Origin of the sequence: Mesorhizobium sp. BR115XR7A, from assembly GCF_020165315.1 — a bacterium.
Classification (GTDB): Bacteria; Pseudomonadota; Alphaproteobacteria; order Rhizobiales; family Rhizobiaceae; genus Mesorhizobium; species Mesorhizobium australicum.
In genome coordinates, this window is the sequence record NZ_JAIUHW010000003.1 from 1 (window position 1) to 57,671 (window position 57,671).

The 57,671-nt window shown below is 63.8% G+C and carries 44 protein-coding genes and 1 pseudogene (1 of these 45 running past the window's edge); 18 read left to right on the forward strand and 27 right to left on the reverse strand.

All coding sequences use genetic code 11. The features are described from left to right. Nucleotides 1–26 precede the first annotated feature (26 nt). The gene (locus LB557_RS06895) at nt 27–1,355 is read right to left on the reverse strand and encodes an aspartate aminotransferase family protein (RefSeq protein WP_015317155.1); all 1,329 of its coding nucleotides are present in this window, start codon (nt 1,353–1,355) and stop codon (nt 27–29) included. Between the two features lie 209 nt (nt 1,356–1,564). Here LB557_RS06895 and LB557_RS06900 point away from each other — a divergent pair, with 209 nt between their 5' ends. Further along, on the forward strand, nt 1,565–2,233 hold the full coding sequence (locus LB557_RS06900) for a TetR family transcriptional regulator C-terminal domain-containing protein (protein ID WP_224713039.1): 669 nt from the start codon (nt 1,565–1,567) through the stop codon (nt 2,231–2,233). Nucleotides 2,234–2,483: 250 nt separating this feature from the next. Here the strand turns inward: LB557_RS06900 and LB557_RS06905 are convergent, their stop codons facing one another. Continuing rightward, nucleotides 2,484–3,365, reverse strand: coding sequence for a helix-turn-helix transcriptional regulator (locus tag LB557_RS06905; RefSeq protein WP_224641272.1), 882 nt, complete (start codon nt 3,363–3,365; stop codon nt 2,484–2,486). Between the two features lie 103 nt (nt 3,366–3,468). Here LB557_RS06905 and LB557_RS06910 point away from each other — a divergent pair, with 103 nt between their 5' ends. Both LB557_RS06910 and LB557_RS06915 read left to right on the forward strand, forming a co-directional pair. After that, the gene (locus LB557_RS06910; RefSeq protein ID WP_224641270.1) at nt 3,469–4,308 is read left to right on the forward strand and encodes an SDR family NAD(P)-dependent oxidoreductase; all 840 of its coding nucleotides are present in this window, start codon (nt 3,469–3,471) and stop codon (nt 4,306–4,308) included. Then, nucleotides 4,305–5,027: an SDR family oxidoreductase gene (locus LB557_RS06915; RefSeq protein ID WP_140665310.1), complete on the forward strand. Its 723-nt coding sequence runs from the start codon at nt 4,305–4,307 to the stop codon at nt 5,025–5,027. Before LB557_RS06910 ends, LB557_RS06915 begins: the two co-directional genes overlap by 4 nt. A gap of 12 nt (nt 5,028–5,039) precedes the next feature. Here the strand turns inward: LB557_RS06915 and LB557_RS06920 are convergent. From LB557_RS06920 to LB557_RS06950, 7 genes and pseudogenes are all read right to left on the reverse strand, one after another. Next, a pseudogene (locus LB557_RS06920) lies at nt 5,040–5,415 on the reverse strand (DoxX family protein). A 70-nt stretch (nt 5,416–5,485) separates the two neighbouring features. Further along, on the reverse strand, nt 5,486–5,944 hold the full coding sequence (locus LB557_RS06925) for a carboxymuconolactone decarboxylase family protein (protein ID WP_224641268.1): 459 nt from the start codon (nt 5,942–5,944) through the stop codon (nt 5,486–5,488). Nucleotides 5,945–5,977: 33 nt separating this feature from the next. Next, complete coding sequence (locus LB557_RS06930) at nt 5,978–6,496, reverse strand: RrF2 family transcriptional regulator (RefSeq protein ID WP_224641267.1); 519 nt, start codon at nt 6,494–6,496, stop codon at nt 5,978–5,980. Between the two features lie 105 nt (nt 6,497–6,601). Beyond that, the gene (gene preA, locus LB557_RS06935) at nt 6,602–7,915 is read right to left on the reverse strand and encodes an NAD-dependent dihydropyrimidine dehydrogenase subunit PreA (protein ID WP_224641266.1); all 1,314 of its coding nucleotides are present in this window, start codon (nt 7,913–7,915) and stop codon (nt 6,602–6,604) included. A gap of 12 nt (nt 7,916–7,927) precedes the next feature. Continuing rightward, nucleotides 7,928–8,770, reverse strand: a complete 843-nt coding sequence (locus tag LB557_RS06940) for a class I SAM-dependent methyltransferase (protein ID WP_224641265.1) — start codon at nt 8,768–8,770, stop codon at nt 7,928–7,930. A 5-nt stretch (nt 8,771–8,775) separates the two neighbouring features. Continuing rightward, a complete protein-coding gene (locus tag LB557_RS06945; RefSeq protein ID WP_224641263.1) occupies nt 8,776–10,131 on the reverse strand; it encodes an NAD(P)-dependent oxidoreductase in 1,356 nt (451 codons plus the stop codon). A 121-nt stretch (nt 10,132–10,252) separates the two neighbouring features. Further along, on the reverse strand, nt 10,253–10,978 hold the full coding sequence (locus LB557_RS06950; RefSeq protein WP_224641262.1) for a gamma-glutamylcyclotransferase: 726 nt from the start codon (nt 10,976–10,978) through the stop codon (nt 10,253–10,255). Between the two features lie 178 nt (nt 10,979–11,156). Between LB557_RS06950 and LB557_RS06955 the strand changes: the two genes are divergently transcribed. Continuing rightward, complete coding sequence (locus LB557_RS06955) at nt 11,157–11,933, forward strand: VOC family protein (RefSeq protein ID WP_015317143.1); 777 nt, start codon at nt 11,157–11,159, stop codon at nt 11,931–11,933. 42 nt (nt 11,934–11,975) lie between these two features. On the opposite strand, the gene LB557_RS06960 is transcribed toward LB557_RS06955, so the two are convergent. Further along, on the reverse strand, nt 11,976–12,464 hold the full coding sequence (locus LB557_RS06960) for a hypothetical protein (RefSeq protein WP_140726016.1): 489 nt from the start codon (nt 12,462–12,464) through the stop codon (nt 11,976–11,978). Nucleotides 12,465–12,668: 204 nt separating this feature from the next. Between LB557_RS06960 and LB557_RS06965 the strand changes: the two genes are divergently transcribed. After that, nucleotides 12,669–13,064 (forward strand): DoxX family protein, encoded by a 396-nt coding sequence (locus LB557_RS06965; protein ID WP_140665323.1) that lies wholly within the window; start codon nt 12,669–12,671, stop codon nt 13,062–13,064. A 14-nt stretch (nt 13,065–13,078) separates the two neighbouring features. Here the strand turns inward: LB557_RS06965 and LB557_RS06970 are convergent, their stop codons facing one another. Next, nucleotides 13,079–15,520 (reverse strand): FAD-dependent oxidoreductase, encoded by a 2,442-nt coding sequence (locus LB557_RS06970; RefSeq protein ID WP_224641260.1) that lies wholly within the window; start codon nt 15,518–15,520, stop codon nt 13,079–13,081. A gap of 66 nt (nt 15,521–15,586) precedes the next feature. Then, nucleotides 15,587–17,125 carry a trimethylamine methyltransferase family protein gene (locus tag LB557_RS06975; protein ID WP_224641258.1) on the reverse strand — a complete coding sequence of 513 codons (1,539 nt, stop codon included), beginning with the start codon at nt 17,123–17,125 and terminating at the stop codon, nt 15,587–15,589. 216 nt (nt 17,126–17,341) lie between these two features. Between LB557_RS06975 and LB557_RS06980 the strand changes: the two genes are divergently transcribed. Next, complete coding sequence (locus tag LB557_RS06980) at nt 17,342–17,932, forward strand: transglycosylase SLT domain-containing protein (protein ID WP_015317138.1); 591 nt, start codon at nt 17,342–17,344, stop codon at nt 17,930–17,932. A gap of 13 nt (nt 17,933–17,945) precedes the next feature. On the opposite strand, the gene LB557_RS06985 is transcribed toward LB557_RS06980, so the two are convergent. From LB557_RS06985 to LB557_RS07010, 6 genes are all read right to left on the reverse strand, one after another. Then, nucleotides 17,946–20,267: an ABC transporter ATP-binding protein gene (locus tag LB557_RS06985; RefSeq protein ID WP_015317137.1), complete on the reverse strand. Its 2,322-nt coding sequence runs from the start codon at nt 20,265–20,267 to the stop codon at nt 17,946–17,948. A 49-nt stretch (nt 20,268–20,316) separates the two neighbouring features. Next, nucleotides 20,317–21,474, reverse strand: a complete 1,158-nt coding sequence (locus LB557_RS06990) for an ABC transporter permease (protein ID WP_015317136.1) — start codon at nt 21,472–21,474, stop codon at nt 20,317–20,319. 11 nt (nt 21,475–21,485) lie between these two features. Then, nucleotides 21,486–22,520 carry an ABC transporter permease gene (locus LB557_RS06995; protein WP_015317135.1) on the reverse strand — a complete coding sequence of 345 codons (1,035 nt, stop codon included), beginning with the start codon at nt 22,518–22,520 and terminating at the stop codon, nt 21,486–21,488. Nucleotides 22,521–22,668: 148 nt separating this feature from the next. Continuing rightward, nucleotides 22,669–24,327 (reverse strand): ABC transporter substrate-binding protein, encoded by a 1,659-nt coding sequence (locus tag LB557_RS07000; protein WP_015317134.1) that lies wholly within the window; start codon nt 24,325–24,327, stop codon nt 22,669–22,671. A gap of 251 nt (nt 24,328–24,578) precedes the next feature. Further along, on the reverse strand, nt 24,579–30,635 hold the full coding sequence (locus LB557_RS07005; RefSeq protein WP_224641255.1) for a translocation/assembly module TamB domain-containing protein: 6,057 nt from the start codon (nt 30,633–30,635) through the stop codon (nt 24,579–24,581). A gap of 2 nt (nt 30,636–30,637) precedes the next feature. Next, on the reverse strand, nt 30,638–32,566 hold the full coding sequence (locus LB557_RS07010; RefSeq protein WP_224641253.1) for an autotransporter assembly complex protein TamA: 1,929 nt from the start codon (nt 32,564–32,566) through the stop codon (nt 30,638–30,640). A gap of 280 nt (nt 32,567–32,846) precedes the next feature. Here LB557_RS07010 and LB557_RS07015 point away from each other — a divergent pair, with 280 nt between their 5' ends. The 8 genes from LB557_RS07015 (at nt 32,847) to LB557_RS07050 (ending at nt 45,413) form a co-directional block, all read left to right on the forward strand. Beyond that, nucleotides 32,847–38,327, forward strand: coding sequence for an alpha-2-macroglobulin family protein (locus tag LB557_RS07015; protein WP_224641251.1), 5,481 nt, complete (start codon nt 32,847–32,849; stop codon nt 38,325–38,327). 212 nt (nt 38,328–38,539) lie between these two features. Further along, a complete protein-coding gene (pbpC, locus tag LB557_RS07020) occupies nt 38,540–40,630 on the forward strand; it encodes a penicillin-binding protein 1C (RefSeq protein ID WP_224683916.1) in 2,091 nt (696 codons plus the stop codon). 18 nt (nt 40,631–40,648) lie between these two features. Further along, a complete protein-coding gene (locus LB557_RS07025) occupies nt 40,649–41,197 on the forward strand; it encodes a M15 family metallopeptidase (protein ID WP_263496716.1) in 549 nt (182 codons plus the stop codon). Then, nucleotides 41,194–41,370, forward strand: a complete 177-nt coding sequence (locus LB557_RS31560) for a M15 family metallopeptidase (RefSeq protein ID WP_263496717.1) — start codon at nt 41,194–41,196, stop codon at nt 41,368–41,370. The genes LB557_RS07025 and LB557_RS31560 overlap by 4 nt, the downstream gene beginning before the upstream one ends. Nucleotides 41,371–41,580: 210 nt before the next feature. Beyond that, a complete protein-coding gene (locus LB557_RS07035; protein ID WP_015317128.1) occupies nt 41,581–42,609 on the forward strand; it encodes a sulfate ABC transporter substrate-binding protein in 1,029 nt (342 codons plus the stop codon). A gap of 22 nt (nt 42,610–42,631) precedes the next feature. Beyond that, a complete protein-coding gene (gene cysT, locus LB557_RS07040; RefSeq protein ID WP_015317127.1) occupies nt 42,632–43,483 on the forward strand; it encodes a sulfate ABC transporter permease subunit CysT in 852 nt (283 codons plus the stop codon). Continuing rightward, on the forward strand, nt 43,476–44,360 hold the full coding sequence (gene cysW, locus LB557_RS07045) for a sulfate ABC transporter permease subunit CysW (RefSeq protein WP_015317126.1): 885 nt from the start codon (nt 43,476–43,478) through the stop codon (nt 44,358–44,360). The genes cysT and cysW overlap by 8 nt, the downstream gene beginning before the upstream one ends. Nucleotides 44,361–44,372: 12 nt before the next feature. Next, nucleotides 44,373–45,413 carry a sulfate/molybdate ABC transporter ATP-binding protein gene (locus LB557_RS07050; protein WP_015317125.1) on the forward strand — a complete coding sequence of 347 codons (1,041 nt, stop codon included), beginning with the start codon at nt 44,373–44,375 and terminating at the stop codon, nt 45,411–45,413. A gap of 44 nt (nt 45,414–45,457) precedes the next feature. On the opposite strand, the gene LB557_RS07055 is transcribed toward LB557_RS07050, so the two are convergent. Together LB557_RS07055 and LB557_RS07060 are read right to left on the reverse strand one after the other, a co-directional pair. Continuing rightward, nucleotides 45,458–45,943, reverse strand: a complete 486-nt coding sequence (locus LB557_RS07055) for a GNAT family N-acetyltransferase (RefSeq protein WP_224641323.1) — start codon at nt 45,941–45,943, stop codon at nt 45,458–45,460. Further along, nucleotides 45,943–46,224 (reverse strand): DUF1778 domain-containing protein, encoded by a 282-nt coding sequence (locus LB557_RS07060; protein ID WP_140714495.1) that lies wholly within the window; start codon nt 46,222–46,224, stop codon nt 45,943–45,945. The genes LB557_RS07055 and LB557_RS07060 overlap by 1 nt, the downstream gene beginning before the upstream one ends. 245 nt (nt 46,225–46,469) lie before the next feature. Between LB557_RS07060 and LB557_RS07065 the strand changes: the two genes are divergently transcribed. From LB557_RS07065 to LB557_RS07075, 3 genes are all read left to right on the forward strand, one after another. Next, entirely contained in the window at nt 46,470–47,456 is a 987-nt protein-coding gene (locus LB557_RS07065; RefSeq protein ID WP_224641245.1) for a sulfate ABC transporter substrate-binding protein, read from the forward strand. A 247-nt stretch (nt 47,457–47,703) separates the two neighbouring features. Further along, complete coding sequence (locus LB557_RS07070; RefSeq protein ID WP_023769580.1) at nt 47,704–48,153, forward strand: RrF2 family transcriptional regulator; 450 nt, start codon at nt 47,704–47,706, stop codon at nt 48,151–48,153. 10 nt (nt 48,154–48,163) lie between these two features. Continuing rightward, nucleotides 48,164–49,312 (forward strand): hypothetical protein, encoded by a 1,149-nt coding sequence (locus LB557_RS07075; protein ID WP_224641243.1) that lies wholly within the window; start codon nt 48,164–48,166, stop codon nt 49,310–49,312. On the opposite strand, the gene LB557_RS07080 is transcribed toward LB557_RS07075, so the two are convergent. The 7 genes from LB557_RS07080 to LB557_RS07110 form a co-directional block, all read right to left on the reverse strand. Next, on the reverse strand, nt 49,307–49,855 hold the full coding sequence (locus LB557_RS07080) for a gluconokinase (protein WP_224641241.1): 549 nt from the start codon (nt 49,853–49,855) through the stop codon (nt 49,307–49,309). The genes LB557_RS07075 and LB557_RS07080 overlap by 6 nt on opposite strands. 2 nt (nt 49,856–49,857) lie before the next feature. Beyond that, on the reverse strand, nt 49,858–50,844 hold the full coding sequence (locus tag LB557_RS07085; protein WP_015317118.1) for an ABC transporter permease: 987 nt from the start codon (nt 50,842–50,844) through the stop codon (nt 49,858–49,860). Continuing rightward, nucleotides 50,841–51,821, reverse strand: coding sequence for an ABC transporter permease (locus LB557_RS07090; protein ID WP_015317117.1), 981 nt, complete (start codon nt 51,819–51,821; stop codon nt 50,841–50,843). Before LB557_RS07090 ends, LB557_RS07085 begins: the two co-directional genes overlap by 4 nt. Next, nucleotides 51,818–53,365, reverse strand: coding sequence for a sugar ABC transporter ATP-binding protein (locus LB557_RS07095; protein WP_224641239.1), 1,548 nt, complete (start codon nt 53,363–53,365; stop codon nt 51,818–51,820). Before LB557_RS07095 ends, LB557_RS07090 begins: the two co-directional genes overlap by 4 nt. Nucleotides 53,366–53,441: 76 nt before the next feature. Further along, on the reverse strand, nt 53,442–54,569 hold the full coding sequence (locus LB557_RS07100) for a sugar ABC transporter substrate-binding protein (RefSeq protein ID WP_015317115.1): 1,128 nt from the start codon (nt 54,567–54,569) through the stop codon (nt 53,442–53,444). 308 nt (nt 54,570–54,877) lie between these two features. Beyond that, nucleotides 54,878–55,906, reverse strand: coding sequence for a LacI family DNA-binding transcriptional regulator (locus LB557_RS07105; protein WP_015317114.1), 1,029 nt, complete (start codon nt 55,904–55,906; stop codon nt 54,878–54,880). Nucleotides 55,907–56,065: 159 nt separating this feature from the next. Then, entirely contained in the window at nt 56,066–57,295 is a 1,230-nt protein-coding gene (locus tag LB557_RS07110; protein WP_224641238.1) for an MFS transporter, read from the reverse strand. Between the two features lie 170 nt (nt 57,296–57,465). Between LB557_RS07110 and LB557_RS07115 the strand changes: the two genes are divergently transcribed. Then, nucleotides 57,466–57,671 carry the 5' portion of a DUF3175 domain-containing protein gene (locus LB557_RS07115; RefSeq protein WP_015317112.1) on the forward strand. It continues 85 nt past the right edge of the window, so 206 of the gene's 291 nt are visible here — the first part of the coding sequence; its start codon is at nt 57,466–57,468; its stop codon lies beyond the right edge, outside the window.

Here is a 57,671-nt window from a genome sequence, read left to right on the forward strand (position 1 = left end):
GGGGAGGGATATCGGCGCCCAGTTCTTCAATCGATCATCCTAAGCACTTCACGCACATGGTCGATCAGTTCGTTGATCTGGCCCTTGGTGATGATCAGCGGCGGCGACAGTGCGATGATGTCGCCGGTGGTGCGGATCAGCGCGCCGCGCTCGAACGCCTTGACGAAGGCCGAGAAGGCCCGCTTTGTCGGACTGCCGGCGATCGGCGCCAGTTCGATCGCACCGATCAGGCCGATGTTCCTGATGTCGATGACATGCGGTTCGCCCTTCAGCGAATGCAGCGCATCTTCCCAGTAAGGCGCCAGTTCGTCGCCGCGCGTCAGCAGGCCCTCTTCCTTGTAGGTGTCGAGCGTGCCGAGTGCGGCCGCACAGGCGATCGGGTTGCCCGAATAGGTGTAGCCGTGGAAGAACTCGATCATGTGCTCGGGGCCGGTCATGAAGGCGTCGTGGATTTCCTTCTTCACGAACACCGCGCCCATCGGGATGACGCCGTTGGAGACGCCCTTGGCGGTGGTCATGATGTCGGGCGTGACGCCGAAATAGTCGGCCGCGAACGGCGCGCCGAGACGGCCGAAGCCGGTGATGACCTCGTCGAAGATCAACAGGATGCCGTGCTTGGTGCAGATTTCGCGCAGCTTCTCGAGATAGCCCTTCGGCGGCAGGATGACGCCCGTGGAACCCGCGACCGGCTCGACGATGACGGCGGCGATGGTCGAGGCGTCATGCAGGGCGACGATACGCTCGAGTTCGTTGGCGAGCTCCGCGCCATACTCCGGCACGCCTTTGGAGAAGGCGTTCTTCTCCGGCAGATGCGTGTGCGGCATGTGGTCGACGCCGCCCAGCAACGTGCCGAACATCTTGCGGTTGGTGACGATGCCGCCGACCGAGATGCCGCCGAAATTGACGCCGTGATAACCGCGCTCGCGGCCGATGAGCCGGGTGCGCGACCCTTCGCCCTTCACGCGGTGATAGGCGATCGCCATCTTCAGCGCCGTTTCGACAGATTCCGAACCGGAATTGGTGAAGAAAACATGGTCCATGCCCTTGGGCGCGAGGTCGACCAGGCGGTTCGCCAGTTCGAACACGATCGGATGGCCCATCTGGAAGGCGGGTGCATAGTCGAGTTCGGCGGCCTGGTGCTGGATCGCCTCGGTGATCTTGGGGCGGCAATGGCCGGCGTTGACGCACCACAGGCCAGCGGTGCCGTCCAATACCTTGCGGCCATCGCTGGTTGTGTAATGCATGTCCTTGGCGGACACGAACATGCGCGGCGCCTGCTTGAACTGCCGGTTTGCCGTGAACGGCATCCAGAATGCGCTGAGATCGTTCGGCGTGACTTTCAGCCGGTTGGACATGACCAAGACTTCCCCTTGTAACCTGTTTCGCTGCGTCCAACGCTTGGTCTTTGCCGCGCTTTCATGCTACGCAAATTTTGACCGATTGGACAAACGTTTAGCACCGCCATGTCGGCGGTCAATGGATTACTAGCGGAAATGCGGCTCCTGAAGTGCGTTCCACAGCCTGGGGAAAAACTGGTCCAGAGAATTGGTCCAGATGTCCTTGAATGCGAGATTTGGCAATACGAGAGTCCGCAACGGTGATCACGAGCACGCAAGCCCCTCGCCGCACCCGCATCCAGCAGGAAAAGCGCGAACTGATCCTGGAGGCCGCGCTCGAAGTGTTTTCCACCAACGGCTTCCGCGGTTCGACCATCGACCAGATCGCCGAAGCCGCCGGCATGTCGAAGCCGAACCTGCTCTACTATTTCCGCCGCAAGGAAGACATTCACGAGACATTGATGGAACGGCTGCTCGAAACCTGGCTGGCGCCGCTGCGGGAACTCGATGACATCGGCGATCCGATGACTGAACTCAGGAGTTACATCAGGCGCAAGCTGGAAATGGCGCGCGACTTTCCGCGCGAGAGCCGCCTGTTCGCCAACGAGATCCTGCAAGGCGCGCCGCGCATCATGCCGCTGCTGGCGGGCGAGTTGAAGACGCTGGTCGACGAGAAAGCCGCCGTCATCAAGGGCTGGATGCGCGCCGGCAAGATCGCCCGGACCGATCCCTGGCATCTGATCTTCTCGATCTGGGCGACGACGCAGCATTACGCCGATTTCGATGTCCAGGTCCGCGCCGTGCTGGGGCCGAACCGTGGCGGCGACGGCCGCTTCGAGGACGCTGCCCGCTTCCTGGAGCAATTGTTCCTCGATGGGCTGAAGCCGAAAGGGTAACAGGCGAAATCATGTCTAGATTGGCCGAAGCGCACATTGGCTTCGTCATTCTAGGGCGAAGCAAGGAGCGAAGCGACGCGGCGCAGACCCTAGAATCCATGCCGCGACACATGAGCGCCGCTACGGTCCAGAATTCTGCTCCGCTGCACTATACTGTCAAGGTAACGGCATGGATCCTCGGGTCTGCGCGTCCGCTTCGCTTCCGCTCCGCCCGTGGATGACGAAGTTGAGAGCGCGCCGGCAGATAACTTCACGCGCTGCGCCGTTCGGCCGGCATCGCCTCCAGCAATCTTTGAAGTTTGGAGATCGAGTTCTGCTCGGCGAGCGGCGTGTAGACGATCAGCCGCATGTCCGAGCCGTCGTCGATCGACAGGCTCATATGCTCGAAGGCCATCAAGCCCACCATGGGATGCCGGACATGCTTCACGCCGCTCAGCCTGCGCGCCACGTCGCGCCGGGGCCACCAGTCACGGAACTCGGGACTTGAACTCATCATCAGCGCGATCAGCCGTTCGAAATCCAGATCGCCGACATATTTGGCGCTTTCGGCACGAAACGAAGCAAGCACCACGCGGGCAAGTTCTTCCCAGTCGACCAGCAGGCGGCGATGGTGCGGGTTGGTGAACACCATGTGGACGATGTTTCTGCTATCGCCCTCGAGCAAGCCATAGTCGCCGAACACCGCCACGGCCGCGTCGTTCCAGGCAAGTACGTCCCAACGGCGGCCGACGACATAGGCGGGCTGCAGCACCAGGCTTTGCAGCATGTGCAACAGCGTAGCGTCGACCTTTTCAGGCGCCGCCAAACGACGCTCCGGCTGCTGGCGGCCTGCCAGGATGAACAGATGCCGCTTCTCGACGGCGTCGAGGCGCAAGGCCTCACAGAGCGCCGCCAGCACTTCCACCGAGGGCCGCACGTCCCTGCCCTGCTCGAGCCAGGTGTACCAAGTGGTGCCGACACCGGCGATCATCGCCACTTCCTCCCGCCGCAGACCCGGCGTGCGCCGTCGCGGACCTGTCGCGATGCCGGTGGCCGATGGCGCCAGCCTTTCCCGGCGCGACCGCAGGAAGGCGCCGAGTTCGCGCCGGCGGCTCTCGTCGGCTGATCGGGTGGAGGCAACGGGAGCGTTCATACCGGCTATTATAGCAGTATTGATACCAGGATAAAGTTTGAACTGTTTGACATGGGCGAAGCGCTCCATCTTGCGTTCAGAGCAACAACAGGAGGCTCTGAACATGGAATTGAAAGACAAGACCATTCTCATTACCGGCTCGACCGACGGCGTCGGCCGCGTGGTGGCGCAAAGGCTGGGTTCCGCCGGCGCACGGGTGCTGGTGCATGGCCGCGATTCCACACGCGGCGACGCCACTGTAGCCGCCATCGAAGCGGCCGGCGGCAAGGCCGAATTTTTCGCGGCCGATCTCGCTTCGCTGGCGGAGGTACGACGCCTCGCCGAAGCCGTTCGCACCAGCACGAGCCGCCTCGACATCCTCATCAACAACGCCGGCGTCGGCACCGCTGGCGACAAACGACAGACAAGCGCCGATGGCTACGAGTTGCGCTTTGCCGTCAATTATCTCGCCGGCTTCCTGCTGACCTCGGAGCTTCTGCCGCTGCTGAAGGCGAGCGCCCCGGTACGCATCGTCAATGTCGCGTCCGCCGGCCAGCAGGCGATCGATTTCGGAGACGTCATGCTGACCCGCGGTTACAGCGGCGTGCGCGCCTATTGCCAGAGCAAGCTGGCGCAGATCCTGTTCACCGTCGATCTGGCCGGGCAGTTGGAAGGCAGCGGCGTCACCGTCAACGCGCTGCATCCGGCGAGCTACATGAACACCACCATGGTCCGTCAGGCCGGCGTGACGCCGTGGAGCTCCGTTGAAACCGGCGCCGAGGCTATCTTGAATCTCGCCACCTCGCCCGCGCTGGAAGGGCGCAGCGGCCTCTATTTCGACGACCTGCGCGAATCCCGCGCCGACGCCCAGGCTTACGATGCCAAGGCAAGACAACAATTGCGAAGCCTGAGCCTCGACCTCGTCGGGCTGGCTTTCCCTAAAACGAAGGAACAGCATTCATGACCAACAGAACCGAACACACGGTGATCATCGGCGGCTCATCCGGCATCGGCCTGGCGACGGCGCGCAAACTGCTCGGCCCGGGCATGAAGGTCACGATCACCGGGCGCAACCAGGACAAGCTCATCAGCGCCTGGAAAAGCCTTGGCGGAGCGGCCGACAAGGCGGCCTTCGACGCTTCGAAACCGGATGAAGTCCGCCAATTTTTCGAGCGCCTCGGCTCGTTCGACCACCTCGTTCTGGCGGCGAGCGGCGGCAAGGGCCTCGGTCCGTTCGAAACCCTCGACCTCACCGATATCGGCGGGGGCGTCGACGAGAAGGTGCGGCCGCAACTCTCCTGCCTGCAGGCCGCCTTGCCGACGCTGAACAAATCGGGGTCGGTCACCTTCATCTCGGCGGTATCGGCCCAGCTCGCCACGCCGGGCGTCGCCGGCATCGGCGCCATCAATGGCATGCTCCTGACCGTGGCTCCGATCCTGGCCATCGAGCTGAAGCCGCTGCGCGTCAACGTCGTGGCGCCGGGTGTCATCGACACGCCATGGTGGGACTTTTTGCCCGCAGAGCAGCGGCAGGCGGTCTTTGCAGACTATGCGGGGAAAACGCCGGTCGGCCGCATCGGCCGCGCCGAGGACGTCGCCTCGGCGATAGCCTTCCTCGTCTCCAACGGCTTCGTGACCGGCCAGGTGCTGACCTGCGATGGCGGCCTGCGGTTCGCGGCGTAAAACGTTGGAGAGTTAAAGCGACTGCGCGATCAGCGACAAAAACCTCCGCTCAGTGCGACATTGCCGACGAAGCCATTGATGCGGGATGCACGCTCCGGACCTGATGATCCCAGAAATTGTGGAACATCGGCGTCGCCACGATCAGGAACAGCACCAGCACCACGCAGGCAATCGCGGTCCAGAGGCCGACCATCACCAGCACTCCCGCGATGATCTGCGCGACAATGCCAGCCCACAACGCCAGCCGGGCCTGGGGCACGCCACGCGCGGCCACCAACCTGGTCAGGAAATCCGCGTTCTGGATGTTGCGCAGGCCGGCGAAGACAAAGGCACCGCCGAGCAGCAGGCGACCGAGAAACAGCAAGGTCGAAGGCAAATCGACAGGCATTGAACTCCCCCTTTGAAACAGTAGGGGCGCCGCCTTTCCCCGGCGGCGCCCCCAACAGATGTCCGGACTGTCAGGCCGCCTTGGCGGCCGGCATCGGATGGATGGCGTGGAACGGAATGCAAAGTCGGTTCCAGGTGTTGATCATGCCGACCGCGACGGACAGCTTGACCAACTCTTCTTCCGAGAAATGCTCCAGCGTGCGCGCATAGAGTTCGTCCGGCACGCCGTTGTTGGCGATCAGCGTCACCGCCTCGGTCCAGGCCAGTCCGGCGCGTTCGCGCTCGGAGAACAGCGGCGATTCCTTCCAGGCGGCGACGAGATAGAGCCGCTGCTCGGTCTCGCCGTCGCGCCTGGCTTCGCGGCTGTGCATCTCCACGCAGAAGGAACAGCCATTGATCTGCGAGGCCCTGAGCTTGACCAGGTGCAGCAGGCTCACCTCCAGTCCACATTCGTCGACCGCCTTGTTGAGTGCCGACACGGCCTTCATGATCTCGGGCGCCTTGGCGAAGAACTGCAGCCTCTGTTTCATCGTCTTTCCTTTCGCATCCTTGGGGAGGTTAATTTAGGCTTGTTTGGTTGAACTGGGTTTTTGCCGCCGTTGATGGCGCTCGACAAAGGCGCAGCTCGCGGCAAATGATCTGGGGTCGCCTTCCGCGGCGTAATCCGCCACGATATCGGACAACTTCACCTCGGCGAGGGCTGCCCGGTAGGCGCGCTCCGCCTTCAGCATCGCGGCATTGATGCCGCAAGGTTTGACATAAGCAGAGGCATCGAGCTTGACCGGACCGTTGCGGCGGATCTCGCCGCAGCGAAAAGCCGGCTCGCGCCCTTCGATGGCCAGCACGATGTTGAGCAGCGTGATGCGTTCGGCAGCCCGCGCCAGCCGGTAGCCGCCGGCCGGGCCCGGCACCGATTCCAGAATGCCGGACGCCGTCAGCATGTTGAGGTGCTTCAGCAAATAGCTCGGCGACAGGCCAAAGGATTCCGCCAGCGCCGCGCCCGGCATGGTGCTGTTGCCGTCGACGCTCGCCAGTGTCGCCGCGCAGTGGATGGCCGCCTCAACACCCTCGCCCAGCTTCATAATGCTAGTCTCCAATTCATAGACACAGAATATCCTGGATAATATTTATCTGCAATAGGAAAATGAAAAAGCGACGTCCGCAGACGCCGCTTTTGAAGGTTGCCCCTACTCCGCCGCCACCTTGGCCATCGGGTTGTTCGGGTGCGTGGTCCAGTTGGCATAGACCGGCGACACAGGTCTGCCGGTGCGCTGGTCCAACGCGCCGGCCGCAAGCGGCTCCATGGTGATGCAATTGTCCACCGGGCAGACATTGACGCACAGATTGCAGCCGACGCATTCGGCCTCGATCACCTCGAAATGCCTGACGCCGTTGACCATGCTGGTGATCGCCTGGTGCGAGGTGTCCTCGCAGGCGATGTGGCAGCGGCCGCATTTGATGCAGGCATCCTGGTCGATATGCGCCTTGGCGACATAGTTGAGGTTGAGATACTGCCAGTCGGTGACGTTGGGCGTGGCGCGGCCGATAATGTCGTCGAGCGAGCGGTGGCCCTTCTCGTCCATCCAGTTTTCGAGGCCGGCGATCATCTCCTGCACGATCTTGAAGCCGTAGGTCATCGCCGCCGTGCAGACCTGCACATTGCCGGCGCCCAGCGCCATGAATTCGGCGGCGTCGCGCCACGTGGTGATGCCGCCAATGCCCGAGATCGGCAGGCCGCGGGTTTCGGGGTCGCGGGCGATCTCGGCCACCATGTTCATGGCGATCGGCTTCACCGCCGGGCCGCAATAGCCGCCATGCGAACCCTTGCCGTCGATGGTCGGCATCGGCGCGAAACTGTCGAGGTCGACGCCGGTGATCGAATTGATGGTGTTGATCAGCGACACCGCGTCGGTGCCGCCGGCATGCGCTGCCCGCGCCGGCTTGCGGATATCGGCGATGTTGGGCGTCAGCTTGGTGATGACGGGCATGCGCGTATATTGCTTGCACCAGCGCACCACCATTTCGATATATTCCGGCACCTGGCCGACGGCCGCACCCATGCCGCGTTCCGACATGCCGTGCGGACAGCCGAAATTGAGCTCGATGCCGTCGGCGCCGGTCTCCTCGACCAGCGGCAGGATCGATTTCCAGCTCTCCTCGACGCAGGGCACCATGATCGAGGCGATCAGCGCACGGTCGGGCCAATCCATCTTGACCTGCTTCATCTCGCGCAGATTGGTGTGCAAATCGCGGTCGGTGATCAGTTCGATGTTGTTGAGGCCGAGCAGGCGCCGGTCGGCGCCCCAGATCGCGCCGTAGCGCGGGCCGTTGACGTTGACCACCGGCGGCCCCTCTTCGCCCAGCGTCTTCCAGACGACACCGCCCCAACCCGCCTTGAAAGCGCGGATGACGTTGTAGGCCTTGTCGGTCGGCGGCGCCGAGGCCAGCCAGAACGGATTGGGCGATTTGATGCCGACGAAATTGTTTCTGATGTCAGCCATGACAGGTCCCTTTCAACGGAGACGAAGGAGCATTTCCACGGGTGCAAGAATGCCGCCTTCAAGCGCGGCGGTGAGATTAGCGATCTTGGTGCGGGCATCCTCGCCCATGATCAGGGCGACGCCGGGCGGCGGCTTTTTGCCCTCGGCCTGCGCGGCAGCCATGCGGGCACGCATGGTGGCGAAGAATTCGATGGCGAAAGCGCCGCGCGGGCGCTCGGCGATTACTGAAAAGCCGCAGGCGGTGGCGGCGGCTCGATAATCAGCAGGCGTGGCGACGAACGACATGGTCGCGTCGGAGGCCCATGGCAGCGGATAGGCCAGTGCTCCATCCTTGAGCCGCATCACGTCATAGACGGCAAAGACGCCGCCGGGCTTCAGCACGCGGGCGGCCTCGCTCATCAGCTTGGCCTTGTCGGGAAGGTTCATGCCGACATGCAGGATCATTGCCGCATCGAAGCTGGCCTTGGCGAACGGCATGTCCAGCGCGCTGCCTTGCACGAAGCGCGTCTTGCCGGCCATTCCCACCCGTTTCGACAGGCTGGTCGCGATATCGACATAGCTTTGGGTCAGGTCGATGCCGGTGACATCGGCGCCGGCATTGTTCGCGGCAAAACGGGCCGGGCCGCCGATGCCTGAACCAATGTCGAGAAGCCGGGCTCCAGGCTTCAGCCCCATCTGATCGATGAGTTCCCTGGTGGCGGCCACGCCGCCAATGTGGAATTCGTCGACCACTGCGAGATCGTCGGCGCTCAGATGGGCAATTTCCACGCCGGTGTCGGCAAGCGCGGCAAGAATCCGCTCCTCCAGGCCTGAAATCTCATAGTGACGGGCAATGCCCGGTTCCACCGTGGCCATGATCCTTATCCCTGGGTCAGGCTCCTGTGGATGCTTTCCGCCGCGTCGCGCCCTTGCGCCACGGCCGAAACGGTCAGGTCGTCGCCACCAAAAATGCAGTCGCCGCCGGCCCAGACCTTGGCCAGCGATGTGCGCCCTTCCGCGTCGACCTTGATACGGCCGGCTTCGAGATCGATCGACCCCCCGCTGCCGTTGAGTGCAGCCGGCACGAAACTCTGGCCGATGGCCTTGAACACCTGGTCGGCAACCAGCGTCAGCGTCTCGCCGGTGCCGGCAAGCCGGTCGCCGTCGAGTGCCGTGTATTCGAGTTCGATGGCACTGACCTTGCCGCCTTCGGCAATCACCCGCTTTGGCTGCAGCCAGTGACGGATGGTGACGCCATTGGCGGCGGCCAGGTCCTGTTCGAATTCGGAGGCGTTCATATGCTCCTGGCCGCGCCGGTAGCAGATAGTCACCTCCTCGGCGCCAAGAAGCTTCGACTGCACGGCGGCGTCGATCGCCGTCATGCCGCCGCCGATGACGACGACGCGGCGGCCGACCGGCAACCCTGAGAGGTCGCTGGCCTGGCGCAGTTCGGCAATGAATTCGACCGCATTGGTGACGCCGGCGGCATCCTCGCCATCGGCGCGCAGCGCGTTGACACCGCCAAGTCCCATGCCGAGGAACACCGCATCGTAATTGCGGATCAGGTCGGAGAGCTGGTAGTCGCGGCCGAGCGCCTTGCCGTTCTGAATGTCGATGCCGCCGATCGCGGTGACATAGTCGACCTCGGCCTGGGCAAAGTTGTCGACGCTCTTGTAGGCGGCGATGCCATATTCGTTGAGGCCGCCCGCCTTCGGGCGCGCCTCCAGGATGGTCACGTCATGGCCATGGCGGGCGAGCCGGTGCGCCGCGGCAAGACCGGCCGGGCCGGCGCCGACGACGGCTACGGTCTTTCCTGTCGGCTCGGCACGCGGATAAAACTGCCTGCTCTCGCTCATCGCGACATCGGTAGCGTAGCGCTGCAGACGACCGATCTGGACCGGCTTGCCTTCCGCAACCTCGCGCACGCAAACCTCCTCGCACAGCGTCTCGGTGGGGCAGACGCGGGCGCACATGCCGCCCAAAATGTTCTGGTCGAAGATGGTCTTGGCCGAGCCGATCGGGTTACCGGTCGAGATCTGGCGGATGAACAGCGGAATGTCGATCGAGGTCGGGCATGCGTTCATGCACGGCGCGTCGTAGCAGAAATAGCAGCGGTCGCATTCGACCAGCGCCTCGTGATGATCGAGCGGGGGATGCAGGTCGGAAAAATTATCCGTGTATTGGTCGGGCAGAAGTCGGCCGCCGACAATACCCTCTTTGAACTGGCCTTCTGGCATTCTCAGTTCCCCATGTTTTCGTTTTGGGGAAGGCTAGCACGTTTTATTTTTTTATCAATTGGTCAATTTTTGGCACAAACCGTTGAAAAGACTGGAAGAAAATATGATAATTGTATTCATGTTATGATGACGGTGACACTGGGATAAGGCCGCCACCCCTGCCGTTGCCGTGGATAGACCTGATCTCGTCGGCGACCAATTGCTGCAACGTCCAAAGATTGCGGTCGCGAATGCCGAATTCCTCGAGGTGGCTGACCGTGTTGTAAAGATATTCCGCCCCGGAGCCGACATGGCCGCAGGCGCGCGCCAGCACCCGTGCCACTGTCTCCAGCGGCTGCCCGAGCGAAGTGCCCCTGCCCGTCACCCCGACCCAGAAACCCAGCGCCCGCAGATGCCCTTGCGCCGTACGCACCGGGACCCACCTGACCGAAGCGACGCTCTCATGATCGTCGATCTCGCGCCGCAACAGCCTTTCGATCTGAGCAGCCTTCTCCCCTTCCGGCAAACGGTAGATCACACCATCGCACCGCCCGCCGCGTTCGAGCGCCATCATCAGTCCAGGCTGCGCGACGCTGCCGCGCCAGCGAACCATGTCGATGCAGAACGAGCGGTGCCAGCCATGGGCGGTGGCACGCTGGCGTTCGACGGACTCGAAAGCCGGCTTCCAGATCAGCGAGCCATAGGCGAACACCCATAGCGGCCCCGCATCTGCTTCATGGGCGAGCCGCGCGGAAAGGACCCGGAAATCCTCGTCGCTCAGTTGCGTCCAGCCGCCGCTGGGCCCGGGATCGGCCTCGTCGCGATGGCACAGTGCGACAAGCTCGGCGGTAAGTGACATCTGCCGCATGGAACGACGACCTCCTCCTCGAGGCCAAGCAAAGGCGAAAATCGCAAGACACGCAAGATTGCCAAGAGGGTGCGCCTTGCCGTTCCCGATTTCCAGCCCAGATGTCGGATTTCCGTCGTCAAGATCGTCCTAGGATGGATCGAACGACGATCGGCGCACAAAGGTGAGGAGACCGACCATGCCACAATCCCCGATGCCCTTCTTCTGGTACGAACTGATGACGTCAGACCTCGACGCCGCCGAGGCTTTCTACCCCGCCGTGGTGGGCTGGAAGGCCGAGCCCTTCGATAAGGCCCCAGGCATGCCGCGCTATGTCGTCATGAATGCCGGCGAGCGTGGCGTCGGCGGCCTGATGACGATGCCTCAGGATGCCGCCAAGATGGGCATGCCGCCCGCCTGGCTGGGCTACATCCACGCCAGGGATGTCGACGCGGCAACAGCGTCGCTGGAAAAGGCGGGGGGCGCCGTTCACCGCCAGCCCGACGACATTCCAGGCGTCGGCCGCTTTGCCGTCGTGGCCGATCCGCAAGGCGCGACCTTCATGCTCCTGCAGCCGAACGGCCCCGACCAGCCCGTCGTGCCGGCCAGCACGCCGGGCCATATCGGCTGGCATGAGCTTTATACGAGCGACTGGAAGGCCGCGTTTGACTTCTATTCCAGCCAGTTCGGCTGGGCCAATGCCGGCGAATTCGACATGGGGCCGATGGGCACTTACCAGACCTTTACCGCCGGCCCCGAATCCGGCGGTGGCATCATGAACAAGCCCGAGCAGATTCCGGTGCCGGTCTGGCAGTTCTATTTTAACGTCACCGGGATCGACGCGGCCGCAAAACGCGTCACCGACAATGGCGGCAAGATCCTGATGGGACCGATGGAGGTCCCCGGAGGCAGCTGGGTCGTGCAATGCCAGGATCCGCAAGGCGCGCACTTCGCTTTGATGGCGCCGGTGCGATAAGCGCCCGCGTCAACCGCTGATATCACGCTTGCTGGCGTCGGCTTATTCCGGTGCCAGCACCGCGACCTTGAGGGTCTCTTTCCTGGCACCGCTGAACTGGACGGTGGCCTGGCCGGCCGCGAGTTTGAAGCGCACGCTTTTGCGGATGCCGGGACACGTCTTGACGCCGCTATAGCCGGACGATTTCACGGCTTTGCCGTCCTGGATAACATCGACCCAGGCCTCGCCCGACAGGCTGATCTGGATGGTCCCCTCCGGCGGCACCGCCACACTGGCGACAGCGCCGAACGTGCCTTCCGCAGGTGCGCGTTCGGGCGGCACCGCAAAGCCGGCCTTCTCGGCCGGCACCAGCGCCAGATCCGCGGCCGCCCCTACTGCCAGTGTCGCTCCGGACGGCGTTGAGGGTGCCGTTGCAAACAGCGCCTGTTCGCGCGTCACCGGCCATCTGAAGGCCTCGCAGCCGGCGTCCTCGGCCATGGCTAAACTGGTACTCACAAGGATTGCGAACAGGCTGATGGCGACTTTTTTCATGGCAAGGGGACCCACATGTGAAGAGCATCCAAATCGACGCCTACAACCAATACAACCAAACAGACAAAAATGCAACCTTTACGAGAACATGAAAGGCGGGGAACATTTCCAATCACCAATTGTTGATGGCTGGCCATGGGATGTGAATGGTCCACTGCCGGGCAATAACCTATGGCCGGTCCGAGAAGCCAAACGGAGTTTTGGATGAAGCTTTTCGATGGCCTTGCCAGATACCAGCCGCAGGCGCTTGGCGTTCTGCGCATCATGACCGCGCTGCAGTTCATCGAGCACGGCACGCAGAAACTGTTCAATTTCCCCGCCAGCGACCACGCAGCCACCGCGTTGAGCGGACTGCCGCTAGCAGCGGGCATCCTCGAATTCGCTGGTGGCATTCTGCTGGCGCTGGGCCTTTTCACCCGCCCGGTCGCATTCCTTCTGGCCGGCGAAATGGCGATTGCCTATTTCATGGCTCACATGCCGCGCGACTTCTTCCCCGTCAACAACAGCGGCGATTCGGCGATCTCGTTCTGCTTCATCTTCCTCTATCTGGTCTTTGCCGGCGCCGGCGCCTTCGCGCTCGACAACCGCCGCGGCGCATGATCCCATGCGGGGGGTCACCCCCGCATCCGTTCGAAATTCGCATCGAACAGCGGCGCCGCCTGAATGCGCGCCGCATGCCGTTTGCCCAGCAATTCGATTTCGAAGCCGTCGCTCTCCTCTGCGATCTCCTTCGGCACATAGCCGACAGCGACCGACTTCTTCGAATGATGGGCATAGCCGCCCGACGTCACCCAGCCGCGCACCGCGCCACCGAACCAGATCGGTTCGTCGCCGATGACATCGGCATCGTCGGCATCGACGATGAAGGCGCGCAGCCGCAACTTGCCGCCCTGTTTGCGCTCGGCCAGAGCCGCCGCCTTGCCGATGAAATCTGCGTCCTTGCCGTAGGCGACGAAACGATCGATGCCGGCTTCCAGCGGCCCATAGATCGGCCGGTATTCGCGCCCCCATGAGCCGTAGTTCTTCTCCAGCCGCAGCGCGTTGAGCGCGCGCGAGCCGAACAGACCGATGCCGAATTCCGCCCCCGCCGCCATCAGCGCCTGATAGGCGGCACGCTGATATTCCGGCACCACCCAGATCTCGTAGCCGAGATCGCCGGTGTAGCTGACGCGGCCGACCAGGCATGGCGCCATGCCGACATCCATCTTGCCGACGGCCATGAAGGGAAATGCCGCGTTCGAGATGTCGGAGCGCGTGGCTTTCGCCAGCACGTCCCTGGCCTTGGGGCCGGCAATCGACAGGCCGGTAAGCTTTTGTCCCAGCGCTTCTATATGGACCGAGCCATCATCGGGCAGATGCTGCTCGAACCAGCGCATGTGATATTGCTCGGCAATGCCGGAGCCGGCCAGGAACCAGCCCCCTTCTTCCCGACCTTGGGGGCTGAGATTGGCCAGCGTGAAGTCGCCGATCAGCCTGCCGTCATCCTTCAGCATCGGGGCGAGCGTCATGCGACCGGGCTTCGGCAGCTTGCAGGCGAGCATCCGGTCGAGCCAGGCAGCGGCCCCCTCGCCCGTCACCTTGTATTTGGCGAAGCTCGATATCTCCGACAGGCCGACGCCTGCGCGAACCGTCGCGACTTCGGCCGCGACATGGCTGAAGTCGCTCGAGCGCCGCCATGAGAATTCGTCCTTGACCCCTTCCGGCGCGTACCAGAGCGGCACTTCCAGCCCGTAGGCGACGCCCCACTGCGCACCCTTGGCCGACAACAGGTCGTAGACGGGCGTCGTCTTTAGCGGCCGCCCGGCCGGCAGTTCCTCGTTGGGGAAGCGGATCGAAAAACGCCGGGAATAGTTTTCGCGCACCTTGGCGTTGGTGTAGGCCATCGTCGCCCAGTCGCCGTAGCGCGCAACATCCATCGCCCAGATATCGGCGCCGGGATCGCCCTCGATCATCCAGTTGGATAGCGCCAGACCAACGCCACCGCCCTGGCTGAAGCCGGCCATGACGCCGCAGGCGACCCAGAAGCCCGGCAGGCCGCGCACCGGCCCGACCAGCGGGTTGCCGTCGGGCGCGAAAGTGAAGGGCCCATTGATGATCTGCTTGATGCCGGTGTTCTGGAAAGCCGGGAAATGCCGGAACCCGACCTCGAGCGACGGCGCGATGCGGTCGATATCCGGCGCCAGCAATTCATGGCCGAAATTCCACGGCGTCTGGTATTCTGACCACGGTTTGTTGGCCTTCTCATAAGTGCCCATCAGCATGCCGCCGCGCTCCTGGCGCAGATAGAGTTCGCCGTCGAAATCGACCGCATGGATGATTTCGGTGCCGGTTTTCTGGTTCCAGGCGGCAACCTCCGGCATGTCCTCGGTGATCAGGTACATGTGCTCCATCGCCAGTACTGGCAGTTCGAGCCCAACCATGCGGCCGACCTCGCGCGCCCACAGGCCGCCGGCATTGACGACATGCTCGGCCACCACCTCGCCCTTGTTGGTGATGACGCGCCACAGCCCGTCGGGACGGCGCACGATATCCTCGACCTTGGTGAAGCGCTCCACCTCGGCGCCGAGTTTTCGTGCCGCCTTGGCATAGGCGTGGGTGACACCGGAGGGATCGAGGTGGCCGTCCTCCTTGTTGCGGACGGCGCCGACGAACTGCTTGGGATCGAGCAGCGGCATCAGTTCGGCCGCCTCTTTCGGGGAGATTTCCTCCAGCTCGATGCCGAGATAACGGCCCTTGGCGACCACCCCGCGCAGCCAGTCGAGCCGCGCCTCGGTGGCCGCCAGAAGCACGCCGCCGGTCAGGTGGACGCCGGTTGCCTGGCCCGACAGCTCCTCGATCTCCTTGTAGAGGTTGATGGTGTATTTCTGCAGCTTGGCGACGTTGGGATCGCCATTGATCGTGTGCATGCCGCCGGCCGCGTGCCAGGTCGAGCCCGAGGTCAGCTCGTCGCGCTCCAGCAGCACGACGTCGGTCCAGCCATGACGGGCGAGATGGAACAGCACCGAACATCCGACGACGCCACCGCCGATGACCACGACCTTTGCATGCGATTTCATGGTTTCTTCTCTGATATCAGTTAGTTGGATGGGTGGGATGATTCAAAACGGGACGTTCGTGGCGCATCACGGCTCGCCCTGTCCGATCGCTTCCTTGCGCTTGGCCACGTAGGCCTCGAGCGCTTCGCGTACGGCGATGTCCATCACCGGCTCGACATAATCCTCCAGCGCCTTCTTCCACAGCCGCGTCGCGCGCGCGGTTGCGTCGAGGCCGCCGGCCTCCTGCCAGGCTTCGTAATTCTGCCAGTTGGAGAGCATCGGCTGGTAGAAGGCGGTGGCGTAGCGCTCCAGCGTGTGCGGCTCGCCGAAGAAATGGCCGCCGGTCGGCACCGCGCCCAGCGCCTCGACGGCAAGTTCGGCCTCATCGACCACGATCGGGCGCAAAAACTCCATCATGTGCTGGATCATCTCGACGTCGATGATGAATTTCTCGAACGAAGCCGTCAGCCCGCCCTCCTGCCAGCCGGCGGCGTGGTAGACGAGATTGCCATGGCCAAGCACCGCGCCCCACAACGCCATCAGCGTCTCATAGGCGCCTTGCGCGTCGGCGGCGTTGGAAGCCGAACCGGGCGTCGTCCGGTATGGCAGGCCATAGCGGCGCGCCAATTGACCCGAAGCGATGTTGGCCTTGGTGTTTTCAGGCGTGCCGAAGGCCGGCGCGCCCGACTTCATGTCGACATTGGAGGTGAAGGCGCCGTACATCACGGGCGCGCCTGGCCGCACCAGCTGCGTCAGCACGACGCCGAACAGCGCCTCGGCATTCTGCTGCGCCAGCGCCCCGGCCAGCGTCACCGGGCTCATCGCTCCCATCAACGTGAACGGTGTCACCGCCACCGACTGGCCGTACTCGGCCATGGTCATCAGCCCCTCGGCCATCATCTCGTCGAAGCGACGCGGCGAGTTGACCGAGATGATGGTGGCAATGCCGGCATCATCAGCCATCTGGGCCAGCGTCATCCCACGCGCGATCGCCATCATCTCGATGCCGTCCAGCGCCCTGCCCCGGCCGATCGCCGAGACATGAAAACTCTTGTCGGTCAGCGTCAGATTGGTGAAGTACGTATCGAGATGGCGTGAGTTGGCCGGCAGTTCGACCGGCGCGCAGACCTGGTTGCCAAGCATGTGGACGCAGTTGAAATGCTGCGCCAGCCTGGTCAGATCAGCATAGTCGCGCAGATTGCCGGCACGGCGGCCCCGCTCCATGTCATGCACATTGGGAGGACCCGCAACCAGCGTGAAATTGATGGTGTTGCCGCCGAGATGGATTGTGTTGGCCGGATTGCGTGGGGTCAGCGTATAGCCGGACCGCGTCGTCTTCAGCGCCTCGTCGATCATGCCGCGATCGACGCGCACATTGGCCGAAGCGTGATCGACCTTGGCGCCGGCCTTCTCGAACAGCGACAGCGCACGCGGGCTCATCACCTCGATGCCGAAATTCTCCAATATGTGCATCGACGCCTGATGGATCGCCTCGATCTGGTCTGGTGACAGCAAGGCCATCGGCGGATAGGGATTGATCACCCGCCTGGGCCGCAGCTGTGCGATGGGCGCTGGCCCCCGGTTGCTGGTACGCTCGGCGCCGCGCTTGCGTCTTGGTTCGGTCATGCCGGCATCAAAGCTTCGGTAAACCGCGCAAGCTGTCAGAAATGCGCCGTTTACGGGCGTGATTTTAGCCAAGGCGGCATATGCTCAGCACGACTTTATAAAAGGCGACAATTGGCGTCGGAATACAGCTATGGCATTTTCTCACCTGACCGTGCCGACGAGGCGTTAACAGCGGCAGCAAGATTCCCTTTATGATTTCGGCCTATTGCTCATCCAATGCGTAGGTCGAGTTTTAGTAAAATTGTAGCGGTTGGCGTGCTGCTGGCACTTTCGGCCTGCGCCACGGCACCCAGTCACATCAACAATGTCTGCGCCGTCTTCGATCAGAACGATGGCTGGTTCGACAATTGGCAGTCGGGTGCCGAGCGCGCCTCACAGAAATATGGCGTGCCGGTGCCGGTGCTGATGGCGACGGTGCGCAAGGAATCCGGCTTCAAGAGCAACGCCCGGCCGCCGCGCACCAAACTGCTCGGCTTCATTCCGTGGAAACATGTCTCCTCGGCCACCGGCTTCTCGCAGGCGCTGGACGGCACCTGGTCGCAATATCAGCGCGAAACCGGCAACTGGGCGGCGCGGCGCACGAGATTCGCCGACGCCGTCGACTTCGTCGGCTGGTATCATTCCAAGACAGCCGACACATATGGCGTCGCGCGCAACGACACCTACAACCTCTACCTCGCCTATTACCTAGGCTGGACCGCCTATGGCCGCGGCAATCGTGGCGATGCCGGCGTCCAGGGCTACGCACGGGCCACCGACAAGATGGCCCGCGACTATGCTGTTCAGCTGCAGCAATGCGGGAGCTGATGTCCTGTCCGCGCTAGTGCGGCTTTGTCGTGTCTTTCGGTTTTGAATCACCGGTTTCCGACACCTCGTCGCGGACTTCGTGGCGACGGGCCCGCGAAACGGCGTCCGCCTCCTCGGCGGCCTCCCCGATCGCGTCGGCCTCAGCACCTGCCACCTTGCCATGTGGCCGCTTTGGCGGCTCGCCGGCAAAGCCCGGACCTTCGCCATGCGGCGCGTCGTCAGGCACGCCTTCATGGGCGGCATGTTCCCTGTCGAACTTGATCACCGGCTCCATGGTCTTGAGCACGTCGTCGGAGAGCCAGCACAGGCTCATATGGCCATCGCCGAGGTTCTTGACCGGCGGCACCTTGGTCTCGCACAGATTGTCAGGCACCAGCTTCTTGTAGCCGCAGCGTGTCTGGAACGGACAGCCGGACGGCGGGTTCATCGCCGAGGGGATGTCACCTTCCAGCACGATGTGCTTCTTGACCACGCTGGTGTCGGCAATCGGGATCGCCGAGAGCAGCGCCTCGGTATAGGGATGATAGGGCGGCGCGAAGATCTGGTCTGTCGTGCCTTGCTCGACGATATAGCCGAGATACATGACGACGACGCGGTCGGCGATGTAGCGCACGACCGAGAGATCGTGGCTGATGAACAGCATCGTCGTCTTGTTCTTGCGCTGGATGTCCATCAGCAGTTCCGTCACCGCCGCCTGCACCGAGACATCGAGCGCCGAAACCGGCTCGTCGGCCACCACCACCTTGGCGTCGCCGGCGAAGGCTCGCGCCACGCCGATACGCTGCTTCTGGCCGCCGGAAAGCTGGCGCGGCTTGCGGGTTTCGAACGCCCGCGGCAGTTTCACCAGGTCGAGCAGTTCCAGCATGCGCTTGCGCCGGTCGGCAACGGTCTTGCCGACGTTGAATTTTTCCAGCGTCCGGATGATCTGCGACCCGACCGAATGGCTGGGGTTCAGCGTGTCGAACGGGTTCTGGAACACCATCTGGATCGACGACACGGTGTCGACGCTGCGCTTCTCGATGCCGGTCGACTGGATTTCCTTGTTGCCGAGCGTGACGCTGCCGGAGCTGGCGGTTTCCAGCCCGAGCAATACCTTGGCAAGCGTCGACTTTCCGCAGCCGGATTCGCCGACGATGGCCACGGTCTCGGATTCGCGTGCCATGAACGAGATCGTCTCGTTGGCCTTGACGACGCGGCCTTCGCTCGAGCCGAACACCTCGCTGCCGCCGACCTTGTAGTATTTCCGCAGGTCCTCGATCTTGAGTACTGGCGCACCGGGCACGACGCGCTCATTCACCTTCTTGGCGCCGGGCGGCAATGCCTCCCAATCGATCTCGTTGAAGCGCACGCAGCGCGAGAAATGGCCCTCGTGTCCGGCGACTTCGATCATCGGGATTTCGGCGGCGTTGCAGACGCCCTCGACGAAATGGTGGCAGCGCGGGCCGAAATTGCAGCCTTTGGGCCGTTCGTGCGGCAGTGGCAATTGCCCCGGGATCGAGATCAGCGGCCGCGAGTTCTTGTCGGCGCCAGGCAGCGGGATCGAACGGAACAGCCCCTGCGTATAGGGGTGGCGCATCCGGTCGAAGACGTCCTTGATCTTGCCGGTCTCGACTGCCTCGCCCGAATACATCACCGTGATGCGGTCGCAGGTTTCCAGGATGAGGCCGAGATTGTGCGACACGAAGATCATCGAGGTGCCGAACTTCTCGCCCAACCCCTTGACCAGATCGACAATGCCCGCTTCCACGGTTACGTCGAGCGCCGTCGTCGGCTCGTCGAGCAGAAGCAGCGCCGGCTTCGACAGCAGCGCCATGGCGATAACGATGCGCTGCTGCTGGCCGCCGGAAAGCTGGTGCGGATAGGAGCGCATCATGCGCTCGGGATCGGGAAGCTTGACCGAGCGCACCATTTCGAGCGCCCTGGAGTAGGCCTCTTTCGTCGACACCTTGTCGTGGATCAACGGCACTTCCATCAGCTGCTGGCCGATCTTCATCGCCGGATTGAGGCTGGCCATCGGCTCCTGGTAGATCATGGCGATCTTGTTGCCGCGGATGGCGCGCAGCTCCTCGTCGGAGAGCTCGCCCATGTCCTTGCCCTGGAACTTGATCTTGCCGCCAACGATCTTTCCGATGTTGGAGAGGTCGCGCATGATGCCGAGCGACACGGTCGACTTGCCGCAACCGGATTCGCCGACGATGCCCATCGCCTCACCCGGCATGACCGTGCAGGAAAAGTCCATGACGGCCGGTATCTCGCCCTTGCGGGTGAAGAAGGAGATCGAAAGGTTCTCGATCTCGATGATCGGCTGTGCCGGATTTCGAACTGCCTCGTTCATGGTCGCTCCAATCCTTATTCTTGGCCAAGTGGGATCTGAGACCCCGCCGTCAATCCTTCATCGATTGCTCACGCAGTGAGTCGGCGAGCAGGTTGAGACCCAGCACGAACGACATCAACGCGATCGTCGGCGGCAGCGCCGGGTGAATAAAGGACCGCAGCAATCGGCTGGCATCCTTGATCGCCGTACCCCAGTCCGGGCTCTCGGGCGCGAGGCCCAGGCCGAAGTAACCCAGCGTGCCGAGCAGTATGGTGGTGTAGCCGATGCGCAGGCAGGCATCGACAATCAGCGGCCCGCGCGCATTGGGCAGGATCTCCCACAGCATGATGTACCAAGGCGATTCACCGCGCGTCTGCGCCGCCGCCACATAGTCGCGCGTCTTGATGTCCATCACCAGGCCGCGCACGATGCGGAACACGCCCGGGCTGGAGGCGAACACCACCGCCACGAAGATATTGAGCTGGTTGGGATCGATGTGGACGATGTGCAGCGGATCCCTGTCGAAGACAAGGCCGAGATAGATCCAGCCGCCGATGATCAGTGTCAGGCCGAGCAGGATATAAATCCGGTCGGGCCGGTTCTTGTAGCGTGTCCAGAACAGCACGCTGAAGAAAATGATCGGAAACAGGAAGAAGACGCCGGCCAGCGCATAGGGGATCGGCGTGTCCATGATGCCGGGCGTCACCAGCAGGTAGAACAGGAGGATCACCGGGAAGGCCAGCACGAGGTTGGCCAGGAACGACAGGATGGAATCGATCTTGCCGCCGTAGTAGCCGGCCGGCAGGCCAAGCGTGATGCCGACCATCAGCGCGAAACCGGTCGCGGCGGGTGCGATGATCAACACGATCTGGCTGCCATAGACCATGCGCGAGAACACGTCGCGGGCGAGCTTGTCGCCGCCGAAGAGGTAGACGAGCCCCGATTGCGGTTCGATGGCGCCCGGCAGCGTGTCCTTCATGATCGGGATCTGGCCGAGCGGATCGAAAGGCGAGATGGTCGAGGCGAAAATCGCCGTGAACAGCCAGAACAGGCAGATGAACACGCCCGCTATGCCGACGCCGCTGTCGAACAACTGGCCGTAGAGCGCCAGCTTCTTCTTGTAGAGAAAGCTCGCACCCATGACGATGGCGAGCGCGGCCCAGACCGGCCAGAAGCGCCAGAGCACTTCGAGGATGATGGTGGAGGCGCCGATATATTGAGCTTGCATGCGCCTTCTCCCTACTGAACGCGGATGCGCGGATTGAGGAATGCGTAGCCGACGTCGGAAATGAGCTGGGTGATCAGCACGATGAACACCGAGACCAGCGAACAGCCGAGCAGAAGATCGATGTCGTTGTTGCCGGCGGCCTCGACCAGCGTGTAGCCGAAGCCCTGGTAGCGGAACATCACCTCGACGATGACGACGCCGGTGAGCAGCCAGGGGAACTGCAGCATGATGACGGTGAACGGTGCGATCAAGGCGTTGCGCAGCGCGTGCTTGACCACGACGCTTTTGAAGGAAAGCCCCTTCAGGCGTGCCGTGCGGATATATTGCTGCGTCATCACCTCGACCATCGAGGCGCGTGTCATGCGTGCGATATAGCCGATGCCGTAGATCGCCAGCGTGATCACCGGCAGGGTGAAATTGTAAAAGGTGATGCCCTGGCTCGCGGACGCGGCCGACCCGTTCAGCCAGCCGAGCCACGAAGCGAAGATGACGGTGAAGATGACACCCGACACATATTCAGGCGTCGCCGTCGAGGCGATCGAGGCGATCGACAGCACGCGATCGGTGCGCGACCCCTCCCGCATGCCGGCAAGGATGCCAACCAGCAGCGACACCGGCACCATTACGCCCAGCACGCAGAGCATCAGAATGCCGGTAGCGCCCAGCGCAGGGAACAGCTTGGCCGCGACCGTGGTCTTGAACTTGGTCGAGCAGCCGAAATCGCCCTCGATCACGCCGGAGAATGTCGGCACGGCCGGGTCATTGCAGAAGGAGAAGCGCTGCGTGGTCTTTCCGGTCGCCGGATCCGTGATCGGCTGCTTGGGCACGACGCCGAGCCACTGGCCATAGCGAACGAAGAAATTCTGGCGATAGCCGTGATTGACCAGCCAGCTTTCGAGTTGCTCCGCCGATGTGTGCATTTCGGTCTGGCTGATCGCCAGCTTTTTCAGATTGGGTTCGAGATTGACGAGGAAGAAGACGACCAGCGTCAGGCACAGCATCGTGAGCAGTATCGTGCCGATGCGTCTGATGATGAATGAGAACATTGTGCCCCCCTGCCGGCCGGGTTGGGGTCAGATATGGTCAACCCTGTGACGAAAACCTTGTAGCGTCCCGCCGCCGCTGCATCCAATGCAACGGCGACGATCCTGCGAATATGAGGGGCAGGCGCCCCTCATATCCATCAAGCAGCGGTCACGCCTGATCGAGCCAGACCTTGCCGAAATCGTGCTCGTAGGTGGGGTGCATCGAGTGGTTCTTCACCTCGGGCTTGATGTTGATGTAGAGCTTGCGCCAGTAAGGCTGGATGATGATGCCGGAATCCTGCAGCATCTGCTCGATGTCCTTCATCACCACCTTGCGCTTCTCCGCATCGGCGATGCCGAGCGCCTCGTTGACCTTCTTGTCGAAGTCCGGATTGGCATAGGCCGTCTCGTTCCAGGCTTCGCCCGAGCGGTAGGCGATGGCGATGACCTGGATGCCAAGCGGACGCATGTTCCAGTTGGTCTCCGAGAATGGATACTTCGTCCAGTCGTTCCAAAAGGTCGAGCTCGGCAGCACGGTGCGCTTCACCTTGATGCCGGCCTCGCGCAGCTGGGCCGCGATCGCGTCCGTGGTGTTCTTGTGGTAGTCCTCGTCGTTGCTGATCAGCTCGTGTTCGAAATCGATCACGCCGGCTTCCGTCAGCATCTGCTTGGCCTTGGCGACGTCGCGCTTGATCTTCGGCAGTTCGACATATTCCGGATGGATCGGCGCGACATGGTGGTTTTCGGCCGGCGTGCCGGCATTGCCGTAGCCGAGCTGCAGGACCACCGAATTGTCGACGGCCAGGCACATCGCCTGACGCACCTTCTGGTCGCCATAAGGCTTGGCGTTGACGTTGAAGCGCGACACCACGGTAGCCGCGGTCACCACTTCCGAAGGCGGCGCGCCGACGTCCGCGATGATCTTGACGTAGTCGGCGGTCGTTTCGTGGTTGGTCTGCACTTCGCCCGATTCGAAGGCCGAAACGGTCGCGGCGGGATCGGTGCCGTAGTCGATGAACTCGACGCCGTCGAGGAAGGCTTCGCCCTGCCACCACTTGCCGGTCGTGCGGCGCTTGTAGACCACCTTCTGGCCGACATCATAGGAGACGAGCTCGAACGGACCAGTGCCGATCGGGCAGTTCTTGAAGTTGGCGCCCTTCTCGTCGAAGCTCTTGTGGACGACGAGGCCGGGATAGTCGCACAGGTTCGGGATGATGGCGATGTCGGGCTTCGACAGCTTCAGTTTGACGGTCATGTCGTCGACCTTAACGATCGACCCTTCGCGCAACTTCTTGGTCTTTTCGTCAACGAGGCTGCCGAGACGTCCAGGCATCGAGTTGCCTTCGGCTGATTTGTCGGCCCAGCGGGTGAAATTGTAGATCACGTCATCGGCGGTGAACTTGTCGCCATTGTTCCATTCGACGCCAGGCCGCACATGCAGCGTGTACTCGGTGGCGTCGTCGTTGATGTCCCAGCTTGCCAGCAGATATGGAGCGAATGTGTACTCCTTGGTGTATTTCACCAGCGGCTCGAGGGCCTGGCGCTCGGCGTTGGAAATCTCGGACCAGTCGGCGGTACGCGGATCCTTGGGATCCTTGACCGACATCGCCACTTTCAGCACGCCGCCCTTCTTGCCCTGGACGTCCTCGGCCTTGGCCGGAGTCGGAGCGGCAAGGCCGAGCAGGCCGTAGGCCATGGCGGTCGAGGCACCGAAGACGCTGGCGAGCGCGAGGAATTCGCGGCGATCGACTTTGCCCGACTTGGCTTCTTCGGCCATCGCCAGGATGTGATCCGGAACGCTGTCGCCGTTGCTCTTATAGATTGTCATGACTAACTCCCATTGTTGGCTTTCCGCCGATTAACATTCCGCATCCGGGCCATGATGTCAAAGACGGCATGGATTGGGAACATGTTAGCGAATGTGCAACTTTGGAAGGGGGGCAGTTCGCGTGATAGCGACAGTCTTGGCGCAAAATTGCTAGTGCGCCCAGATTTCGCCAAAATCTCTTCGGGCGATTAAATGAGACATTCGCACTGGTTACGACAGCGCCAGTTGCGGCCAGGATGAAGGCCAGGCCCTCAATATTCCTTCTCGTAGAAGATGCCGCCCTTGGCTTCGCCGGCGTCCGTCGCCTCGCCGCGCAATTTGACGCCGCGCCCGACATTGAGATCGATGGTCGCCTTGCCGGAACCCGGCTTGTCGCCCTTCTGGATGGTCACATAGGTGCGGTCGTTCAGGTACTTGCCGGCTGAGACCGCCGTGCCGCCCTTATCATCGGTGGTCACGTCGAGGTCGTCAACGCCGATGGCGCTGCGCAGGTTTTCCAGAAGCGACGTCGAACCGCCGACGCCGGCCAATTGTCCGGCGGCCTCGGCCAGCTGTGCGATCTGCAGCGGCGACAGGTTCGACATCGACCGCCCGAAGATCAGCTGCGCCAGCACCTCGTCCTCCGGCAGCGCAGGCACCGAACTGAAGGTGAATTTGGGATTGGTCGCCTCGCCCGACACCACGATGGTGACGGTCGCGCCGGTCGTGGTCGTCGTCGCCGTCAGATTGAGGTAAGGCACCAGCGAACCCGAGAACCCGACCGTGCCTTCGGTGAAGGTCAGCCGCTTGCCAAGGATCGACAGCCGGCCGCGCTGCAAGGTGAAGGTGCCGACGGCTTGCGGCGACGAGGCCGGGCCGGTTAGCTTGAGCGAGCCACCGAATTCGGCGTCGACACCCCTGCCCTGGATGAAGATCTGGTTCGGCGCGTTGACCGTGACGTCGAGTGCAAGGCCGCTGCCACCGCTCTTGCCGCTGGTCGTCGCCGGGCGCAGCGCCTTGTCCTGCGCCCTGACCGGACCCGGCGCATTCTTGTGCTTGACGTCGAGCGCCGAGAGCGAGCCCGGCAATTTGTCCGGGACCGTGATGACGGTCTTGGCCAGGTTGACGGTGCCGGCAATCGCCGGTGCCGAAGTCAGCGGCCCCTTGATCGTCAGGTCGCCGCCAAGGTTGGCGGTCACCACGCGACCGTCCGTATAACGACCGTCCGTGAGCTTGATCGACAGGTCGGCCGGGAATCCTTGCGCCGGATTGATGCCGACCGTGCCACTGGCCGACAGGCTGCCGCGCGTCGACAGGGTTCCGGTCAACCGATTGACCCTGGCAACGCCATTGCCGACCGAGACATCGGCCGCGATATCGTTGATGGCAAGGCCCGAGCGTGCATCGACCAGCCGCGCGCCGGAGGTTTTGACGCTGCCGCCGATCACCGGAGATGTCGCCGGACCACGCACCTGGACATTGACGTTGGCGTTGCCGGTCAGCGACAAGCCCTGCGCGGCAAGTTTCTCGCTGAGAAGGCCGAATGGCACCGCACCGTTGAAGTCGAGCGCCAGCGCCGGAGTGCCCACCGTCGTCACCGTGCCGCCGCCCTTGAGCCCAAGGCCGGCCCCGTCGCTGATATTGGCGTTGAAGGCCAGCTTGTTGCCGGCAAAGGTGCCGGACGAAGAAACGCTCACCGCGCCGACGCCCGCGCCACGGGTCTGCGATGTCTGCACGCCGGCCGCGTCTATGTTGAAGGCAACCGCGGGGCTCGCCGGTGCGCCCGTCACCTTCACCGTGCCGGAAATGGAACCCGCGGCATCGAGCCCGGGCGAAAAACTGTTGGCGAGCGACATCGGCACGCGTGCCAGCACCGCATTGATGTCGAGCGCCTGCCCGACCTTGCCGGTCACCGTCGCGGTGCCGCCGCCAAGGTTGAGCACCAGCCTGTCCAACGTCGTCGTGCCATTGGCGATGCTGACGGTCGAGGCCTGGGCGATGGCCGCCTTGATGCCCTGGACGGTCGCCTGGCCTGAAGCAAGCTCGATGGTGGTCGTCCCGTTGGCTACCTTCACCCGGCCTGCCGCCTGCGCCGGAATGCCCTTGACCGTCGCTCCACCGGAAAAGCCGGTCCAGTCGCCATCGCGCTTCAAATCGACATTGATGCCGCTGATCACCGTACCGCCCGAGGTGACGGTGTCGGCGCGGATCTTGCCTGAAATCACGGGAGCGGCGAGATAATTGGCGATCAGCGCATCGACCGAGACGGCCTTCGCCTGCAGGTCGCCGCGTATGATCGAGCCGGTCGTCGCCTTGATGGCGACCTGCGGCGCCGCGCCATTCCTGGAGAAGGCGATCGTGCCGCGAACGTCGCCTTCGGCCTTTTCCAGTGCCAGTGCGGCAAGCGGCCCGATGTCGGGGAGGTCGAGCGAAATGATGCCTTCAGGCACGAACTTGTCGTCCAGCGCCAGATCGCCCGAGATCCGGTTCTTGCCCAGCGACAGCAGCAGGCCGTTGACGGCGCTCTTGCCGTTCGCCGTTGCCAGCACGGCACTCCCCTGCAGCGCCTGCCCGGCGACATTGCCGGTGAGTTGGACATTGGCCGCCGGATTGGCGGCATCGGCCTTGCCGGTAGCCGTGAGCTTCAATCCGGTGATCTCGCGCGATGCCACCGACAGTCTGTCGCTGTTGACGGTAAGCGACAGGTCGGGCGCCATGGCCGGCCCTTGCGCGCTCAGCGCGAAGGCGATGGCGCCCGTGGCATCCTTCGACAATGGCGAGATGTCGCTCAGCGTCCCCTTGACGTCGGCGGTCACCTTGTTGTCGGCAAGGCTTGCCTGTCCGTCGGCGCTCAGCGCGCCGGAAGTCAGCTTCAATCCACCGATGTGGAGATTGCCGTTGGGTTCGCGCTTCAGCATGGCGCTTATCTGGGCGCGGTCGCCAAGCATGCCGCGCGCCGCCGCCGGCAAGGCCGACGATGGCGCATCCGCCTTCAGGTTGAGATCGATGGCACCGTCACGCAGCGATACCTGACCGGCCACCTGGCTGCTCAGCGCATCGCTTTTCAGCGAGCCGCTGTCGATAGCCACAGTGTCGGCGCTCAGCCGGGCGCTGAGCGCGGCCGTGACCTTGCCGGCGATAAGCGGCGCGATCGTTGGATTGTCGAGCCCAACCTTGTCCACCGATACCGTTCCGGAAACCGGCCCGGCGCGATTCCGGAGATCGAATGCGTCCGAGTGCAGTGCCAAGGTCAGTCCGTCCACCTTCGCCGGGCTGGTAACGACCGAGGGCAGGATCACGGAAAGGTCCAGTCGGGCATGCGTGCTTTCGCCCGCGATTTTAGCCGATACTGATCGGACCTCGATCTTGACGGGGCTCTCGGCGCTGCCGACCGTCAGCGGCAGGCTGGGACCCGACGAGGTCAGATCGATCGCAAAATCGCTCGCCCCGTTCGGATTGATGGTGCCTGTGGCCTGCCCAGAGACCTTGTCGCCGGACAGGGTTGCATGGTCGAGGGCGACGCCGCCGGCGATCGTGTAGCTGCCGGCCGCATCGACGGCGAGCGGTCCGAGCCCTGCCTGGCGGGTCTGGCTGGTCTCGGCACCGGCCAGTTTCGCGTTGAACCGGATATCGGGAGTTGCCGGCGCTCCGCTCACTTCAGCGATACCGTGAAGCGTTCCCGTGGCATCCAGGCCAGGCGAAAACGCATTGGCAAGCGCCGCCGGCAAGGCGGAGACCTGCGCCGCCAGATCGAGCGTCTCGCCGGCGCTGCCCGACAGCGCCACCTTGCCGCCGCCAATATCGAGCGCCAGCTTCTCGATCTTGGCCGCACCGTCGGCGATGGTCAGAGCCGAAGGTTCGGCGACCGCCGCCTTGATGCCGCGAACGGTGGCCTCGCCCGAGGCGATCTCGACGCTGGTCGTGCCCTCGGCGATCTTCACCCGGCCGGCAGCGGTTGCAGGAATGCCCGCTATGGTCGCGCCACCAGTGAAATCGGTCCAGTCGCCGTCGCGCTTGAGGTCGACGCCGATGCCGCTGATTTCCGTGCTTCCCGAAGTGACCGCATCGGCCTTGATGGTGCCCGAGATCGCCGGCGCCTTGAGATAATTGGCGACCAGCGCATTGATGGCGATCGCTTTGGCCGTCACCTCGCCACGCGCGACCGAGGTGCTCTTGGCATCGATGGCAATGGACGGTGCATCGCCGTCCTTGGCGAACAGGATGGTGCCGTTGATATCGCCGGTCACCGCCTGGCCGGCGAGCGCGGCCAACTGGTCGATGGCAGGTGCGGCGAGCGTCAGCGTGCCCAGGGGCATGAACTTGTCGTCGAGCGCCAGGTCGCCTGAGACCTTGTTGTCGCCCAGCGATACCAGGAAGCCATTGATCGAACGCTTGCCCTCGCTGGTCACCAGGGCCGCCTTGATGTCGAGCGGCTGGTCGTTGACGGCGCCGGTCAGCGAGACGTTGGCGGAAGGGTTCGTTATGTCGGCCTTGCCGCTCGCGGTCAGCTTGATGGCCTTCACCGTGCGGCCCGAAGCGGTCAGGCTGTCGCTGTTGGCGCTAACGGTGAAATCCGGCGCGGTCATCGCGCCGCTTGCCGACAGCGCGAAATCGGCCCCGCCGGCAACCGGCACGCCGACCGTCGGCGACAACACCGAAACGTCGCCTAATTTGCCCTTGATGTCGGCCTGGATGTCAGTGCCTTGCATGCTGGCCGTACCGCTGGCGCTGAGCGATCCCGAAGTGAGTTCGATCGAGTTTGCGGCGAAAGAGCCCTGCGGATCGCGCGATGCCGTGGCCGAGAATTTCACCCGCCCGCCGAGCACCGAGGCGATCTGCTGGGGAAACGCGGTCGCCACGGCATCGGCATTCATTTTGAGCTGCATCGACATGTCGGCGAGCGCCACCGTCGCGGTCAGCGAGGCATTGACCGCATCGGAGCGCAGCGTACCCTGATCGATGGCAATAACGGCGTCCTTGCTGATCGAACCGGCCAGATCGACATTGACCTTGCCGGTGATCAGCGGCGCCAACGTCGCGATGTCGGTTTTCAGGCCGCCCGCCTCCAGCTTGACGGCAACCGGGCCGGCGCGGTTCTGGATATCGAAACCATCGGAATGGATTTGCGCCGCCAGATCGTCCAGCCGCGTGCCGCCGGCGACGATCGAAACGAAGGAGGCGCCGATGTCGACGATCGGCGCCTTGCCGTCGCCGAAGGCGCGCGCTGTGGCGTTCTTGATCGCGAGCGTGATCGGCTGCGCCTTGCTGCCGACGCTGATCACCACGGGCGGGCCCTTGGCGGCGAGTTCGACCGACAGGTCGCTGGCGCCGGCAGGATCGGCAATGCCGGACGCGGTGCCGTGCACCGCATCGCTCTCGATGCTGGCCCGGTCGATGCTGATGCCGCCCACCGACGTGGCGGTGCCCGCGACATCGAAGCTGGTCTTGCCGGCAAACAACGGCTTCAGGTTTTCCGGCAGGAAGCGGGCAAAATCGCCGTCGCCCTTTGCCTCGACATGATTGCCCTTGTCGGTGAGCTGGTGACGGCCGGTGAGCTGGGTGACGATCCGATGGTCGACGAGGAAGGTGCCGACACCGCTCCAGTTGGCAAGCGGCCCACTGCCCGAAACCACGATATCTACTGGTGGCGCATCCGGCAGCTTGAGCAGGTTGGCAATGATGCCGCCGGCCGGCTCCGATGCCTTGAGGTCGAGGTCCAGCTTGTTATCGGCGGGTGCGAAATGGATCTTGGCGTCGACATTGCCCTGTTTGCCGTCATGACGGGTGACATTGAGCACCGTCTGGACCGCCAGTGGCGCGGCATCGGCCTTGAGCATTCCCTTGGCCGCGAGCTCGGCGATGCCGCTGCCGGCCAGTTGCTGGCCAAGCGCGATTTCCGGCAGCTCGATCTGCTTGATGTCGATGGAGACCGGCAGCGTCGTCGTGCCGCTCTGCGCGGGCGGCTGCGTACCGGCCACCGGCAGGCGTGCCAGTTCGACGCGATCGGCGGCGATGCGATCGGCGCTGAAGCTTTTGGACAGAAGTGCCGTCGGCGACCAGTCGACGGCCACCTTGCGCGCCACCAGCCAGGCGCCCTCACGGTCCTCAAGCACGACATGGTCGACGCTGAGATTACCCGACCAGATGCCGTTGATGCCGCTGACGGTGACCTTGCGGTCGGCGCTCGAACCCAGCCGCGAAATGATGCCGGCGAGGTTGTCGCGCCCGCGCTCGGTCTTGGTCAGCACGACCAGCGCGCCGATCGCACCCGCGACCACGATCAGCAGCGTGTAAAGGACAATGCGAAGGATGCGCCAGACCGTTTTCATCGTCAGAACGCCTGTCCGATGCCGGCATAGATGCCGAAATGCGGATCACCTGGATCGCGGTTGAGCGGCACGGCCGCGTCGATGCGCAGCGGCCCGAACGGCGTGACGTAGCGCAGGCCGACACCGGCGCCGACCTTGACGTCGGAGAAGTTGGGAACCGACTTGGTCGACACGGTGCCGGCATCGACGAACGGCACGATGCCGATCGTGTCGGTGACGGCGATGCGCATCTCGACCGAAGTCTCGAAGAAGGACAGGCCGCCGATCGGCTGGCCGGTGAAGTCCTTCGGGCCGATGCCCTGATAGGCATAGCCGCGCACCGAACCGCCGCCGCCGGAATAAAAACGCCGGTCGGCCGGGACGTTCTGCAGCCCGGTACCGACGATCGAGCCTACCGCGACACGTTCGGCCAGCACGAACTTCGAGGCCGTGTCCAGCGATTGATAGGCCGACCCTTCGCCCTTCAGCTTGAGGAAGGCCGCACCGCTCAAAATGTCGTAGCTCGGCTCGGCATAGGCCAGCAAACGGAAGCCGGTGGTCGGATTGAGCCGGTTGTCTCTGTTGTCATAGACATACTGCAGCGGAATGCTGGCGATCAGGTATTTGTGCTTGCCGAAGGCGTCGTGAATGCGCGAATAATCGAGCGCGACCTCGGCCGACACGGTCTGCTTCTTGTCGAGTTCATAAGACAGGCCGGTGCTGCCCTTGACCGAGAAATGGTCGTAGGCGTCGGGATGTTCCAGCACCGTCTTGACGCTGGCGAAAAACTTCGACGCCGGCCCGATGACGCCGGGTTTCTCGAACATGACGCCGGCGTTGTAGTTCAGTTCGGACAGATTGTTGCTGCCGATGCCGCTGATGGCACCGTCGATGCGCAGCTTTTCGGCACGGCCAAACAGGTTGCGATGGCCCCAGTAGCCCTCCAAGCCAAGCCCCTCGGTGTTCGAGAATGTGCCGCCCAGCCCGAAATAACGCGGCTTGCGCTCGCTGACCTGAACGCCGATCGGGATGTTGCCGTCGGCATCGAGCTTGTCGGCTTCCTTGAAGGTGACACTGTTGAACACCTCGAGCGCCAGCAGCCTGTCGCGCGCGTCGCTGATTTCCTGCGGCGAGTACTGCTTGCCGCGCTTCAGCCCAGTCATGTATTCGGTGAAGTCGCGGTCGACCTTCTCGGTGCCTTCCACCGTGGTCGCGCCATAGCCGGCTACCGGCCCGGCCGCGACCGTCAGCGTCACGTCGAGCGTCGATGTGGCGTGGTCGGCGACGATCTGCCGGCCGGTCACCTTGGCCAGCGGCCTGCCCTGCTCCTTCAGCGTCCGCACGATCAGCGCCTCGGCCTTGAGCACAGCGCCCGATCCGGCGTCGCCGCCTGCTATCAGGCCATAATCGGCGCTCATCAGCCCCGCCGCGTCGCCTTCCAGCCTGATGTTGCCGAGCGTGAATTTGGGGCCGGCCGAGATGGCGATCGCCACCGGAATGGGCTGCGGCCCCTTGAATTCGGCGTCCGGCGGCAATTCGTCGAGCGGCTTGCCGTCGATGGTGAGGGTGACGACGCCTTCATAACGGGCATCGGCATAAAGGGCGGCGACCAGCTGTTCACGGTCGCTGCGTGCCTTGGCCATCAGCCCGAGCGAGCCCGAAACCGGCCGGTCCTCGTCGCCTTTCAGCGCCGAGGCGTTTTCGAGCTTCTTGACCAGGTCCTTGTCGGCATCGGGCGCGGAGATGGTCACCGTATAGCGCAGGGGATCGACAATGTCGGCGTCCTCGTCGCTGGACGATCCCCACAGCTTGATGCCGAAAAGCTCGAATGCGGCCGCCGGCCTCGATTCGCAAAGCAGCGCCATCGAGCACATCATGGCCAAAAGCAGGGCGCGCGGAAGCACGCGCCCTGGCGCGATCCCTCCTGACATCTGCTCTTCATACGCCGGCATTAAGACAACCTAGTTCGTAAAACTAAAATTGGAATGAAGTTCTGAAGCGCTCGTAAAGGGGCCACAATCCAATTGTCTGAAATAGGACGGGCTTGGAATTCACACCTTCTGCGTTTCCGCAAGAAAGCGTGATCCCCTTTCCCATGGAGGTTACTGTCCGCATACCGGTCCTTGGCCGGAAAATAAACCGTTGGCAGGCGGCACCTGCCGCGTTCGCGCGTTGACAAGCCCGAATGAAGCTTGATCATGCCCGGACGTCTGCAATTGTCTGGAGGGTGTAATGGCAATGCGCGCGGCTCGTGGTCTGTCGATTCTCGTCCTTTTCTTCCTTGCCTGGGGTAGCGTCGCGCAAGCGGCCGAGGCCCGGCGAATTGCGACGACGGACAATTCCGATTATTTCGGCTTCGATCTCCGGTCCGACCAGAACGTCACGCTCGACCAGTGCAAGACGACATGCCTCGGCGATCCGGCCTGCCGCGCTTTCACCTACAACACCAAGGCAAAATGGTGCTTTCTCAAATCCGACTATAACCAGTTGAAATCCTTCACCGGCGCGGTCGCCGGCAAGGTCGTCAACATGGACGGCGATCCCGACATCGGCGCGCCGCCGGAACTCGCCTTCTTTCCCAACTGGATGGCCGACCAGGCCCAGCAATACCGCAACAAGCTGCTCGGCCCGGCCTTCGACAAGCCGACAGAGGGAATGGCGGCGCTGACCAATGCCGCCGAACAGGCCGTGTTGACCGGCGACCATCGCTCCGCCATGCAGAAATACGAGGCCGCGGTCTCGGTCATGCCTGACGATGGCCAGCTCTGGCTCAAGCTGGCGCGCGAAACGCTGGCCGTGCAGCCTGCCGCCAACACCTCCGAAGCCTCGACTTTGCCGGCAAACGGCACGTCGGCCGCCTTCAACGCCTATAAGCTGCTGCGCACCACCAAGACGCGCGCCGAAGTGCTGGCGCTGCTCGGCAACGGTCTCGACAAGCGCGATCTCTACCGGCCGGCGCTGCAGGCCTATGAGGCCAGCCTTGCGCTGGAAAGCTCGCCCGCGGTCCAGGCCGACTATGCCGATCTGAAGGCCCGCAAAGGGTTCCGCGTTGTCGATCACAGCATCGATGCCGACACCAGCGCGCCACGCATCTGCGCGCAATTCTCCGAGGACCTGATCAAGACCGGCGTCGACTACGCGCAGTTCGTCACCGTCGACAACGCGCCGCCCAAGGGCGTCGAGGCCAAGGACAAGCAGATCTGCGTGGAGGGCCTGGAGCATGGCCAGCACTACGACGTCACCTTCCGCGCTGGGCTGCCGGCGGCGATCGGCGAAGTGACCGCCGCCCCCGTGGTGCTGTCGATCTATGTGCAGGACCGCGCGCCGTCCGCCCGCTTCACCGGCGACAGCTTCGTGCTGCCGGCCGGCGCGCGTCGCGGCATCCCGGTCGTCACCGTCAACATGAACGCCGCCGAAATGAAGCTCTACCGCATCGGCGACCGTTCGCTGGCGCAGCTTCTGTCGGGCTACCAGTTCCTGCACCAGCTCGACGGCTATGACATCTCCAACATTTCCGAGCAGATGGGCGCACCGGTCTGGCAGGGCCAGCTCGACATCGGCAATGACCTCAACAAGGAAGTCACCACCTCCTTCCCGGTCGACGAAGCGCTGCCGCAGCGTAAGCCCGGCGTCTATGTGCTGACCGCCCAGCCCGTCAACGACAAGAGCGACGACTACGGTTCGCTGGCCACGCAGTGGTTCGTCGTCTCCGACATCGGCCTGTCGACCTATACCGGCCAGGACGGGCTCAATGTCTTTGCCCGTTCGCTGGGCAGCGCCAAGCCGATTGCCGGCGCCGAACTGACGCTGGTCGCCAGGAACAACGAGGTTCTCGGCACCGCGACGTCGGATGCCGACGGCCACGCCGTTTTCAACCCCGGCCTGACGCGCGGTGACGGCGGCATGGTGCCGGCCGTGCTGATGGCCAAGCAGGGCGATAATGACTTCGTCTTCCTCGACATGGCCAAGGCCGGCTTCGACCTGTCCGACCGTGGCGTCACCGGACGCGCGGCACCAGGCGCGCTCGATGTCTATGCCTGGACCGAGCGCGGCATCTACCGCGCCGGCGAGGACGTCCATGTCGCCGCCCTTGCCCGCGATGGTGCGAGCAAGGCGGTCGAAAACCTGCCGCTGACCTTCATCTTCTCGCGCCCCGATGGCGTCGAGGACCGCCGCATCGTCAGTGACGGCGCCTCGGCCGGCGGCCATGCCGTCGACCTGCCGCTCGAACCCAACGCCATGCGCGGCACATGGTCGGTGTCGATCCACACCGATCCCAAGCAGCCGGCGGTGGCCAGCCAGATGTTCCTGGTCGAGGACTTCGTGCCGGATCGCATCGAATTCGACATGAAAGCCGACAAGCAGGAGATTGCGCGGGGCGAAACCGCCAACATCGACATTGACGGCCGCTTCCTCTATGGCGCGCCGGCGGCGGGCCTTGCGCTGGAAGGGGAGTTGACGCTGTCGACCTCTCGTGACTGGGACCGCTTTCCCAACTTTTCCTTCGGCCTCGCCGACGAGCAGTCGGCGGAGCCGACGGTCACGCCGCTCACCGACCTGCCGGTGGTCGGCGATGACGGCAAGGCGACCTTCCCTGTTACCGTCGACCAGTTGCCCTCGACCACCAAGCTGGTCGACGGCAAGGTGACGGTGCGCATGCGCGAAACCGGCGGCCGCGCCATCGAGCGCTCGCTCAACATCGGCATCCGCCCGCAAGGCCAGATGATCGGCATCCGACCGGACTTCGCCGATGGCGAAGTGCCGCAGGGCGGCACCGCCAAGTTCAGCCTGATCGCCGTCGATCCCAACGGCAAGCGCGAGGCGCTGAAAGGCGCGCAGTGGACACTGGTCAAGGTCGAACGCAATTACCAGTGGTACCGCTCCAACAACTCCTGGAACTACGAGCCGGTCTCCTTCACCAAGTCGATCGCCAACGGCCAGGTCGACCTCGGCGCCGACGGCGACGCAACCGTCTCCGTGCCGGTCGATTGGGGCCAGTACCGGCTCGAGGTCGAGACATCCGATCCCGAGGGGCCGGCGACCAGCTACGAGTTCGACGCCGGCTGGTATGTCGCCTCGACGACCACCGAAACGCCTGATGGCCTTGAGATCGCGCTCGACAAGGACAATTATGCCGCGGGCGAAGTGGCGAAGCTGAAAATCTCGCCGCATTTTGCCGGCGAACTTCTGATCAACATCGGTTCCGACAAGCTGTTGAAGACCATCACGGCGACCGTACCGGCAGGCGGCGGCACCGTCGATATCCCCGTCGGTGACGATTGGGGTGCCGGCGCCTATGTCACGGCAACCCTGTTCCGGCCGGGCGATGCGCAGGAAACGCGCATGCCGGCCCGCGCCATCGGCGTGAAGTGGCTGACGGTCGATCCGGGCGCCAAGAAGCTCGCCATCACGCTGACGCCGCCCGACAAGACCGTGCCGCGCCAGCAGCTGTCGATCCCGGTTTCCGTGGCCGGAGTGCAGCCGGGCACGAACGCCTATGTCATGGTTGCCGCCGTCGATGTCGGCATCCTCAATTTGACCAACTACAAGGCGCCGGATCCGGAGAACTGGTTCTTCGGCCAGCGCATGCTCGGCATGGAGATCCGCGACATCTACGGCCGCCTGATCGATGGCTCGCTGGGCACCACCGGCAAGCTCCGGACCGGCGGCGACGGCGCCAACATGCAGGCGCAGGGCAGCCCGCCCACCGAAAAGCTGGTCGCCTTCTTCTCCGGCATCGTCCAGCTCGATGCCGACGGCAAGGCGCGGATCGACTTCGATATCCCGCAGTTCAACGGCACCGTGCGCGTCATGGCCGTCGCCTGGACCAAGGAAGCGGTCGGCCATGCCCAGGCGGACGTGATCGTGCGCGATCCCATAGTGATTACCGCCGGCCTGCCGCGCTTCCTGGCGCCTGGCGACAACGCCGTCATGCGCCTCGACGTGGCCGACACCGACGGCCCGGCCGGCGACTACGCGCTGTCGATCGATACGACGGGCGACCTGTCGACGGGCGACAAGCCCCTGCCCCAGAAGCTGACGCTCGCCCAGGGCAAGCGCCAGACGCTGACCGTGCCGCTGATCGCCAGGACAGCGGGCAATGCCTCGCTCACCATCAAGCTGGCGCACGCCGACGGCACCAAGGTCGAGCAGACGCTCTATGTGCCGGTGCGCCCGGCGCAATTGCCGGTCACCACGCGCCTTGTGGTCGACCTCAAGGGCAATGGCGGCGCTCTGCGCGTCGACAAGGAACTCTTGGCGGCCAGCCTGCTCGACGGCGCTTCGGCCAGTGTCGGCGTTTCGCAGGCGGCAGCCTTCGACGTGCCCTCGCTGCTGATGACGCTTGATCGCTACCCCTATGGCTGCGCCGAGCAGACCACCAGCCGCGCCATGCCGCTTCTCTACGTCAACGAGATGGCATCCGGCGTCGGCATGGAAAGCGACCCTGACCTGCACGGCCGCATCCAGGACGCGATCTACAAGGTCCTGAGCTACCAGTCCTCGAGCGGCAGCTTCGGCCTGTGGGGTCCGGGCTCCGGCGACCCGTGGCTCGACGCCTATGTCAGCGAATTCCTGACCAGGGCGCGGGAGCAGAAATACGACGTGCCGGCTCTGGCGATGAACCAGGCCCTCAACAACCTGCAGAACTCGCTCGGCTACGACCAGAGCGTACAGGACCGCGGCAGCGAGATCGCCTACGCCCTCTATGTGCTCGCCCGCAACAAGAAGGCCTCGATCGGCGATCTGCGCTATTACGCCGACACCCAGCTCGAAGCCTTCTCGAGCCCGATGGCCGTTGCCCAATTGGCGGCGAGCCTGGCGCTCTACGGCGACACGCAGCGTTCAGAGGCGACGTTCAAGACCGCGCTGCAGCTCGCCAAGTCGAGCACGGACTACGACTGGTACCGCTCCGACTACGGTTCGGCGTTGCGCGACGGCGCGGCGATGCTGTCGCTGGCGGCGGAATCGAAGCCGGTATCGACCATCGTGCCCGAGCTGATCAAACTGGTGACCAGGGAACGCGCCGAAGCCCGCTGGACCAGCACCCAGGACGATTCCTGGATGCTGCTGGCGGCGCGCGCGCTGAAGGAGGGCAACGACTCCATCGCGCTCACCGTCAATGGCGCGCCGCATTCCGGCGGCTATTCCAACCAGGTCAACGGCTCCGAGCTTATCGACAGCCCGCTCGAAATCGCCAACACCGGCGAGACCCCGCTGCAGGCCGTCGTCACCACCGTGGCGTCGCCGATCCAGCCCTTGCCGGCCGGCGGTGACGGCTTCACCATCAGCCGCACCTACTACAAGCTCGACGGCACTGAAGCCAATGTGACCGAGGCAACCCAGAACGAACGCTATGTCGTCGTGCTCAAGGTCACCGAGCAGAACAGCTGGCCGTCGCGCCTGCTGGTCACCGACCTGTTGCCGGCCGGCTTCGAGATCGACAATCCAGGCCTGGTCTCCAGCGCCCAGTTGACGAACTTCTCCTGGCTGGCACAGACCGACGCCGCGCATCTGGAATTCCGCGACGATCGCTTCGTCGCGGCATTCAACCCGGCCGATGGCGACCACGACCACAATCTGACGCTTGCCTATGTCGTGCGCGCCGTGACGCCGGGCACCTATGCCCATCCGGCGGCAACGGTGGAGGACATGTACCGTCCGCAATATTCGGCCCGTACAGCTACCGGCATGATGGAGATCAAGGCACCGTAAGGTGCCTTGGCGGAAATGAACGTGAGGTTCGCGCCGCCCCTCATTGCCCTGCCGGGCATTTCTCCCCGTATAGAGACGGGGAGAAAGAAGCCTGCACCAAAGCTTTCGCCAGCTTTAAACGTCGCAGGAAAGGCGCCAATGCATGCCACAGCTCCCTTCTCCCCGTCACTAAACGGGGAGAAGGTGGCGGCAGCCGGATGAGGGGCGGCGCCATGCTTTCCAAGAAACTCCTCCGTCGCGCTGCCATCGCAGTTGCCTCCCTTGCCGCCTTCTTCACGATTGCCGCCGCCGCCCTCTGGCAACTCGACCGCGCCTTCCCGCCCCCGCTTCCTGAAAGGCTCACCGTCTCCACGGAAGTCCAGGACTGCGACGGCCAGCTGTTGCGCGCCTTTGCCACACCGGACGGCTACTGGCGGCTGGAAACCCGGCTCGACCAGGTCGACAAGCAGTTCGTCGACATGCTGGTCACCTATGAGGACAAGCGCTTCTGGGACCATGAGGGGGTCGACGTGCTGGCGCTGGCGCGCGCCGCCGGCCAGTTCGCAACCAGCGGCCATATCGTCTCCGGCGGCTCGACCCTGTCGATGCAGCTCGCCCGCCTGATCGAGCCGCGCGAGAGCCGCAGCCTCGGCTCCAAGCTCAAGCAGATGCTGCGGGCCATCCAGATCGAGCGGCGGTTGTCGAAGCGCGAGATCCTCCAACGCTATCTCACACTGGCGCCCTATGGCGGCAATCTGGAGGGCGTGCGTGCCGCTTCGCTCGCCTATTTCGGCAAGGAGCCAAAGCGGCTCACCGTTTCCGAAGCCGCGCTTCTGGTGGCCCTCCCGCAACTGCCGGAAAAACGCCGCCCTGACCGCAACCTGCAGATCGCCCACGCAGCTCGCGACCGTGTGCTCACCCGCATGGTCTCATCAGGCCTGATCGGCGAACGCGAGGCGGCACGCGCGGCGCTTGACGATGTGTTGGGCCTGCGCCGGCGCTTGCCGGCGCTCGCCCCGCATGCCTCTTACGCGATGCTGCCCAAGGCCGTCCCCGGCCAGCCGCTCAAGCTGACGATTCGCAAAAGCGTTCAGCAAGGACTGGAACAGGTGGCCCGCGACGCCGCCACCAGGCTCGGGCCGCGTCTGTCGGTCGCCATGGTGCTGGCCGATGCCCGCACCGGCGACATTCTGGGCGAAGTCGGCTCGGCCAATTTCTTCGATTCCAGCCGTTCCGGCTGGATCGACATGACCAAGGTCGTGCGCTCGCCCGGCTCGACGCTGAAGCCGTTCATCTATGGCCTCGCCTTCGAACAGGGACTGGTGGCGCAGGAGACGCTGATCGAGGACAGCCCGGTCGATTTCAGCGGCTACAGACCCAAGAATTTCGACATGGGCTATCAGGGCGATGTCTCGATCCGACAGGCGCTGCAATTGTCGCTCAACGTCCCGGCGATCCGGGTGCTCGACGCGGTCGGTCCGGCGCGGCTGACGGCGCGCTTCCGCCAGGCGGGCGTCAACCCAATCCTGCCGGTCAATGAGGCGCCGGGGCTGGCCATCGGGCTTGGTGGCGTCGGCGTCACGCTGCGCGACCTCGTCCAGCTCTATACGGGGCTCGCCAATGGCGGCAAGACGCACTCGCTGCGCGACGGCACCGAACCGGCCAATGCCGTGAGTTCGACCGCCACCATCCTCAGCGACCAGGCCAATTGGCAGATCATCGACATCCTCTCCGGAGTAAAACCGCCGGAAGGTGCCTTGCAGCGCGGCATCGCCTACAAGACCGGAACCTCCTACGGCTACCGCGACGCCTGGTCGGTGGGCTTCGATGGCCGCTATGTGCTGGGCGTCTGGGTCGGCAGGCCCGATGCCGGCGCGGTGCCGGGCCTCTCCGGCTATGTCTCGGCCGCCCCGATCCTGTTCGAAGGCTTTGTCCGCTCGGGCCTCGCCACCGTACCGCTGCCAGGCAAACCGCCCGGTGCCTTCACACCCAAGCGCGAGGACCTGCCTGTGACGCTCGCCCGCTTCGGCGCCGGCGCGGATGGCCTGGTGCAGGCGACGCCGACCGAACCGGCGCCGAGCATCATCTTCCCGCCGGACGGCGCCCGCGTCGATCTCTCCACCAACTCGGCCGACGCCTCGCCGCTGGTGCTGAAATTGCAAGGCGGCCGCGCCCCGTTCCGCTGGCTGGCCAATGGCAAGCCCCTCATCGGCCTCGACCGCCGCCGCACCGCGACCTGGCTGCCCGACGGCGCGGGCTATTCGACGCTCACCGTCATCGACGCCGCAGGACGGGCTGCCAGTGTGAAGGTCTTCGTCCAGTGAAAGCGATCCTTGAATAGAATGCGCCAGGCGATTCAGCGCATTGGCTTTTGTGCGCTGATGATTGCCGGCTCGGCCCTGCCGGCGCCTGCCGATCCCCTCCCCGCGGGTTTCGTTCGCCTCGCCGATGTCGCCCCATCGATCCGCCAGGACATTCGCTACGCCAACGCCGACAATTTTCTGCACCGCAAGGTGAATGGCTATGACGCGCCGGTCTGCATTTTGACCCGGGAGGCCGCCGAGGCACTTTCCAGAGTCCAGCGGGCGATGGCCACCAGAGGCCTGACGCTGGTCGTCTTCGACTGCTATCGCCCTGCCCGCGCCGTTGCCGACATGGGCGAATGGACGGCCGCGGGTGGACCGCCGGACCCGCAATGGTATCCGAAGGTCAAGCGTGGCGATCTCATCGCCAAGGGCTATGTCGGCGAACTGTCCAGTCATTCGCGCGGCTCGACCGTCGATGTTGCCATCGCGCCTGTCGACAGTACGCCCGTGCCGAAACCGGCCTGCGGCGCGATCGATGCCGACACCCTCGATTTCGGCACCGGCTTCGATTGTTTCGACCGATGAGCGAGACCGCGCGTCGCCCGCTCGGCGCCAAAGCTGCGGCAAACCGAAAGCTGCTCGTCGATGCCATGCGTGCTGGCGGGTTCAAGAACTACGCGCGCGAATGGTGGCATTTTGCGCTGGCCCGCGAGCCATTTCAAAAGCAGCGCTTCGATTTCCCGGTGACCGCCGAGTAACCTGCCCAACCAGCCTTGCCCGGCAACCGCGCATCCCTAGATAGGCCGGATGTTGGGCCGACTCCGGCGCGGAGCGACCGCGAGCAAAATAGTTCTCACAACAGTGACAGATCGCCGAAGATTTTCTTCAGAAGGACAAAAAAGGCAACATTCAATGCATCTTATTTCTATCAATTAGGTAGATTTGGCGCGGGTTCAACGGAGGCAGAAATGACCAAACCTCATTTCAGGAAACTGCTCGGCGCACTGGTCGCCACATCTATCCAGTTCGGCACGCTCGGTTTCGCGTTTGCCGACACCACCATTCTCAATGTGTCCTACGATCCGACGCGCGAGCTCTACAAGGCCTATGACGAGGCCTTCGCCGCGCATTGGAAGGCGGAGACCGGCGAGACGGTGACCATCCAGCAGTCGCATGGCGGATCGGGTGCCCAGGCCCGCGCGGTGATCGATGGCCTCGACGCCGATGTGGTGACGCTGGCGCTCGAAGGCGACATCAACGCCATCGTCTCGAAGTCAAAGAAGATCAATCCAGACTGGCGCACCAAATTCGAAAACAATTCGGCGCCCTACACCTCGACGATCATCTTCCTTGTCCGCAAGGGCAATCCCAAGGGCATCCACGACTGGAACGACCTCGTCAAGGACGGTGTCCAGGTGATCACGCCCAACCCCAAAACCTCGGGCGGCGCACGCTGGAACTATCTCGCGGCCTGGGCCTATGCCAACGCCAATGATGGCGGCGATGAAGCCAAGACCAAGGACTTCGTCGGCAAGCTCTACGCCAATGCTCCCGTGCTCGACACCGGCGCGCGCGGCTCGACCGTGACCTTCGCGCAAAAAGGCCTGGGTGACGTGCTGATCGCCTGGGAAAACGACGCCTATCTGGCGCTCGACGAGTTCGGCGCCGACAATTTCGACATCGTTTATCCGCCGACCTCCATCCTGGCCGAGCCACCGGTGGCCGTGGTCGACGCCAATGTCGACGCCAAGGGCACACGCAAGGTGGCCGAGGCCTATCTGAGCTACCTCTATTCCAAGGAAGGCCAGACCATCATCGCCAAGAACCATTATAGGCCGTCCAAGCCCGAACTGGTTCCGCCCGAGGATCTCGCCAAGCTGCCGCCAATCAAGCTGATCACCATCGACGATCCGCTTTTCGGCGGCTGGAAGAAAGCGCAGCCTTATCATTTCGGCGACGGTGGTATATTCGACCAGATCTACAAGCCGGCCCAGTGAGCTAAACCTAGATCGGGACGACATGACCACAGCACCCGCGCGGGCGGGGTGGCGGTTCAGACAGCCGAGCGTCATTCCGGGTTTCGGATTGACGCTCGGCTTCTCGCTTGCCTACCTCACCCTCATCATCCTCATCCCGCTATCCGGGCTGATCTGGCGTTCGGCCGCTCTCGGCTGGGTCGATTTCTGGGCCATCGCCACCGATCGCCGCACGATCAATGCCCTTCGAATCAGCTTCGGCACGGCGTTCATCGCGGCTGTCGTCAATGTCGTCTTCGGCACGCTCGTCGCCTGGGTGCTGGTGCGCTACCGTTTTCCCGGCCGCCGCATCGTCGACGCCATGGTCGACCTGCCCTTCGCGCTGCCGACGGCGGTGGCCGGCATCGCGCTGACCACGCTCTACGCGCCGAATGGCTGGATCGGCAAATTGCTGATGCCGCTCGGCATCAAGGTCGCCTACACGCCGCTCGGCATCGTCATTGCGCTGATCTTCATCGGCCTGCCCTTCGTCGTGCGCACCGTGCAGCCGATCATGGAAGAAATCGACAAGGAAGTTGAGGAAGCCGCGGCCACCCTCGGCGCCAGCCGCTTCCAGATCATCACCCGCGTGCTCTTTCCCGGCCTGGCGCCGGCCATCATCACGGGCTTCTCGCTGGCCTTCGCGCGCGGCGTCGGCGAATACGGCTCGGTCATCTTCATCGCCGGCAACCTGCCCTACAAATCCGAGATCGCGCCGCTTCTGATCGTCATCCGGCTCGAGGAATACAATTACCCGGCGGCGACCGCGATCGCCGCGATCATGCTGGCGCTGTCGTTCATCATGCTGTTGATCGTCAATCTGGTGCAGACATGGAGCCGCAAGCGCTATGGCTGATCCCGAGATCAAATCATACGAACCGTATCATGAGAGCCGCTCGGCGGCGGTGACCGAGAGCCGGCCGGCACGCGCCGTGCTGATGGCCATCGTCTTCGTCTTTCTCGCCGTCTTCCTGCTGCTGCCGCTGATCATCGTTTTCAAGGAAGCTTTCGCCAAAGGCGTTGGCACCTACCTGCAATCGCTAAGCGATGCCGACACGCGTTCGGCGATCCGCCTGACCTTGCTGGTGGCCGCGATCTCGGTCCCGCTCAACATCGTCTTCGGCATCTCGGCCGCCTGGGCGATCGCCAAGTTCGAGTTCAAGGGCAAGGCCTTCCTGACCACGCTGATCGACCTGCCCTTCTCGGTTTCGCCGGTCATTTCGGGTCTGGTCTACGTGCTTCTCTTCGGTGCTCAAGGGTTGCTCGGCGAATGGCTGAAGGCACATGGCATCCAGATCCTGTTCGCCGTGCCGGGCATTGTGCTGGCCACCGTCTTCGTCACCTTCCCCTTCGTCGCGCGCGAGCTTATCCCGCTGATGCAGGAGCAGGGCAATGGTGACGAGGAGGCGGCGCTGTCGCTTGGCGCCAATGGCTGGCAGGCTTTCTGGTACGTGACCTTGCCCAACGTCAAATGGGGGTTGCTCTACGGCGTGCTCCTGTGCAATGCGCGCGCCATGGGCGAGTTCGGCGCGGTTTCGGTAGTGTCGGGCCACATACGCGGCCTGACCAACACCATGCCGCTGCATGTCGAAATCCTCTACAACGAGTACAACGCCGTCGGCGCCTTCGCCGTCGCTTCCTTGCTTGCCGGGCTGGCGCTCGTCACGCTGGTCTTGAAAACACTGCTCGAGATGCGCTACGGCGCCGAACTCGCCGCGACGCGCGGACATTAGAAGGTTCATTGCATGGAAGTTCGCGTTGCCAACGTGCGCAAGGAGTTCGAGCGGTTTCCGGCGCTCCACGACGTCTCGCTCGACATCAAGTCGGGCGAACTGATCGCGCTGCTCGGACCGTCCGGCTCCGGCAAGACGACGCTGCTCAGGCTGATCGCCGGACTGGAGCGCCCGACGCGTGGGAAAATCTTCTTTGGTGACGAGGACGCTTCGCAGAAATCGATCCAGGAGCGCAACGTAGGCTTCGTCTTCCAGCACTACGCGCTGTTCCGCCACATGACGGTGGCCGACAATATCGGCTTCGGCCTCAAGGTGCGGCACGGGCCGACGCGGCCGTCGACCCCCGAAATCCGCCGCCGCGCCTCCGAGCTTCTCGATCTTGTCCAGCTTTCAGGGCTGGAGAAGCGCTATCCGGCGCAGCTTTCGGGCGGCCAGCGCCAGCGTGTGGCGCTCGCCCGCGCCATGGCCATCGAACCCAAGGTGCTGCTGCTCGACGAGCCGTTCGGCGCGCTCGATGCGCAGGTGCGCCGGGAACTGCGTCGCTGGCTGCGCGAAATCCATGACCGCACCGGCCACACCACCGTCTTCGTGACCCACGACCAGGAAGAGGCTTTGGAGCTTGCCGACCGCGTCGTGGTGATGAGCCAGGGGCGCATCGAACAGGTCGGCACCGCCGACGACATCTACGACACGCCGAACTCGCCTTTCGTCTACGGCTTCATCGGAGAATCGAGCTCCCTTCCCGTCAAGGTCGAGAATGGCGAGATCTGGCTGGCCGACCGTCCGATCGGATTGTCGGCGCCGCATGCGCCCGAGGGCGACGCGATGCTCTACTTCCGGCCGCACGACGTCGAATTGCTGGACGGCTGCAGCGGCTGCATCGCCGGCACCGTGGCCGCCAGCCGCCGCGTCGCCGGCACAAGGCGCGTCGAGCTCGAGATCGGCGGCGAACGCCAGCGGGTCGAGATCGAACTGCCGGTCGATCATCCGGCGGCGCAGAAGAGCCGCGTGGCGTTCCGGCCGGGGCGCTGGAAGCTGTTTCCGGCTGCGTAGCGATAGGACCGCCGTCAATCCCTATCCCGGTCGCAGGCGGCCGCCTACCCTTTCACCAGGCCTTTCAACGACAGTACCAATGTCATGGGATTTTTCGGGGAAGCCGCAAAGCCATGGCGCTCATAAAAGGCTTTCGCTTCGTCCGATATCGCATGAACAAAAATTCCGCATATCCCGAGGATCGTCGCGGCTTGACCGGCGCGCAGGACGGCATCTTGCAGAAGCGCTGCACCCAGTCCCTTCCCTTGCCAGCCTGTGTCCACCGCGAGACGCCCGAGCACGACCATTGGAATGGGATCCGGCATGTTGCGCCGAACAATGCCGGGCGCTTCCGCCAGGTCAAGCCCGCCCGAAGACAGGCAGTAGTAGCCGACAACGCGTATGCCTTCCGCGACCACATAAGTACGAGATGCGCCACTGACCTGGTTGGCCCGTGCGCGGCGGCGAAGCCATTGGTCGAGACTTTCCGTTCCGCTTTGGAAAAGTTCGAGATCGTGGTTCTCGGCCAGCGGCGTGGGCGCCGACAGCATCAGTCCTGCCATGGCTTGGGCACGTTCATAAGACGCGCAAAACCCTCCCCGCTTGGCGGTTCATCGAGGATGTCGAGATAGTGCCGGTAACTCTCGGCATCCACCTTGATCAGTGTTTGGTCCAGGAGCGTATCCTCGGCCGCGCGGTAGGCGGCATCGATCATGAAATCGGAACGGGTTTTCCCGCGTAGCTTCGCGGCGCGGTCAATCAGTATGCGCATATCTTCGCGAATGCGCAGATTGACAGGCTTAGCGTGAGTTTCGGCTGCGGCTTTCGCCATGGAGGGCTCCTTTCCTTCACCATAACATGCCGCATACACAATGTGTATCTATTTGTCCTTTCCATTGGGAAAAGGTTGACGTGAACCGAGCTCCAATATGATGCCGCTCAAAAGAAAAACCTAGGATCAGCCTGTCTGGGAAACGGTTTTCTAGCAACGAGTGCCAAGCCCTGAATCTATGCCTCGCCGTCCCTTTGTACCCTCGCTATGCTCGAACGATAAAACATTACATCCGGAGCCATTTCATGAAGCGATTTTTCCTCGGCGTTGCCGCCGCAGCCGGCCTCATCCTCGCATCCTCCCAGGCCTGGTCGGCCGACAAGCTGCTCAATGCCTCCTATGACGTCGGCCGCGAACTGTTCGTGCAGGTCAACAAGGCCTTTATCGCCAAGCATCCGGGCGTCAGCATCGACCAGTCCCATGCCGGCACTTCGGCGCAGGCGCGCGCCATCGCCGAGGGCCTCGGCGCCGATGTCGTCACCTTCAACCAGGTCACCGATGTCGACTTCCTGGTCAAGAAAGGCCTCGTCTCGGCCGACTGGCAGAAGGATTTTCCAGACAACGCCTCGCCCTTCTATTCGCTGCCGTCGTTTCTCGTCCGCGCGGGCAATCCAAAGCACATCAAGGACTGGAGCGACCTCGTGCGCGACGACGTGCAGGTGATCTTCCCCAATCCGAAGACGTCGGGCAATGCGCGCTACACCTATCTGGCGGCCACCGCCTACGCCAAGGAAGCCTTCAAGGGCGACGACGCCAAGGTGAAGGAGTTCATCACCAAGCTGTTCAACAACGTGCCGATCTTCGACACCGGCGGTCGCGCCGCGACAACCACCTTCGTGCAGCGCGAGATCGGCGACGTGCTGATCACCTTCGAATCCGAGACGCGCGGCATCCGCAAGGAATATGGCGACGACAAGTTCGAGCAGGTCACCCCTTCGGTCAGCCTGCTGGCGGAATTCCCGGTGGCGATCGTCGACAAGGTCGCCGACGAACACGGCACGCGCGACCTGGCCAAGAGCTATCTCGACTTCCTCTATACGCCCGAGGGCCAGGGCATCGCCGCCGAGAATGGCCTGCGCGCACGCGACGCGGCTGTCGCGGCCAAATACAAGGCCGATTTTCCGGACGTGCGCCTGCTGACGGTGGAAGACGTCTTCGGCGGTTGGGACAAGGTCCAAAAAGAGCATTTCGCCGCCGGCGGCCTGCTCGACCAAGCTTATGGCAGCCGGTAAGTCTCCACGGGCCAACAGTAAGATCAAGGAAAGCCGGCCCGGGGCCGGCTTTCCTTGTTTAGGCGATAAGGCAAATCCGGCGCCCTCGTGCAAAACGTTACAAACAATCAACGCGTCTGTGCCAAACATGCCTTTCCAATGGCTTGTTTTCGCGAAACGGCAGCGTGTGGAAGCAATGCCGTCATCATTTGCACACAAACAGCCGCCAGATGCGGGGTGGTTGGGGCTTCAACGGGTTGACTCGGGCATGCTGACGAAAAAAGGCAAATACGGCCTCAAGGCCCTCGTGCATCTTTCCAATCTTCCGGTTGGCCAATTGGCCTTCGTCAACGACATCGCCGTCGCCAACAACATCCCGAAGAAATTCCTCGATGCCATACTGGGCGAATTGCGCAACGCCGGCTTCGTCCAGAGCCGCAAGGGCAAGGAAGGCGGCTATCGCCTCGCCCGCCCCGCTTCCGAGATCAAGATCGGCCATGTCGTGCGTGTGCTGGACGGTCCGCTGGCGCCGATACCTTGCGCCAGCCGCACGCAGTACCAGCGCTGCGAGGATTGCGACGAAGCGACCTGCCAGGTCCGGCACATGATGCTGGAAGTGCGTCAGGCGATCGCCGAGGTGCTGGACAACCGCAGCCTCGCCGCCATGCGCGATGCCGACAACGACGATTTTCCGGTCGAGTTGACATCCCAGATCTAGAGCCGGGCGAATGAGGCTGTCGCGGTTCACGAAATCCCGAAAAGCCCGCCGCAAGCCATCGGCAGCCAGCTTCCGCACCGAGATCATCACCGACGTCTTTGTCCCCGAATATGCCGAGGACGTGCGCTTCTTCAGCCGCAAGCAGCTTAACGCCGGCAAGCTCCGCCGCTTCTCCACCAGGGATCTTCGCGAAAGCCTGGCCGCCCTCTTCTACCTGGCGGTCGCGGCGGTGCTGCCGGTGCGCTGGTGGTCGCCGATCTGCGATTGGGCGTCGAGGTTTCGTCTGAAGCGCCATATGCGCAAGGATTTCCCTGGATATGCCGCCGCAACGCGCGCGGTGCTCGGCAGCGACATCGATGCACGCAAGCTGTTCGAGGCATTGCTCGCGGCGCGCCATCGCCGCCGCATGGAGCTTGCCGCGCATCTGGTCGCCCGTCGCTGGACGCCGGCGATCCGGCTGGAAGGGCTCGAGGATTTGCAGGCCGCTTTGCAACGCGGCCATGGCGCGATCCTCTGGTGCGATCAGTTCACCGCCCAGACAATGATCGGCAAGCGCGCCATGCATGAGGCCGGCATCGAAGCGCATCAGGTCAGCGTCAACACGCATGGCGTTTCCGAGACGGCATTCGGCCAGCGCTTTCTCAATCCGCCAATGGTTCGTGTCGAGAACCGGTTCCTGAAAAGCCGGATCGTCTTCGACCGTGACGACGCCTATCAGGTCACCATCCGCATTCAGAAGATGCTGAGGCAGAACGGCGTCGTGATGATGACCAACACAATCCACGCCGGCTCGACCTTCACCGAAACCGCGCTTGGCGAAAGCGGCTGGACGCACCTTGCCTCGGCACCGGCGAATTTCGCCGCGCGCGGCAAGACGGCCCTGTTTGCGATGTCGACCTTCGAGGTCGTTCCCTTCCGGGAATATCGCGCCGTCTTGAGCCCCGAGCTGGTGCCGGCGGCACCGGCGCTCCAGGCAGCGGACACAGTCAGGGACGGCGCCAAGAACATGGCCCTGCAGGCACGCTACATCCTGCTCAAACGCGACCGCCTGCTGCAGGCGCTGAAAGAGTGCCCCGAGCAGATGATGTCCTGGTCGCGCCATGAGCGGTTGACGGAGGCCCAGGGCGGCATCGGCATCAGCGCTGAAGAAGGCTCATGACGGCCGTATCAAGCGCATTGCCTGGGCGACGAGTTCGTCGACCGGCCGCGTCGCGTCGAGCGTCAATGCCCGCTCGTCTTGCCCAGGCGGCTCCAGGATGGCGAACTGGCTGTCGACCAGGCTTGCCGGCATGAAATGGCCCTTGCGGTTGCCAACGCGCCGCCGCGCGGCGGCGGGATCGATCTCCAGATAGAGGAAGACGATATCAGGGCAAAAACCGCGCAGGCGCTCGCGATAACCGCGCTTCAGCGCCGAGCAGGCGGCGACCACACCTTGCCGCTTGCCGATCGATGCCTGGATCTGCTCGCCGATCGCGTCGAGCCAGCCTTCGCGCAGTTGATCGGTGAGCGGTTCGCCGCGTGCCATGCGGGCGACGTTTTCGGGCGGATGCAGCCTGTCGCCCTCGATGAAGACGGCATCCAGTGCGGTGGCCAGCGCGATTCCGACGGCTGACTTGCCGCAGCCGGCTACCCCCATCACCACGATGGCCGGAGGCGCCAGACCGGAAGCGCCCGTCGGCGCCTGCGCTGCGTTTTCGTCCACCGTCAGCGGCTCGCCGGCGCGCGGCCATAAAGCAGGAGCATGGCGACGATGACGACGCCATAGATGATCTGCCGTCCCGCCTCCGGCATCTGCATGACCGAGAGGATGGATTGCAACAGCGTGATCAGGATCACGCCGGCGACAGTGCCGAGATAGGAGCCGCGCCCGCCCAGGATCGAGGTGCCGCCCAGCACCACGGCCGCGATCGACGGCAGCAGATAGGCATCGCCCATCGACTGCGCCGCCTTGGAGGCGTAGCCGGCCAGCAGCACGCCGCCGAAGGCGGAGAGCCCTCCGGAGACGGCGAAGGCGATCATCACCACGCGTCTCGTGTCGATGCCGGAGAGATAGGCGGCACGCTCGCGGTTGCCGATGCCATAGACCGCGCGGCCGAAGCCGGTGCGCGTCAGCACGAACACCATCGCGATCCCTATAAGCGCCCAGATGATGACGGCGTTGGGGACGCCCGGAATGGTGAAGCCGGTGGCCAGGTAGCGCATGGCGCCGGTCGCCGAATCCTGTGGCGAGAAGCCGCCGGTGTAGACCACCATCAGCCCTTGCGCGACGGCATTGGTGGCGAGCGTGATGATCATTGAGGGAATGCGCAAATAGGCCACGCCGATGCCGTTGACGATGCCGATCAGCACGCCGCAGAAGATGCCGAACGGGATCGCCAGCACCACCCCGGCCGGACCGTAGGCGGCCGCCGCGCAGGCCATCATCGCGCCCGCCGCCACCGACCACGGCACCGACAGGTCGATCTGGCCGAGCAGGATGACCAGCATCATGCCGGTGGCGATGACGCCGAGGAACGAGGCCACCTTGAGCTGCTGCAGGAGATATTCAGGCGACAGGAAGCTGCGTGAATAAAGACTGCCGACCAACAGCAGCACCACGATGCAGGCAAAGGCGGTCAGCACCGCCGGGTCGGCGCGGCGAATGAATTTCGGCATGCGGCCGGCAATGCCACCCAAGGTCGTCTCGCTCACAGGAACCACTCCAGCCGGTTGCGGACCCGAAACAGGGCGAAGGCGCCGAGGCTGACGGCGACCAGCAGGATAACGCCCTGGAACAGCGGCTGCCAGAGCGGATCGAAGTCGAACACGAACAACAGGTCGCCGATGGTGCGGAAGGCAAGGGCGCCGAAGATGGCGCCGATGGCGCTTCCCTTGCCGCCGAACAGCGACACACCACCCAGCACGACCGCCGCGATCGAGAACAACGTGTAGGAGTTGCCGCTCGCGTAGGCAGCCTCGCCCGTATAGGTGAAGAAGGTGAGGAACAGCCCGCCGATCGCCGCCAGCAGCCCGGCCAGCGTATAGGCGGCGAACTTGCCGCGCCGGATCGGCACGCCGGACATATAGGCCGCCGTTTCCGAAGAGCCCGCCGCGTATGCCGCGCGGCCAAGGATCGAGCGGCTGAACGGCACCCAGATCACCAGCACGATGGCGAGCAGCACCACCAGGCTCGCCGGCACAAAGCCGAACACGCGGCCGGTCAGCGCGTCGGCCAGGTCCTCATTGACCGAACCGCCCGGGAAAGGTCGCAACAACAGTCCGATGCCGTAGTAGACAGCCCCGGTGGCGATGGTGGCGACGATCGGCTGCAGCCGCCCATAGATGACGATGGCGCCGTTGACGGCGCCGCACAGAAGGCCCGCCACAAGCACGGCGATGACGCCGAGCGTGGTCTGCAACGGCGTGCCTACCACCAGCCAGGAGGCCAGGCAGTTGGTGAGCAGGAAGATCATGCCCACGGACAGGTCGATGCCGGAAGTGATGACGACCAGCGTCTGCGCCATGGCGACAAAGGCAAGCAGCACGCCCTTGTTCGCCGCCGTCTGCACGACATTGGCGGTGAAGCCCGCCGGATGGTTCGAGGTGTAGATGACGAACATGACGATGAAGATGCCGAGAGCCAGCAACGTTCCGCGCTGCTCGGCCAGCCAGTAGCGCCAGTCTTTCACACGCTTGCTCCCAGGCCCACCGGGCTCTCCTCGCCATGGATGTTGAGCGCGCTCGCTATAAGCGCCCGCTCGGTGATCTCGCCGCCGACCAGCTCGCGCTTGACGGCGCCGTCATAGAGCACCAGGACCCGGTCGCAGCAGCCGATCAGCTCGTCATAGTCGGTCGAATAGAACAGGATCGCCGCGCCCGCATCCGCCAGCTTGCGCATCAGCTGATAGATCTCCTGTTTGGTGCCGACATCGATGCCGCGTGTCGGGTCGTTGAGCAGGATGATGCGCGGCTGGCGCATCAGCCATTTGGCGATCACCACCTTCTGCTGGTTGCCGCCCGACAGCGCGCCGACCGGAATGTCGAGGCCCGCCGTCTTGATCGCCAGCAGGCCGACCATGTCGTCGATCAGCCGCTGTTCGGTGGCGCGATCGATGATGCCGCCTTTCGACAGCCGGTCAAGCGCGGCGAAGGACAGGTTCTCGCGCACCGTCATCGGCAGCATCAGTCCTTCGGTCTTGCGGTCTTCCGGGATGAGCGCCATGCCGATGCCATCCTCGCGGGCCGCCGCCGGGCTGGTGATCGTCACCGGCTTGCCGTCGATCAGCACCTCGCCGGAGAGGCCGCGCAGCACACCGAAGAAGGCGAGCAGCAGTTCGCGCTGGCCCTGGCCGTCGAGCCCGCCGAGGCCGACCACCTCGCCTGCCCTGACCGTCAGCGAGATATCGTGCAGCCGGTCGGCCCAGGACAGCCTGCGCGCCTCGAGCCGGGGGGCGGCGCCAGTGGGTGCCGCCGCCGGCTTGGGCGGAAAAATATGGCTATATTCACGGCCGATCATCAGCTCGACCACCTCGTTGTCGCTCTTAGAGCCGGCCTCGTAGCTGGCGACATTGCGGCCATTGCGGAACACGGTGCAATGGTCGGCCAGTTCGGCGATCTCATTCATGCGGTGCGAGATGTAGAGCAGCGCCAGCCCTTCCGAGCGCAGTCGTTTCAAGACGCCGAAGATCTTCGCGACATCCGCCGCCGTCAGCGCCGAGGTCGCTTCGTCGAGGATGAGGATGCGCGGTTTCCTGGCCAGCGCCTTGGCGATCTCCACCATCTGCCGTCGTGACAGCGGCAGGTCTTTGACCAGCGCCAGCGGATGGATGTCGCCGGCACCCGCGCGCGCCAGCGCATCCTCGGCGATGCGCCGCTGCGCCCTGCGGTCGATCATGCCGAAGCGTTTTGGCGGATCGGAAATGACGATGTTGTCGGCGACGCTGAGTTCGGGGATCAGCGACAGTTCCTGGAAAATGCAGACAATGCCGGCCTTGTTCGCCGCACCCGGCGACGCGAAGGTCACCTCGCGTCCGTCCAGCACCATGCGGCCCTCGTCGGGCGCCACGACACCGGCCATGACCTTGATCAGCGTCGATTTGCCAGCCCCATTTTCACCGAGAATGGCGTGGATGCTGCCGGCCTCGACCGTCAGTTCGGCCTTTTCCAGCGCCCGCACGCCGCCATAGCGCTTGGAAATGCCTTCCATGCGAAAGAGTGGAGCCGCACCGTCCATCAACCCTCCCAGGGCGATTGTGGGATTGCAGGCTGGCGCCGCGGGATCAGCCGCGGCGCCAGACGATAGAAAGCGACTACTGGTTTTCCTTGGTCTGCCCCATGATTTCCTGGGCGCTGAAATTGATGCCGCAAGTCGGGAAGGAATTGCCGACGAAGAAATTGTCGGACTCCTTCGGGAAGTAATCCGTGCCTTCCTTCATGTCCGGATCCGTGGCGACGGCCAGAGGCAGCTTCACCTCCTGCGGCACCACTTCGCCTTCGAGTGCCGCGATCGCCGTCTTGATGGCGACGGCGACCTGGGCCGGGCCCGAGCCGGCGGAGGTGCACTTCAGGCCATCGGCCGAATGCGCCGCGCAGAACTTGCGGAAGCCGTTTTCGGTCTCGCCGCCGAACGGCACGAACGGATGCTTGGCGTCCATCATCGCCTGCACGATGCCGGTGTCGCCGCCCTGGCCGGTGATGCCGTCGAACGGACCGTTGGTGGCGATCGCATCGGCGGTCACTTTCTGCGCCACGCCGTCATCCCATTTGCCGGCGACTTCGGTCACATCCCACTTCTTGCCGGAGGCGTCGAACACCTCATGGATGCCGTTGTGGCGATCGGTGTCGACGGAGGTGCCGGCGACGCCGCGCACTTCCAGGATCTTGCCGCCATTCGGGATCTTGGCGACCAGCCACTTGGCCCACAATTCGCCAAGTCCCTTCTGGTCGACATTGACGTTGATGGCGTCCTTGGTGTCGAGAATATTGTCGAAGGCGACCAGCACGATGCCGGCTTCCTTGGCGCGTTTGATGACCGGGCCGAAGGCGGTCGGGTTCTGCGCGTCGGTGACGATGGCGTCATAGCCGGAATCGATGAAGTTGTTGATCGCCGAAATCTGCGCCGGCACGTCCTCGCCCGTCGAGACGACCTTGAATTCCTTGATCTTTGCCTTCACGTCGGGCTGCGACGCATAGGCCTTGGCCGTCTGCACCATCTGGATGCGCCAGGTGTTGGCGATATAGCCATTGGCGAAGGCGATGCGGAACGGACCTTCCTTCTTCGGAAATTTGAAGAACTTGGTGTTCGCGTCCCAGGGCGCGAAACAGTCGGCCTGGGCGGCGGGACCGGAGACGATCTCCGGGCCGGCGGCCATGGCAGCCGAATTGAGCATGACGAATGCGCTGGCAGCAACGATGCCGCCGACAAGTGACTTGATCATCGATAATCCTCCCGATTGCAGTTCCGATTTGTCGGTTCAGTTTTTATGCGATTTCGCGCTCCCGGCTGGCACCTCCCGCCTTACCCAGTCACGCCTGCCAGATGCCGAAGACCTCGGCGATCCCTCCCCTTGCCGTCTCCTTCGGTTGGGAAAAGGCTATCATATTATACATAATAAACAAGCATGAGCTGTTGCTTATGTATAATAAACAGGCCCAACAGTTGAGTGGCGAAGCTCTCCAATGGAAAATGGTAGCGCTACCATGACGTTGTGTAAAGCGTCATTCGCGGGTGTTCTCGAAAGCGTGTTCAGCGGGCTGTGCTCTCGCGGCGCTTGAGCTCGAAGCCAAGGTCGACGACCCGCTGCCGCGGCCTGTCACCCGATATCGCCGCAAGAGCCATGGCCACCGCGCGCCTGCCGATTTCGTAGCGATGGGTGCGGATGCTGGTGATCGAAGGAAACGCCACCTGCATCATGTCGAGATCGTTGAAGCCGACAATGCCGATGGTCTTCGGCACCTCGATCGAGGCACGATGGCATTCGAACAGCACGCCGAGCGCGATGTCGTCATTGTTGCAGAACACGCCGTCGAGCGTCGGCATCTTGGCAAGCGCATCGCGGAAGAGTTCGCGGCCAAGCGGCACGCTGGACAGCACCGGCGTGGTGGTGATCAGGCGCGGGTCCGAGAGCCCGGCCTTCTCCATCGCCACCCGGTAACCAGCCAGGCGCCGCTGCGAGCGCGGGTCCATGCGTGCACCGATGAAGCCGATCCGGCGATACCCGGCCTCTATCAGGTGCTCGGTCGCCGTCCGGCCGCCATCGAGATGCGAGAAGCCGACCATCATGTCCACCGGATCGGGTCCGGTCTCCATCACCTGAACCACCGGGCAACCGGCATTCTCCAGGAGTTTTCGCGAAGCAGGCGTCTGATCGATGCCGGCAATGATGAGCGCGGCCGGGCGTTGCGAACCGAACAGCTGCAGCAACCGCTCTTCCTCCAGTCCGGAATAATGCGTATTGCCGAGCTGGATGCGGAACGGGCTGTCCGACAGGCAGTCATAGATGCCGCGCACCACCTCGGCGAAGACGTTGTTGGTCAGCGAAGGCACCAGTACGCCGAACACTTCGGCGCGCGCCGAGGCCAATGCACGCGCATTGGGGTCCGGCACATAGCCGAGTTCGTCGACGGCGGCCTGGATCTGACGGCGCAGTTCCTCGGAAACACGTGCCGGGTCGCGCAGTGCGCGTGAAACGGTGATGGCGCCGACGCCGGCCTTGCGTGCCACATCCGACAGGGTTGGGCGGCCACCGCCCCGGCGCGAACGCGGCTTGATCACGGTCTTGGCCCATGCGCATGGCCATCGAAGCGCGCCCGCAATGCGATCTTTCCAGCTGTCGCCATCTCACCGGCCTATTGCCGCACCCATCCGCCCTGGCGTCGCGCAGTGACTGCCTGTTGTCAAGCCGAGCCACCAAGTGGCCGTGCTTGGCCTTCCTCAGGCGGCTACGGCAGCTCTGTGCCTTGCCTTCCACATGAACAGCCCGATCGCCAATATGTTAAGCAGGTTCCAGGCGATGCCGTTCAGGAAAGCGGCGGCATAGGAGCCGGTCAGGTCGTAGATCCAGCCCGACATCCAGCCGCCGATCGCCATGCCGAAAATCGTCGCCATCATCACGATGCCGATGCGCTGGCCGGCCTCCTTGGCGGGCAGGTATTCGCGCACGATGATCGCATAGCAAGGCACGATGCCGCCTTGCGACAAGCCGAAGACCAGCGACACGACATAGAGCGAGGCGAGCCCGTCGAACGGGATATAGAACAGCAGCGACAGGCATTGCAGCACGGAGCCGATAAGCAAGGTTTTGACACCGCCGATGCGGTCGGCGACAAAGCCCGAGGCGAGCCGGCTGACGACGCCCGCGGCCATCATGATCGACAGCATGTCGGCGCCATGCGCCATGCCGTAGCCAAGATCCATGCAATAGGCGACGATGTGCACTTGCGGCATCGACATCGCCACGCAGCAGCCCAGTCCCGCGACGACCAGCAGCATCTGCATCGCGGCCGGAGACATCGGCATCGGCTGCACGGGCCGGCTTCCGGCCGAGCCGGCGGCTGCCGCTTCCGGAGCGCCGCGGCGCAGCAAAAGCACCAGCGGCACCATGGTGACCAGGCAAAAGACGCCGATGGCGGCATAGGTGAAGCGCCAGCCTTCCGCCTTGATCAGCGTCGGCATGATGGTCGGCCAGATCGCTCCGGCGAGGTAGTTGCCGGCCGCGGCCGCGGTGACGGCGACGCCGCGCCGGCGATTGAACCAGTGCGATATATCGGCGATCAGCGGCCCGAAGATCACCGATGTGCCGAGACCGATCAGCACGCCTTGGGCAAGGGTGAATTGCAGGATCGAGGTCGACAGCGCCGCGAGCAGAAGGCCGGCGGAGAGCGCGATCGAGGAAAACAGCGCCGGAATCCAGTAACCCATGCGGTCGATGGCGCGGCCGACCAGCACGTTGCCGGCGGCAAAGCCGACCATGGTCGCGGTGTAAGGCATGGATGCCGCGGCGCGGTCGACGCCGAACTCGGCCTGTACTGCAGGCAGCACCACGACGACGGCCCACATGCCGACCGCGCCGATCGTCGCCAGCAGCATCGAGATGGCCAGGCGCATCCAGGCGTAGGAACTGTCGATACCGGGGCTGGGCCGGCTCAAGTCGGTTCGTGACAAAGGCGTTTCCTGTCGGCGGCCTAACCGCTGCTGTTTTGGCCACTATCGACGCATTCTCGGCGCACAGCAGCGCCACGGCGGCCAAATCCGTGGCTCCAGGGAGGTACGAGCGCGGGAACCGGCGCCAGCATCTGGAGTTTCCGATCAATAACCCGCAAAGGAGTCCAGCCATGACCGCCACCAAGCAGAAATGGTCGGCCGAGGTGACCGAGCACAGCGATGCTATGGATCTCGAGGACCACGTGTTCGAATCCGACGACGCCAAGAAGATCGCCGCCTCGCTCAAGCGTTCGGCCGAACACAGCCACCGCCGCAAGGCCGAGCCGTTCCAGTCCGCCATGTCGATGCTGAATTTCTACATCAACAGAGCCGGAAA

Bases quoted from the DNA above. Each gene is read 5' to 3' on its own strand.
- LB557_RS06945 (WP_224641263.1), bottom strand. From the start codon at position 10,131: ATGCCAGAAGGCCAGTTCAAAGAGGGTATTGTCGGCGGCCGACTTCTG.
- cysW (WP_015317126.1), top strand. From the start codon at position 43,476: ATGGCTGATCCCGAGATCAAATCATACGAACCGTATCATGAGAGCCGC.
- LB557_RS07075 (WP_224641243.1), top strand. From the start codon at position 48,164: ATGAGGCTGTCGCGGTTCACGAAATCCCGAAAAGCCCGCCGCAAGCCA.
- LB557_RS31560 (WP_263496717.1), top strand. From the start codon at position 41,194: ATGAGCGAGACCGCGCGTCGCCCGCTCGGCGCCAAAGCTGCGGCAAAC.
- LB557_RS06980 (WP_015317138.1), top strand. From the start codon at position 17,342: ATGCGTAGGTCGAGTTTTAGTAAAATTGTAGCGGTTGGCGTGCTGCTG.
- LB557_RS07055 (WP_224641323.1), bottom strand. From the start codon at position 45,943: ATGCTGTCGGCGCCCACGCCGCTGGCCGAGAACCACGATCTCGAACTT.
- LB557_RS06950 (WP_224641262.1), bottom strand. From the start codon at position 10,978: ATGCGGCAGATGTCACTTACCGCCGAGCTTGTCGCACTGTGCCATCGC.
- cysT (WP_015317127.1), top strand. From the start codon at position 42,632: ATGACCACAGCACCCGCGCGGGCGGGGTGGCGGTTCAGACAGCCGAGC.
- LB557_RS07010 (WP_224641253.1), bottom strand. From the start codon at position 32,566: ATGCCGGCGTATGAAGAGCAGATGTCAGGAGGGATCGCGCCAGGGCGC.
- LB557_RS07100 (WP_015317115.1), bottom strand. From the start codon at position 54,569: ATGATCAAGTCACTTGTCGGCGGCATCGTTGCTGCCAGCGCATTCGTC.
- LB557_RS07060 (WP_140714495.1), bottom strand. From the start codon at position 46,224: ATGGCGAAAGCCGCAGCCGAAACTCACGCTAAGCCTGTCAATCTGCGC.
- LB557_RS06905 (WP_224641272.1), bottom strand. From the start codon at position 3,365: ATGAACGCTCCCGTTGCCTCCACCCGATCAGCCGACGAGAGCCGCCGG.
- LB557_RS06930 (WP_224641267.1), bottom strand. From the start codon at position 6,496: ATGAAGCTGGGCGAGGGTGTTGAGGCGGCCATCCACTGCGCGGCGACA.
- LB557_RS07050 (WP_015317125.1), top strand. From the start codon at position 44,373: ATGGAAGTTCGCGTTGCCAACGTGCGCAAGGAGTTCGAGCGGTTTCCG.
- LB557_RS07035 (WP_015317128.1), top strand. From the start codon at position 41,581: ATGACCAAACCTCATTTCAGGAAACTGCTCGGCGCACTGGTCGCCACA.
- LB557_RS06990 (WP_015317136.1), bottom strand. From the start codon at position 21,474: ATGCAAGCTCAATATATCGGCGCCTCCACCATCATCCTCGAAGTGCTC.
- LB557_RS07000 (WP_015317134.1), bottom strand. From the start codon at position 24,327: ATGACAATCTATAAGAGCAACGGCGACAGCGTTCCGGATCACATCCTG.
- LB557_RS06915 (WP_140665310.1), top strand. From the start codon at position 4,305: ATGACCAACAGAACCGAACACACGGTGATCATCGGCGGCTCATCCGGC.
- LB557_RS06925 (WP_224641268.1), bottom strand. From the start codon at position 5,944: ATGAAACAGAGGCTGCAGTTCTTCGCCAAGGCGCCCGAGATCATGAAG.
- LB557_RS07005 (WP_224641255.1), bottom strand. From the start codon at position 30,635: ATGAAAACGGTCTGGCGCATCCTTCGCATTGTCCTTTACACGCTGCTG.
- LB557_RS07015 (WP_224641251.1), top strand. From the start codon at position 32,847: ATGGCAATGCGCGCGGCTCGTGGTCTGTCGATTCTCGTCCTTTTCTTC.
- LB557_RS06900 (WP_224713039.1), top strand. From the start codon at position 1,565: ATGCGAGATTTGGCAATACGAGAGTCCGCAACGGTGATCACGAGCACG.
- LB557_RS07095 (WP_224641239.1), bottom strand. From the start codon at position 53,365: ATGGACGGTGCGGCTCCACTCTTTCGCATGGAAGGCATTTCCAAGCGC.
- LB557_RS06910 (WP_224641270.1), top strand. From the start codon at position 3,469: ATGGAATTGAAAGACAAGACCATTCTCATTACCGGCTCGACCGACGGC.
- LB557_RS06995 (WP_015317135.1), bottom strand. From the start codon at position 22,520: ATGTTCTCATTCATCATCAGACGCATCGGCACGATACTGCTCACGATG.
- LB557_RS06970 (WP_224641260.1), bottom strand. From the start codon at position 15,520: ATGAAATCGCATGCAAAGGTCGTGGTCATCGGCGGTGGCGTCGTCGGA.
- pbpC (WP_224683916.1), top strand. From the start codon at position 38,540: ATGCTTTCCAAGAAACTCCTCCGTCGCGCTGCCATCGCAGTTGCCTCC.
- preA (WP_224641266.1), bottom strand. From the start codon at position 7,915: ATGGCTGACATCAGAAACAATTTCGTCGGCATCAAATCGCCCAATCCG.
- LB557_RS07065 (WP_224641245.1), top strand. From the start codon at position 46,470: ATGAAGCGATTTTTCCTCGGCGTTGCCGCCGCAGCCGGCCTCATCCTC.
- LB557_RS07070 (WP_023769580.1), top strand. From the start codon at position 47,704: ATGCTGACGAAAAAAGGCAAATACGGCCTCAAGGCCCTCGTGCATCTT.
- LB557_RS06975 (WP_224641258.1), bottom strand. From the start codon at position 17,125: ATGACCGAACCAAGACGCAAGCGCGGCGCCGAGCGTACCAGCAACCGG.
- LB557_RS06985 (WP_015317137.1), bottom strand. From the start codon at position 20,267: ATGAACGAGGCAGTTCGAAATCCGGCACAGCCGATCATCGAGATCGAG.
- LB557_RS06955 (WP_015317143.1), top strand. From the start codon at position 11,157: ATGCCACAATCCCCGATGCCCTTCTTCTGGTACGAACTGATGACGTCA.
- LB557_RS06965 (WP_140665323.1), top strand. From the start codon at position 12,669: ATGAAGCTTTTCGATGGCCTTGCCAGATACCAGCCGCAGGCGCTTGGC.
- LB557_RS06940 (WP_224641265.1), bottom strand. From the start codon at position 8,770: ATGGCCACGGTGGAACCGGGCATTGCCCGTCACTATGAGATTTCAGGC.
- LB557_RS07025 (WP_263496716.1), top strand. From the start codon at position 40,649: ATGCGCCAGGCGATTCAGCGCATTGGCTTTTGTGCGCTGATGATTGCC.
- LB557_RS06960 (WP_140726016.1), bottom strand. From the start codon at position 12,464: ATGAAAAAAGTCGCCATCAGCCTGTTCGCAATCCTTGTGAGTACCAGT.
- LB557_RS06895 (WP_015317155.1), bottom strand. From the start codon at position 1,355: ATGTCCAACCGGCTGAAAGTCACGCCGAACGATCTCAGCGCATTCTGG.